The organism is Fibrobacter sp. (assembly GCF_017551775.1).
Classification (GTDB): Bacteria; Fibrobacterota; Fibrobacteria; order Fibrobacterales; family Fibrobacteraceae; genus Fibrobacter.
In genome coordinates this window covers 1-57,671 of record NZ_JAFZKX010000043.1, presented here as the reverse complement: position 1 = coordinate 57,671, position 57,671 = coordinate 1, and the positions used below count along the sequence as shown (strand labels likewise).

Genomic DNA, 57,671 nt, shown 5'->3' with positions numbered 1-57,671 from the left:
CCTTCACCGTATCGATGGAGCTGGCGAAGAAGTTGTCGAAGCCGACAACGATGTTGTCGTCCTTCAGCAGCTGGCGTGAAAGTTCACTGCCGGTCATGCCGGTAGCACCACTTATGACATACAGATTTTTCTTCATGATAAGCCTCTGTTTAAATTCCTAAAGTCAGACGATCCTTGTAGAAGACATCTACCTCGTCCGTATAAAGTTTCTGTTCCGCCTCGATGTCGTACGGAACGCAAATATGCTCGTATTCCGTCGTCTCGGTATCGAGAATCCCGAACTGGGCGCAGGGATTGATATTCCGCGGCTGCCCTACGGAGCCGGGATTGATAAACACGGTCTTCTTCTTGTTCCTCGTGCTCGGGGAATCCGCCTTGAAAAGCACCTCGAAGTAATGGCATACATGGGAATGAGCCGTCAGTACGAAATCGTACGGGGCGTATTCTTCGCGCATGAGTTCCGCCGGCGTAAACTTGCCCCAGTACGGGTCGCCCAGGATTCCGTGCACCAGCAGGAATTTTTTGCCGTCGATTTCCAGGGTGCAGGTGCCGTCGCGGTTCATCTTGTTATTGATGAAGTCGATGGATTCCTGCGACAGGCGCTTCTGCGTGTAATGGAGAATGGCGCGCCCGCGGTCCGTCGCGAAACGGGTCGTATCGTTGTCCATGACGGCCTTCTCGTGATTGCCCCAGATTTTCGCGACAAACTTGTCGTCCATGTCGCGAACCATGTCCACAATCTCGTTCGGGCGCATGCCGTAATTCACCAGGTCGCCCAGCAACACGAACTTGTCGACATGGCGGCGGGCGATTTCTTCGAGAACGGCCTTCAATGCCGTCACGTTCGCATGGATGTCCGACATCAGGGCGAGACGCATCTTATTTCCTCAGGAACTCCATCAAGGCGTTCTTGTTCTCGATTGGCGTCGTGGTCGGGCGTCCCAAATCCTTGCGGTTGCCCTTCTTCACCTTGACTTCCAAAAGCACCGGGCCCTGCATGCCCTTCACTTTTTCGAGGGCGGCGGCAAGGGACTCCTTGCTGTCGGCGGAGAGCGCGTCGCGGTAACCCACGGCCTTCGCAACAGCGGGCAAGTCAATCTTCAGGCCCACCGTAGGCTGGCCGCCCACGGAGTCGTGCGCACCGTTGTTGAACACCACGTGCACGTAATTTGCAGGGGACTTGCTTGCGACAATCGCCATGGAACCCATGTGCATGATAGTCGCACCGTCGCCGTCGAAACACCAGACCTTGCGATTGTCCTTTTCCATCGCGATGCCGAGCGCGATCTGCGAGGCGTGTCCCATGGAACCCACCGTGAGGAAGTCGCGTTCGTGGCCTTCACCCTTCTGGGCGCGGTATTCAAAAAGTTCGCGGCTGATCATGCCCGTAGTAGAGACGATGACATCCTTTTCGCCAAGCGCGGCGGCAACTGTCTGGATGGCCTCTTCACGGCTCATCGTCAAATCGTTCTTTTCGACGCTCTGGAGCTTGTAATCTTCGAAGGTGTCCTTCTCGATGACGAGCGCATAGACTTCGCCCGTTTCCTTCATCGTATTTACGGCCTTCGCAATCTGCTTTGCAGCCTTGTCCTCTTCCTTGCAGAGCACGTCAAAGTTCACGCCCATCGTGTTGAGGATGCCGGTAGTCACCTTGCCCTGCTTCACATGTTGCGGTTCGTCATGAACGCCCGGGCGTCCGCGCCAGCCAATGAGGAGCAACACCGGAATGTTGTAGACTTCCTTGTCCGTAAGCGAAGCGAGCGGGTTGATGATGTTGCCTTCGCCGGAATTCTGCATGTAGACAACGCCAATCTTTCCGGTAGCGAGGTGATAACCCGCGGCAAGACCCACGGCGGCACCTTCGTTCGCGGCAATCACGTTATGCTTCGCATCCTTGTTGTCGGCGATGTAGGCACAGATGTTCTTGAGCAAAGAATCGGGAACCCCGGCAAAGAAATCAATGCCGTAGGAGCCGAGCGTATCGATAAAAAACTTCGGGCTGATCATGACTATTTCTTCATCGTTCCGGGAATGAGGTTCAGAATCTGCTTGATAGGCATGCAGTAGTCGTTGGAGGCTTCCAGGCTACGGCTATGCGTAAGGATGGACTCCGCGCACTTCACCATGGCCGGATAGGCAGACCGCAGCATGTGGTTCGCATAGATGACGATATTGATGCCCCAGGTCGCCAGTTCTTCTTCGGTGAACTGGTTGTAAGTCGTAGGCACGGCCACGATCGGCGTGTGCGCATCCTTCTCGCGGAAGCGCCTGCAGAATTCCTTGATGTCCTCACCGCTCTTGTCCTTGGAATGGATCATGATGCCGTCGGTACCGGCAGCCACATAGGCGTGGCAGCGTTCCAGGGCGTCGTCCACGGACTTGCCCGCAATCAGGGATTCGCAACGGGAAATCACCATGAAGTCATTCGTAATCTGCGCATCCTTGCCCGCGCGGATCTTGGTGCAGAAGCCTTCGATGGTGTCCTGCGTCTGGATGGCATCCGTCCCGAACAGGGAGTTCTGCTTGAGGCCCACCTTGTCTTCGATGATGACCGCCGAAATGCCGAGGCGTTCCAGAGTGCGGACCGTGAAACCGAAATGTTCCACCTTTCCACCGGTGTCGCCGTCGAAGATGACCGGCTTGGTCGTCACTTCAAGAGTATCGTTCAGGTCGTGCAGGCGGGTCGTGAGGTCCACCGCCTCGATATCCGGCTTGCCCTTGCTGGTAGAATCGGTAAGGGACGAAGACCACATGCCGTCGAACTCGCGGACGCAGCCGTCAATTTCTACGCTGGTGTGTTCGGCGATAAGGCCCGTAAGGCCGTTGTGCGATTCCAGGATGCGGACAATCGGCTTCGCCGCAATCAGGCGACGCAGCGAAGAAAGTCTCGCCTGCGGGGTCGTGCCCAGAGACTCCATTTCCTTCTTGAGTCCGGTCGAGGTGATGCCCTGCGTGTAAGGAATTTCAATCACCTTGCCGCCCAGGGATTCCATGACCTTGAAAACTTCGTCACGGATATACTTGTCCGGGCCGTAAAGCCAGTCATCGCCGTGGATGATATAATCCGGCTTGTACTTCTTCAGGTTTTCGACATAGCTCCATTCATCTTGCGGAACGACCTTCGACACACCCTTGATATTCTCGATGACATTCTTGCGCTGTTCGTAATTCAGATACGGGAGGCGCTTATGCGTCGCAATCGCCTTGTCCGTAAAAAGGCCAATCATCACGTCACCGTACTTGGCGCCCTCATTAATGATATTGATGAGACCGGGGTGCATAATATCCCCAATCATTCCTAAATAGACAGTCTTTGCCATGCTTCACCTTTCTTGAAACAATCTACAGAATCAATTTAGAAAATAAAAGTTCTAAACATCTCCGCCAACAGGCGAAAAGTTGACCATTTGCACTCATATAGATATATTTGTCAGCATATGCAATTACGTACCCAAGAAGAAATCACGGCGAAATGGCCTGAGAATGCCGAGCCGATTGTCTGCGTCCGTTGTATCACTTTCAAGCAAGAAAAATTCATTGCGAAATGCCTCGAAGGATTCCTCATCCAAGAAACGGATTTCCCCTTCGAAGTCATGATTCACGAAGACGCGAGCCCGGACAGGACCGCCGATATCATTCGCGAGTACGAAGCGAAATACCCCAGGATTTTGAAGCCCCTTTACGAGACTGAAAACCAGTGGAAAAAGCAGGACGGGACATTCACGCGAATCGTCACGGGAATGCTCAAGCGGAAATACGTCGCCATGTGCGAAGGGGACGACTACTGGACTGACCCGCACAAGTTGCAGCGTCAAATCGACTTCCTGGAAAGCCACCCCGACTATTCCATGATTTTCCATGGCGCCACGGTCGTCGACGCCGACGGGAACCCGTCCCCGGATGACCCATACGCACCGCTCGAAGACCGCGACTACACCGCATCCGAACTTTACGAGAACTGGGTCGTTCCGACCGCGTCGATGATCTACAGGCGCGAAGTTCTCGACTACAAAATCAAGAATCCGGACAACATCCTGAATGGCGACATCTTCCTGGTCGAAAAATGCGCGCATTCCGGCAAGGTCCGTTGCATCAACAAGAAGATGTCCGCCTACCGAAAGCACGCCGGCGGAGTCACGTGGGACGAAAAGCTCAAGATAAAGAGGGCCCTCGCGCTGCCCAACCACATCCGTGAACTGAAGGTGAATTTCACCGACATCAACCGCAAGCGCATCAACAGCGATTTGTGCAGGAGCCTCATTCACGTCGCCCATATCGAAGGGAAGCGCAAGCATTTGCGCGACCTGATTGAAGCATTCTTCCTTTCTCCTTCGACCTTCATAAAGGCGCTCCGGAAAAAGAAAATCTTCTCGAAATAGCCATGGCGCAGGCGTCCCCGATGAAAAAGATTCTCCTGATTTCGAACCGCGTGATGCATTATCGCAGCCGCATTTACAACAAGTTCTTCGACATGTTCAAGGAACTCGGTTACGAATTCCATGTGGCGAGCAATGATTTCCAGAAGGTCGACTTCCCCATTCGCTACATACGGCACGACGCCCCCTTCAGCACCAAGAACTACACCAGGCTCATCAAAGAAATCAAGCCCGACGTGTGCCTGAACTTTTTGCACCTGAAGGACAAGCTCATCATTCCGCTCACGTTCTATTGCCGGTGGAAAAAGATTCCCATGATTTACTGGAATCACGGAATCAACATCAAGACGCCCGACGCGAAACTCAAGAATTCGATTTTCCATTTCATCCATACCATCAGCAGCGCAATTATCCTCTATTCGCCCGCGCAGCTGAAGTACTTGAGCAAGCGGAACCAGAAAAAGACCTTTATCGCGAAGAACACGCTCGACTTTTCCGATGTCGACAGGAAGGCGTTGCGTAGCCCCGAAGAAGTCAAGGCGGCTTACGGCATCAAGGAACAGCGCGTCGTCCTCTACATTTCGCGCATCCTCCCCTACAAGGGGCTCGATATTCTGCTGGAACAATTCAAGGACCGCCCCGAAATCGCGCTTGTCGTTGTCGGCGGCGGGATAAGCGAACAGCAGCTGGCCATAATCGATTCGAATCCACACTACTATTATCTCGGCGAAAAATACGGGAAGGAAGTCGATGAAATCTACCAGGTCGGCGACGTCTTCAGCACACCGGGCCACATCGGGCTCGCGCTGAACCAGGCCATGTTCTGGGGCATTCCCGTCGTAGTGCTGAACCGCATCCATGCTCCCGAAATCATCTACCTGAAGCAAGGCGAAAACGGGTTCATCGTCGATTCCGAAGCGGAACTCAAAACAAAGATTTGCGAGATTTGCGAAAACTGCGAACTGCACGACCGCCTATCCGCAGCGGCCCGCCACACCTACGAAACCGAAATGCAAATCGAAAACATGTTCCAGGGCTTTATCGACGCGATCCATTTTGTAGGCAAATAAAAGCAGGCCCAAAATGTTCATCCGACTGTTCCTTGTTCTGCTCCTGGCAACGCCCTGCTTCGCGCAGTTCCTCTGGAACGAATCGCACCTCCTGCAGGTCAAAGAATCCCTCAAGGCAAAAAACAGCCCTTATGCCGAAGCGTTTCGCGGGTTGGAAACCAAAGCGAAATCCTTGCTGCAAGAGAAAGACGTCTCCGTCATGGACAAGAAGCATGTGCCCGCAAGCGGGGACAGGCACGACTACGCAAGCCTTTCGCGATACTTCTGGCCGGATTCCAGCAAGCCCGACGGACTCCCCTACATTTCCCGCGACGGCGTGAGCAACCCTGAATTGAAGGAATACGACCGAGAAACCCTCGACAAGATGAGCCGCCGCGTACAGACGCTTTCACTCGCCTGGTTCCTGGGCGGCGATTCCGCTTTCGCCGAAGCCGCCCTGAAGCAGGTTCGCATCTGGTTCCTGGACTCCGCCACCAAAATGAACCCGAACATGAATTTCGCGCAGATGATTCCCGGGCGTAATTTCGGCAAGGGATATCCCTTCGGTGTTCTAGACGGTTACTCCTTCGTGCAGATGATGGACGCGCTCGCGCTTCTGGAATCGTATCCCGGTTTTTTGCCCGCAGAAAAAGCGACGCTCAAGAAATGGTTTGCCGAATACGTCCAGTGGCTTACCACCAGCGAGCAGGGAATCGAAGAAAGCAAGGCCGAGAACAACCACGGGACGACATATGATACGCAGTTGCTCGCCTACAGCCTTTACATAGGCGACCGAAAGACGGCACAGAACCTCATCGACCATTTCGCAAAACGGCACATCCTAAAGCAGGTCGAAAAAGACGGAAGTCAGCCCAAGGAACTCAAAAGGACACTCGCCTTCCATTATTCATGGTACAACCTTTCGCACATGCTGGACTTTTACACCATCGCGAAGAACAACGGGCTCGACACCCGCAAGGCGACAGAAATACAGGGACGCTCCTACTACAAGGCGCTCGATTTTCTCGCAAACTACATCGGCAAAGATGTCAGCAAGTGGCCCTACAAGCAGATTTCCGGATGGGAGCATGCGCAGCACGAACTAATCCGCGACCTGTACCGGACACACCTGCTGGATTCCAGCAAGGAAAATTACCGCAACATTTACCGCGAAAACAAGGCCAAGGCTGCCTACGACATGTTCAGACTGCTCTACGTCAGGGCAGAGGATTTATAGACTAGTCCTTTATGCAGCGGACAGCCAAAAATCCATTTTTGAAAGATGTCGTGGCACCAACTGTTTCAAAGTCATAAGCTTCCACCTTTACCTTCGGATCTCCACACGCAGGAGCCTTGCATATATTTGTGGTCCAAAACATCGCATAGCAAGACACAACATTTTTATTTCTATACCTATCGTAAATGCGACAACTCGTTGGCAGTCCATTGAAACCAAATCGATCTTTTCCACCCCATTCCACCGACTTCAACATAAAATTGTCATATTCCGGCCCTTCAGTATCATATCCCTCATACACAGAATTCGGATAGGTCATACCTTCCAATATTTCCCATTCTTCAAGGCTTGGAACATGCCAACCAGTCGGGCACACGCCCTGAACCGGAAATGTCGGCGAACAAACCACGCCATTACCACATCCTTTGCCATCGGTAGAATACAAACCTGCGCTGTCCATCATGGCGCTCCATAAATAATGTCGCCCGTACTTTTCGCAGTTTTCAAGAGAATCATGGTAACAAACACTGCTTGAATCTAGAGAATCCGTTTTCTGCAAATAACGGAACTTGAGGTTTTCCGCCATCCACCACTGCTCTCCAATTTTCACGGTCTTGTAGACTCGACCGTCACGTTCATCCGTCAAAGTCCCATACTCGCAATTGTCTTCTTTCGAATTCATCCTGCAACGTTTCGCCATATGAGTGCTCGTATCTGCGCAGGGAAGACTATTTAACCGCGACAAATCCGGTTCCTGAAGAGTCTCCGAAGAATCCTTAACGCAACGTACACTATTTAATTCCGAAGAGACTCCAACGGCGGCATGGCCATAAAAATGGTCTATTTTCAGAACTAATTGGCCATGCACATCCTCATCAGCTACAGGATCATAACCAACACCTTCACTTGAACTCCAGAATATGCTCATCAGTTCAGGATCTCCCACAGGATATTTTATTAGCGCAACCGCCGAAAAGCCGTAATCATCCGTATTCTTTCCACAAGTTTCACAATAAGATGGTTTATTCGAAGAAAGAACTCGACCTGCATTAGAACGAGCCCCTCCCACCATGTCAATCAAGGCGTCAAACTCCTTTTTTGAAGGCAAGTGCCATCCCCTAGGGCACGCTGTCAAGGCGTCTTTTATCCTGTACGATAGGCCACTCCTGATGTAGTAATCGTCATCACGACAATATCTAAAAGATGCTCCGTAATTCAGGTTTTCGGCCATCCACCACTGGCTACCGATTTTCACAGTCTTGTAGACCTGGCCATCGCGCTCATCCACCAAGGAGCCGTATTCACAGTTGTCCTCGGCATCCGTCTTGCAGGGCGGCACAACTTCTATCGGTTGCTCACTTGAGCTTTCTATTCCAGCGCTGCTCGAGGAACTTTCTATCTCCTGAGCAATTCCAGATTCATCCGCATATTCCAACACGCTATTGCTACAGGCGGCAACAAAGCATAATGCAAATAGCAAAGCGGTTATACGTGGCGCATTTTTCATAGAACCATCTCCTGCAAAAATTTCTCTATACAAGCATCAATCCTTTATGCAGCGAACCGAGAACGCATTATTCTTATCAAGATCTCCCAGTCCATAATCATCTTGCACAATGAGCGACCATACAAGTTCGAACCATTCAGTACTTCCGTCATCAGCATTGGTACTAGAGCTGCTTTCTACAGTAGAACTCCAGAACCCCGTCATATTAGCCCTATAAGCAGAAAAGTAACTGTCCCAGACCCCAGCAGGAAGAATTTCAAAGCCGAATCGGTCCTGCTCACTGTGCTGATGCCTCCATTCCGTAGAGTCTATCCATTCCACCGATCTCATCATAAAACCACCATAGTCATCTTCCGAAGAATACTCAGTCGGATAAACAGGTTTAGTCTTAACATTGAGGGTACGCCATTCTTCTTTGCTCGGAATATGCCAACCTTCAGGGCACACTCCCCGTACCGGATAAACTGGCGTGCAACCCGCATCCATTCCGCATCCCTTGCCGTTATCCGAAAACAACGCTGCACTGTCCATCGCTGCGCTCCACAAATACAACCGGCCATATTTTTCACAATATTCAAGGGAATCGTTGAAACAGAAACTACTGGAATCAAGAGTTCCGTCTTTGGGCGGATAACGGAAATTGAGGTTTTCAGCCATCCACCATTGTTCGCTTATTTTCACCGTCTTGTACACCTGCCCGTCACGTCCATCTGTCAAGGAGCCATATTCGCAAAGGTCCTCCTTTGAATTCTTGCAACGTGTGGCTATATCTTTTGATGTTTCGCTCGAAAGAACGGGTTGCCCGCTGGAACTCACTATTTTCGAACTACTTGAAGACCTAGATCCATTCGGATTCTCGGAATCATCCATAACACAACGAACAGAATAATCCATTACATCATATTCAAAATCGTTAATATGCGCTTTGGGGGAATACGTATAATGACTCATCAAGCAAAAAAAGAAATAATCCTCATCATAATAATTTGAATCAATAAGAGTATCTATATATGCTGTAGAAGTCCAGAAGCATTTTTTTTCATAAAGTTCATCTTCAAAAAAAGTCTTTACATTAAAAGCGGAAAAACCATATTCATCTGTTCCCGCAAACATGCCATTACGGGAAGAGTCCCGCGTGCTAAGTTTCTGCCCCGCTACAGAATCTCCACCCACCGAGGCAAACAGAATTTCGACTTCTTGTTTTGACGGCAAATGCCAACCTGCAGGGCAAGCATTTTGCGCACTCTTCCAATAATAAAGGGGACCCCTGTAATTTAAGTTTTCGGCCATCCACCACTGGTCACCGATTTTCACGGTCTTGTAGACCTGGCCATCGCGTTCATCCACCAAGGAGCCGTATTCGCAATTATCCTCGTTCTCCGTTTTACAGGGCGGCACAATTTCAACATGCTGCCCACTGGAGCTTTCCATTCCATCGCTACTCGATGAGCTTTCTATGTCCAGAGCATTTTTCCCGAATTCATCCGCATATTCGGACACGCTGTTGCTGCAGGCGGCAACAAGGCCAAGTGCCAAAAGCACCAAAAGTATCGCAAATACCTTTTTCTTTTCCATAGCATCGCCTCGACAACCACTGCCTATAATATATACAGAAATCCGTCAGGACCACTATTCACCAAAATCAATATTCAAGGTTTTGATGAGAGAATCGATGCGGGCGGTCAACACAGCCGCTCCTGAACGACTCAAATGGCTATAATCGTTAGCCAAGTTGTCGCCATAGTCATGATTTCCCATCTTGTTTTCATCCATCAGAATGAAATTCGGGTACGTCTCATGCAATTCAGCCAATTCCTGGATAAGGGCCGGGGCTTCGCTCCTCCTGAGTCCCGCATACCCGTATGCACCGGTTTCTGCATACCTCGGATTTGTCGGGAAAATCACCCCTATCACATAGATATTCCTCTTTTTGCAAGTCTTGAGCAATTCAACGAACAGGTCAAAATTCGAGCGGTAAATAGACTCCCTTTTATCCATCCAGCAGGAATCCCCCGTAATCACCGGATCGCCCCACCCGTGAGAAGCGGTACTGTGGAAGCCCTTCGCCGGTCTTAATTTTTTCGCCATCTCCTGCGAGCCCGGGGAATCATATGTCATCGAAGCCAATTTCGGCGGGAATGAATCTTTCCAGAAGTTATGATTCATGTCATACACATATCCCGGATAAGACTTGTAGGCCTCATGGAAAATATTGTTGCTGTTATCTCCGGTATTGGCGCCTCTATCCAAATCAATCGAAATGACGACGGCCTTCAGGTTCTTGCAATGGGGCAACACGTAATTATAGAACAAGAAACTGTGTGCATCGATAACCGTCGCGGCGATTGCCATGTTTACCGCAAAAACGGGTTTGCGAAATTCATTTGGATTCACGCCGCGCAATGCTCTCGACGAGCCCAGAACAGCCACATTAATAGAATCCCGATATTGCCACAGCAATTCCATCTTATAGCGGTAATAGATATCATTCGTGCTCGCACCCGAAGAATTGTAATAGATTTCCGCGCTATCGGGATCAAGGACAAATTCGGTGCTGCCCGTATCGACAGGAGCGGAGTTCGCCTTTTTCACCCAAAGACACGGATGCCAGAGTTCCGCGCCCGAAACCAGTTTCAAGACGCTGCTGTCGGAAGGGCTCACGAGCACGATTTTCGTATGCGCGCCGGCGCTGTTCGCAAGCGTCGCCACAATATTGGAGGTCTCGCCATCGCCCGCCCATTCGCTATGGTCAAACGTGTAGCCAGCGGGAGCCTTGAGCGTCTGCACCAGATTTCCGCTACTGTCGGCAACGAGGATGCGTTCATGTGTGGCGTAGCTTTCGCCAGCGAATTTACGGCCCAGTTTTCCACCGAAATCAAGGAACGCCGTACGTTTGGAACCATCCTGGGCAAGCGATGCATTGCAGGCCTGTGCACTGTCGTACCAGACAGCATCGCGGGCATCCTGCTCAAGCGTAGAACCAGAATTTGCAATGCGGGCGCGAAGCAGCCGCGCTCCCGTAACGGCGAGCGTATTGTCCTCGCTGATACCACCGTGGAAAGCACCGTCGAAGAGTTTTTTCGGCGCACCGAACTTGCCGCCAGCAAATTTCACCTGCCAGGTAGAAGTACTTTTGAACGCGGCATCATCCTTGTTGTTGCCCGCATCGGTCACGTAAACAATCACGGTATCGCCGTCCCCGAGCACGCGCCAGCGCGGGATGGCAGCGCTCTCGACATCGAGTTTCACAAGATTGGAGCCTTCCTTATTCAGGTTGCGCACGTAAAGCTCGGACTTGCCGGCAACACCTTCGGGCTTGGTGCAGAAGGCAACCCACATCCCGTCAGGAGAAACATCTGGGTGGAAGACCTCCATGTCGTCTTCAATTTCGGTTACGGACAAATTCACTTCGTTGTAGTCTATATAGGCGAGGTTCCCGCTGATATCGTTGCGGAAAACGAGAATCATTTTGAAAGACCCAGTAAGCGCCTTCAGCGACGCCGCGCTCGCAAGCGGCGTGACTATACTGCTCACCACTCTCCCGTCGGTACCAAGCCAAACCGGGTTCGGGATAAATCCGAAAGCAAGCCTGAATCCCAAGCGTTCAGCGCGGGTCGAAGCCACCACGGTGTATTCGTCCCCGCGGGCAACGACATTCATTTCGGAAGCCCTGTCGGAGAAATAGCCGCCCTTCAGCACGCGTTCCCCAAGGGCGCCCCCGTCAGGCGCTCCGACGTAGTTCGTGACTATCGTATCGCAAAAACCGCCGGCCCAGTCATTCACCCATTCCTTCACGTTACCCGCGAGGTCGCAGAATCCGAGGGAATCCGCACCCGCACTACAGACTGCATGCGCACGGTATTCCGAATTGTCCGCATTCCAGCTTCTGTTTTCAGGATCCCAACCTTGCGATGCCGCAAACACCCATTCCGCCTCCGTCGGCAGACGGTACGCAACAACCTCAGGATGAAACGAGAAACCTTCCAAATTCGTGCAGTGTCCTTCGGTGTCGTATACCGCATTGCTGTAAGTATAGGCCGTATCGCGTCTTTCGAACTTGCCCTTGGCATTCGCAAAAAGCACTGCATCATAGTAAGTAACATTGGAGAGCGGCAGGCTGTCGCTTTCGCACGTCCCGAAATCCTTAAGGCCAGTCTTCTTCGCTAGTTCGCGGTATTCCCCGCAGGTCACCTCATGTACATCGAGATTGAAATCGTAGTCCAAAACAACCTTCATGGCAGGACGTTCCGAAGGTCTGTACTTGTCGTCGTCAGTACCGAGCGTCACCGTTCCGCCATGAACAAGAATCATTCCCTCTATTTCGGGCAAGTTCTCAAAAGCGCTAAAACCAGACGACTCGCTTGATTCTGGCGACTCTTCATCATACGGAATCGGCGTCTCGCTGTTACTACAAGCGAAAAAAAGCACTGAAAACATTGACACCGCAAGCAAGAACCTCATTTAAGACTCCTTTTCATCCAAAAGTAATATATATTTATTACGTGAGCATATCCTGGTATATAAAAAGACTGCAAACATTCTCGGCGGGGGAAGTTTTCTACCGCATTCGTCAAAGGTTCCGTACGCATGTGCTGGACTGGATCAAGCTCGACGAGAGCGATTTCACGCATTCAAAGCCAGACTGCTCAATTGTCTCGGATTCTAACGCCCACAGTTTCTATCCGATTTTCGAATCCAGCGTGGATATATTCAAGGATATAGACTGGCATCTGGACGTATCGACGGGCAAGCATTTTCCCAAAACATTTTCGCACAAGATTGACATCCGCAGCGACAAATACGGAAGCGCGAAGCACGTGTGGGAAGTAAACCGCCAGCAGTTCTTATTGCATATCGCATGGCTGTACAAGACTACGGGCCAGCACAAGTATCTGGTACTTTACTGCCATCACCTCGGAATGTGGAGGGATGCAAACCCTTATCTGGTCGGAGTCAACTGGTACAGCAACATAGAAGTAAACCTGCGCCTGATAAACTGGTTCTTCGGATGGGAAGTCCTGGACATAGACAACCTCCGCAAGAAAGACCCGATTGTAGAAGAATTTATTGTCGAAATCTGGACGCCCCTTATTTGCGACCATGCGGATTTTTCGTATAACCATCCGTCTTTTTATTCTTCGGCGAACAACCACCTAGTCGCAGAATACGCCGGACTGTTTGTCGCGGCATGCAAGTGGCAAATTCCACACCAGAAGGCGCGACTGGATTATGCGCGCAAAGGGCTCGAACGCGAAATCCTCAAGCAGAATACGCCCGAGGGCGTGAACCGCGAAGAGGCCGCGGAATACATCCAGTTCATCGACGACTTCTTCTTGATTGCTGCGGTCGCAGGTCGCCGCTACGGAATTAAATTTTCCGACGCATACAATAAACGACTTCATGCCATGGCCGAATACATGAACGCCATGCTGGACATGAACTGCAATTACCCGATGTACGGTGACGGCGACGACGGGTTCGTGCTGCGTCCCGATGCGGGCGGGCATTTCAACAACTTCAAGTCGCTGCTCGTTTCTTTCGCGACATACTTCGGCGATTCCTCGTTCAAGCGCGCGGGCCTTGCCTGGGACGAAAAGAACGAAATCCTCTTCGGTAAGGAAGGCCGCAGACAATTCGAGGCTCTGCCCACTGCTCCCGCCGTTCGGGACAAGAACAAATTCTTCGCGGAAAGCGGACACTTTATTTTCCGGAAGGTGGAAACCATCACCACGACAGATGTCGGGGCAAACAACGGACGGGGTTCTACCGGCACCGCGGTTCACGAAACATACATGCATTTCGATGCCGCGCCGCTGGGCTACCTGAGCATCGCCGCGCACGGGCATGCCGACGCGCTCTCGTTCATACTGCATGTGGACGGAAATCCCGTAATCGTAGATCCGGGCACGTTCACCTACCACACCCACAGGGAACTCAGGAATTACTTTGTCAGCACCCTCGCGCACAATACGGTATGCGTAAACGGCAAGAACCAGGCCGAACAGGCGGGCCCGACGCTGTGGCTCAAGCACTACAAGGCGAAGGTCATCTCTTGCGACAAGGCGCAGGGCGTTGTCGAGGCGACCCATGACGGGTACGCTTCCGAAGGCGTTTCTCATACGCGCCGCGTAGAATTCAACCGCGATGCCGAAGAGTTCGTCATTACCGACACTCTGCGCTGCGACCGCAAATCATCCCTCGAGATTCCGTTCCATCTGCATCCGTCGGCGACAGTGACGTTGGACGGCGCGGCAGCGGAAATCTCCGTACCGGGAAGCCGCCGCGTGGCCATGGAATTCGACCAGAAGCTCGCTTACGAAATTCGGGAAAACGGCTGGTATTCGGAACACTTCGGCGAGAAGGTTCCGGCGAAATACCTTTACGCGAAAACAGACGGTGAAGGAACCGTCGAATTCGTGACCAAGATTAAGGTGCTGTAGGCTCCTCTTCTATTTGCTCCATTTCGGCATGCTCCAATTCCGGGTTGTCCTCGGATTTTTCAGAGTCGTCGCCTTCCCTGTAGAGCGCACCCAGGAGCAGCCCATCCAGCAAGAAGGCGAAAGCCGTATTGTTGCCGATATGCCCGGATAGCGTGAAGAAGAGCGTGCTTATGAAAACCATGTGATAGCCGACTGGGGCTGTCCAATAGGTTTTCCGGCGCCTAAAGAACAGCATGAACAGGCACAGGGCGTAAAAATAGTACGCGGCGAGCCCGATAAACCCGTAGTCAATGAGGGAACGGAACACGATGGATTCGAGCCCTCCGATAGAGGCGTCGTTTATGGGGCGCCCCTCGTCATCGTAGTCGAATACGTTTTTCGTGTACCCCGTCCCGTTTCCGACTATGGGACTTTGCTGTATCTGGAACAAGGTGAACAACATCTGCTGTTCGCGCAAAGACAAGGAACTGCCCTTGCTTTGCTGGGAAAACTCTTCGATAGCGGTATTTATGTACGCGACCGCGGCAAAAAAACATATCCCGGCGCAGGCGAATTTCAGGACGACGGACTTGTTCTGGAGGAAAATCAGGAGCAATCCGAGGCCCGCGCAAAGCATGCCCGTTCTTGAACCGCAAAGGAACAGGTTTATCGCGAGCAAGGCATAAAGGGCGAGAAGCTTGTTCTTTTCGATATAGCCGCGGTTCCAAATCGAGACGAAAAAGAGCGTCAGGCAACACAGCAGCGTACCGTATGCAGTCGGGTGCGCCGTAGTGACCATCGCCCTGATTCTGTATTCCTGGATACAGCTGATGATGCTGTCCAGCGAGTAGTACCCGCTATAGATGGGAAACGCGCGGCAGATGTAGGTATAAGGGTAGTTTCCCTGCAAGAGTATTTCGAGAATGCCCAGAACGCAGATGCCCGCCGTGAACAGGAACAGCCCTTTGGTGATAGAGGCGACGCTTATCCTTCTCGTGGTGATGAATGCGGCGAACAAATAACCGTACAGTTCGATAAATTCTCGCGTACAGGCATAAAACTGCTTGACCTTGAAGCCATCGTTGAAATATACAGACGCGAAATGGCACAAGAGAATCAAGAGCAGCGGGATTTTTAGCGGGAACGCCTTGAGGTCGTCCCAAAAATATTCGCGGTCCTTCATGAACGCAACCACGAGGAATCCGTAAAGGAACATATCCTGCGGCCTAAGCGTGGGGGACTTCAAAAAACTGATTCCGAGAGGGAAAACGACTATGCCGACAAATAATGCCAAAAAGCGAGCTTTCGACGACCCGATGACCATGATGGTCAAAAGTGAGAAAAGGATGACGTAGACGATCGCAGTTGACATACAGGCTGTTTTTTCTTTAAATATAGGAAGTTTTTGATGATGGACAGAAAGACAATAATTAAATTTTATATCAAAACCACGAATCCCTTATTTGGTATGGAAAAGAAGTACGATTTCTTGATTGTTGGCTCAGGCCTTTTCGGTGCGACATTCGCCTATCGGGCAAAGAAGGCGGGAAAATCGTGCCTGGTAATAGACAAGCGCGCCCACCTGGGCGGAAACGTCTATTGCGAAAATACGGAAGGGGTCAACGTCCACAAGTACGGCGCACATATTTTCCATACGTCCAACAAGGCGGTATGGGATTTCGTGAATTCGATTGTCGAATTCAACCGTTATACGAACAGCCCCGTGGCCAACTACAAGGGCAAACTTTACAACCTGCCTTTCAACATGAACACGTTCTACCAGATGTGGGGCGTGAAGACTCCGGAAGAGGCCCGCGCAAAAATCGAGGAGCAGAAGGCGGAAGCCGTCGCTTCGCTGAACGGTCGCGAACCCGCCAACCTGGAAGAGCAGGCGCTTACGCTCGTGGGCAAGGACATTTTCGAAAAACTTATCAAGGGCTATACCGAAAAGCAATGGGGACGCAAGTGCGAGGATTTGCCCGCCTTCATCATAAAGCGTCTCCCGGTGCGCCTGGCTTTCGACAACAACTATTTCAACGACAGCTATCAGGGCATCCCCATCGGCGGATACAACAAGCTGATAAACGGATTGCTGGACGGCATCGAGACCCGAGTGAACGTGGACTTCTTCGAAGACAGGGAACGCCTGGAATCCATCGCGGACAAGATTGTCTTTACGGGAAAGCTCGACGAATTTTACGGATACCGTTTCGGCAAACTGGAATACCGCACGGTCCGTTTCGAAACGGAAATCCTCGACATGCCGAACTACCAGGGCAACGCCGTGGTGAACTACACCGAGCGCGAAGTCCCCTACACCCGCATCATCGAGCACAAGCATTTCGAAATGTTCGGCCAGGCCGTCTATGACTGCCCCAAGACCGTCGTTTCCAAGGAGTTTTCTACGGAATGGACCGAGGGCATGGAACCCTACTATCCCGTGAACGATTCCCGCAACAACGAACTCGCCGAAAAATACAGGCAATTGGCCCGCGCCGAAAAGAACGTCATCTTTGGCGGGCGCCTGGCCGAGTACAAATATTACGACATGGCTCCGATTATCGAGCGTGTCCTCGAAATGAACATCTAGAATCCTGGAATTTGACCATGGAAAAATTGCTGACCCTCATCATACCCACGTACAACATGGAAAGGTACTTGAAAAAATGCCTGGATTCGCTTCTTGTCGCAAGGAATCTGGACAGCCTCGAAGTGCTGGTGGTAAATGACGGCAGCAAGGACGCGTCTTCGGCCATAGCGCACGAATACAGCGAAAAGTATCCGCAGTCCATCCGCGTTATCGACAAGGAAAACGGCAACTACGGCTCCTGTATCAACAGGGGTGTCGCCGAAGGCTGCGGAAAGTACGTGAAAATCCTGGATGCCGACGACCACTTCGATACGCAAGTCCTCGACGAAGTTCTGGAGCAAATGAAAACGGTCAATGCGGACCTGTTCCTGACCGATACCGTCCAGATTCACGAAGACGGCTCATTCGTCTTGAAGAACGACTTTTCCATCCCGCCGATGCAGGTGGTAAATTTTGCCGACCATTCCAAGGTCGACGAAATGCCCATGCACTGCATCGCGTACAAGCTGGAAAATGTCCGCAAACTGGGCTACAAGCAGACGGAAGGAATTTCGTACACGGATACGGAATGGGCGTTCTTCCCGATGGAATCGGTGACGACCTGCTTCTACTTCCCGAAGGTGCTATACCGCTACCTCATCGGACGCGCCGGCCAGACCATGGCTCCCGAGGTTTACAAGCGCGGTCGCAGCCAGGAACTGATTATCACCAAGCGCATGGTGGAATTCTGGGACGCCCACCAGAACCTCTCCGTCCAGGGATATTTCGACCAATACCTGCTGCACCGCCTTCGCCGCATCTACATGCAGAACCTAGTCCGGAACGAAGAAGGCGATAACGATTTCCTGATAGAGATGGACAAGTTCATCAAGGAACATTCCGGCAAGCTCTATGCGCTTCTGGACGGATGCCTCTATGGACGCCGCGAAAAGATTCCGTTCATTCGCGATTGGCGCAAGAAATACAAACCGACGCTGAAATTCCGCCTGTGCGTGAAACTGCACAAGATTATGGGCAACCAGAAGTAGAATATGAAGGTCGCATACATCAGTAACCTGCCTTTTGCGGATGCGGACTTTCCGCTCGTTCGCGAGATGCAGCGGCAGGGTATCGATGTTTACTTTTTCATTTACGTCTCGATTTACAGCCACCGCGCGACGCTCATAGACATTCCCGAAGTCTACAAGAAGCAGGGGATTTTCCCGGCGACGGTCTACGAGGAATTCAAGGCGTACGAAGGCTACATGGACATGTCCAAGGTCTTCGTGATCAATAGCCTGCACCAGTCCGATTTCCATCCGGCGAATATCCGCACCATGCTGTCGCTGGTACGCAAAATCAAGAAGCTGGGAGCCGATGTCGTGAACATCACCTGGCCCCCGCGCCGCAACAAGATGCTCCTGTACCTATTGCGGAAAAAGCTGGTGTTTACCCTGCACGACCCGTTCCCGCATTCCGCAAAGAACAATCGCGAATTCGAATTCTGCCGCAAACTGGCGTTCAAGTGGATTCCGAAAATCATCTTGCTGAACGACGCCCAAACGGAAAAATTCTGCGAGGTCTACAAGTTCCCGCGGAACAGGCTTTTCCATGCGCGGCTCGGGAAATACGACTGCATCAATTACCTTTCCGAACATCTTGGTTCCGCCGAAGAATTGCCAGAACAACTGCGCGGCCAGAAGTACATCCTGTTCTTCGGACTGATCGCCCCCTACAAGGGTGTCGAATACCTGTTGCAGGCCTTCAAAAAAATGCAACAGGATTATCCCGATGTAAAATTGCTAATCGCAGGCTCCGGCAAACTGTATTTCGACGAATCCCTGTACAAGGGGAATGCGAACGTAATCCTGATGAACCGCTATATTCCCCTGGCGCAACTGGCTGGCCTGTTGAAGAACGCCCTGTTCACGGTCTGCCCCTACAAGGACGCCACGCAGAGCGGCGTGGTGCAGACTGCATTTTCGATGGGCACCCCGATTGTCGCTTCGGATGTGGGAAACTTTGCCGTCGCGATCGAAGACGGGAAATCCGGCGTGATAGTCCCGCCCTGCGACGCCGACGCCTTGGCCCGCGCCATGGCCGAACTTGTCGGGCACCCAGAACGGCTGGAAATGTTCCGGAAGTATATCGCCGGCGAATGGCTCGAAAAGAACGGCTGGGAAGAAGTGGCGAAACAGTACCTGAACTGCTACGAGGCTAGAGTATAATGAAGTTCTCGTTTGTCATCTTGCATTACAACGCCCTGCCCGATACCATCGAATGCATCGATTCGATAAAAAAGTGCGTCGGGCCAGACTGCGGCATAGTGGTTGTCGACAACAAGTCCCCGAACGGGACCGGCGTAGAACTCGACGCGAAGTACCGCGACGACGCGCAAGTGACCGTCATCCTGAATCCCGAAAACGAAGGATTCGCCCGCGGGAACAATGTCGGATTCCGTTACGCGAAGGATCATCAAGACCCCGACTTTATCGTGATGCTCAACAACGACACCCTGATTTTGCAGGACGATTTTACTGCCCGCGTAGAAAAGGAATACGAACAAAGCCATTTCGCCGTCTTGGGGCCCATCATCAAGACGCCGCACAAGCCCTACAGTTCCAATCCGGGCCCTTCAAAACTGCCTTCGGAAAACTGGTACAAGAAATACGTGCGCAAGGTTTCGTTCAAACTGTTCCTGAACAGGATTTTCGGATTAGATGCCGCTTATGAATGGCTCCTGCGCAAGCTACTCGGGAAAAAGGACAAGAAGTTCGACGAATCCCTGCTGGAACGTCGCGCAGAAAACGTGCTTTTGCACGGGAGTTTCCTGATTTTCTCGCGAGACTACATTTCAAAATTTGACGGCTTAAACGACAGGACGTTCCTGTACCACGAAGAACGCCTGCTGTTCCTGCGCCTGCTGCAGAACGGCATGAAATCCGTCTTTACGCCGGATATCGAGATTTTCCACAAGGAAGATGCCGCGACGAAGACCGTTTCGACAAAAAGCCGCCTGAAGCGCCGTTTCCAATACAAACATTACATCAATTCGGCAAAAGTCATGCTGGATGTAATGCGGAATGGTGAAAAGTAGTCTATATAAAATTGAAATATTTCGAGGAGTAACGGCGGCAAAGACCGGATTACCGGAATACCGCCTCATATTTTGCGCCGCCCTTAGGCGACACCAGGCGGGGATTTTCCTTGCTCCCATCCGTCCATTCGACAAAGACGCTCCCTCCTTTAGGAGCTGCGGAAAGGAGCATGTCGTTCCCTTCGAAGAACCGGCCCGTATAAACCTTTTCCGGCAGTTTCATTCCATCCAAAAGGACGTCCCCGTTTCCCTGCGCGGCAATCGTCACTGAAATGTCCTTGCCCAATTTGAATTCCTCGCGATACTCCTCGCGAACTTTTTCGCTCCTACCCTGCGCAAAGGATTTCAGCGAAGCTCCCGTCTTGTCGAACTCATGTCCATTCCTGGGATATTTACGCATATCACGTTTTATTTCGGACTCCGGAATAGACGATACCATATCGTCCACAGCTTTCACCAGCCTGTCGTAAGTCAGGTAATAATCCAGCATAACGGAAGAATGGTTGATAAAAAGGCGTTTGAAATCGGGGTTCTTTACCAGTTTGTTGTAAATTTCGGCAAAACAGCGCTTTCCGTTGCAACGGGGTGCCCCACCACGTTTAATCCAACTAAACATATTGTGGTTATTCGCATCAAACCCCGAGGCAGGGCGGTCATAACCGAAGCCGTGGTCCAAATCAAAAAGGACGAACTTAAAAGGGTGATGCGGCGTCGCCCAGGCGCAAACATTGTTGTTGGGCCAATCACCATTATGGAAATAGATTTCTGCGGCCATGTAATCCGCATAATTTCCGACATCCATCATGGTCGAAACCTTCAAGTATGCGTCCTTTTTTGCAAAGTTGTTCTTATGGACGAAATCCAGCAGGTCCAAATAAGCATCCTTGGAGCCTCCGTTTGCCGTTACCGTTTCCCTCCATTGTTTCACCATGTCTACTATTTTGGAATCAATCTTGTAATTGGTTTCGACAAAGTGTTCGTTTAGGCGTTCCCGCAAATCATAGATTCCGAAATACTCCCCGTTAAAAAAGACAACCACCTGACGACTACGCTGGTAATCTACCCCGCTTCCTTCTAGAAGGCTCGAAAGTGCGGCATCTTCGATATAGTCGTAACCATAACGGTTCCCTCCGTTACGCAGGTTGAATCCCTTGAACTTGTTGTTTTCAGGCCTAGTCTTAAAAAGCGGATATTTCAGGCGGCCATCCTGATACCGTTCCTTCATTTTGATGGCCAGGGACCTTTTTTTATTGTTGCGGCTAGCATTGCCCATAATGGAAAGTCCCGCATCGATATGCCAGCTTGAGGTCTCCGACGAACTGCCGTTTTCAAAAAACTCCACATGTACCGGAAGTTCCCTGTCCTGCCAGAAATTAGCATTCTTGCACTGGTCCGTACAGGAATCTACACCCTTGCTATAATAACCTATTACGGAGTCAAACATGCTGACGGGATTGACACTTATGGCGACAACCGGCATGCGGACCGTTTCATGCATAAAGAACGTCCCTTCGGACTTGCACATGATTTCATCATCTACAAATTCAGCGCAACGTACAGCCGTATTCTTTTCGACAACATAAGGGAGAAGAAACCCCGGAGTTCTTGGCGTAGGTTCGGAACCGTCGAAAGTGCACCTGACCGTATCTCCGTATTGAGCGCTCGGCACAGGAATGGTCAATGCATTGTAAAAGCCCGAAGGCGGGAGCATTCCGGCGCATTCGGCGGACGTCTTTAGGCCCCAAACAGGAATACCTACGCTATCGGTAGAATAAGCAGGGTTAAAGGAACCCCAAAAATAATTTTCCGCGGAGACAAGAGACTCTCCCTCCACCGGAACAAGTTCACTATTGGAACACGCAACAGCAAAGAACGAAGCGAAAACAAAAACAGAAAAGAAAAATAATTTTTTCTTTTTTGTCTTCATAAACATTTTCGCTTACAGCTTCAACAATTTCTTGTACGCACCAATCAGTTTGGGCTTTTCAAAATCCCAGCAAAGTTCATTCACCACACGTTCGCGGCCGAAACGTCCCATTTCCGTCGCCTTCTCCGGATTTTCAATCAACCAGAGGATCTTTTCGGCAAAGTCATCCGTGTCGGTATTCTTCGCATAAAGCGAAGATTCCTGCGCAGAGAACTGTCCTTCCTTGAGCGTAAACTGCACAATCGGCTTCCCGAACGCCATGTATTCCATGATCTTGTTCATGGTAGACTTGTCGTTCATCTCGGAAGGCAAATCCGGATTCACGCACACGTCCGCGGTATTGAGCACATCGGCCAAGTATTCGTCCGAGACGCGGCCCGGGAATTCCACATAGTCCGTAAGGCCCATCTTTTCGTTCATCTGGCGCAATTCATCGAGAGCGGGGCCACCGCCCATAATGCAGAAACGGATATCGGTACGGTTCTTTTTGTGAACAAGGTAATCCACCGATTGCAACAGGAGGTCGATGCCTTCCTGCTTGCCCATCACGCCGATGTAACCGACAAGATGCTTGGCGCCCTTCTTGACTTCGGGCTTCGCGGGGCCCACCTTGAGCTTCGAGATATTCGGGCCGCTGCGCACGATGGTCACGTCTTCTTCGCACTTCCGCCCGCGACGCATGGCGATTTCCTTGTACGACTCGTTCGTCACAATCGCATGCTTCGCGAAATGGTACGTGAGGCGTTCCACCAGAAGCATCGCACGGTAGCCGAGTCCCTTCTTGCCGAATTTCGCAATCCAGAGTTCGGGATTGATATCGTGGTGGTCGAACAGGAACTTACAGCGGGTAAAGAAGTAGAACGGCGCAGCCGCAATGAAAATCAAGTCAGGCGGATTGCAGGCATGGATTACATCCTGTACGCCCTGCTTGCGGAACACCTTGAGCAAAAGCCGCGTCTCGTGATAGAGCGCGCCGAGGTATTCCTTGATGTACTCGATAGAACGGTTCGCCTCGGGAAGCGGATGGCGGTAAATCTTGATGCCGTCCAGTTCCTCGTATTCCAGCGGATAGTTATTTGTTTTCGGACAAATGACTGTAACTTCGGCTCCCGCTTCCTTCAAGGCAAGCGATTCCTGCCACACACGGCGGTCAAAAGGTACAGGAAGATTCTCAACTACAATGCAGACTTTTTTACCAGCGAGTTCCATAACGTTATTACCAGCAGAATCCTTCATAGTTCGGCAGAGTTTCCACAGTGGGATCCTTCAGGCGCACAAGGTCCAGGAAGTGGATTTCCGGATACTTGCGAATCAGGTCGGGTATTTCAGGATTCTTGACCGTCACAATGACAAGCGAAGTCTTGCTCACGACGCTTTCCACATCCTTGTCCAACAGCGGGAGCAGGTGCGGAATGCGCTTGTTGAGTTCGTTCAAGTTCGTTTCCTTCTCGCGCGCGATATTCAGGTAGCGGTCGTAAATGCGCAGCGTGCAGCCCTTGCCGAGTACCGCTTCCGCAAGGCGGATGGCCGCGGAGTTGCGGAGGTCATCCGTACCCGCCTTGAAGGTCAGGCCGACAATGCCCACGGAACGCACGCCAATCTGCTGCACGCGTTCGAGCACGCGATGAATGTGAAGGTTGTTACTGTTCTCGATGGAGCCGAGAATCGGAGTTTCCACCTGGTTCGATTCGGCGAGGAAGTTGAGCCCGCGCAAATCCTTCGGGAGGCACGAACCGCCATAGGCGAACCCGGGCTTGAAGTAATACGGGGAAATGTTCAACTGCGTATCCCTGCAGAACAGGTCCATCACCTGGTGGCTGTCGATATCGAGCTTCTTGCAGATGGCACCGATTTCGTTACCGAAGGCGACCTTGAGCGCATGGTAGGAGTTGTTGACAAACTTGATGATTTCGGCGACCTTCGGGTCGACTTCCACGACATCGCTCCCGAGTCCCAAATACATTTCCTTGAGCTTGTTGAGAGCCCTGCGGTTCCTGCTTCCGATAACCGTAATCGGCGGGTTCAAGAAGTCGGAGACCGCCATGCCTTCGCGCAAGAATTCCGGGTTCGAGACCACCGTGAAGTTGATGCCTTCGCGCTTGCCGGAAACCTTCTCAATCAGTTCGCTCACCGCGGCATTCGTTCCGGGAGGAACCGTACTGCGGATAACCACGATGTGGAACGTGGACTTCGAGCGGATAGCGCCGGCAATGGACTTCACCGCCGACATGAGGAACGAGGTATCCAGGCGTCCATCCGGAGCATTCGGCGTGCCGACGCACAGGAACGAAATTTCAGACTTGAGCACGGCCTCTTCGGCAGAAGACGTCGCCGAAATCAAGCCGGCCTTGAAACCTTCCTGCATGACTTCGTCGATATCGCGTTCGACTATAGTAGGAAGTCCCATGGCAACACGGGAAACCTTGTTAAAATCCACATCGCAGCCAATAACCCGATGACCGAGCTTTGCGAGACACGCGATGCCTACACATCCCACATAACCTAAACCGAACACGCTGATAGAAGCCATAATAAGAACCTATTCCGTAATTACTCTGCCTTACCCTTACCTATGGACGAGACCTCGAAGCCGATCTTGCGGAGAGCGTCGGCATCCAGGATATTGCGTCCATCAAATACGAAGGCCGGCTTGGCCATGCCCTTGTAAATGCGGTTCCAGTCGAGTTCAGCAAAACATTTCCATTCAGTGCAGACGACCACGGCGTGTGCGCCTTCGGCGGCCTTGTACGGGTCTTCTTCGAACTGCACCTGGTCGATAACATCTTTCAAGTCGCGCTTCGCATCGGGGATGGCCTTCGGGTCGGTCACGACCGGCTGCGCATGTTCAGCGAGCAAGTCACGGACCACGAGGTTCGCGGGGCTTTCGCGGGTATCGCCGGTGTTCGCCTTGAAGGCGAAACCGAACACGGCAATCTTCTTGCCGGCAATGGTATTGAACATCGTTTCGAGCATGCGGTCCACCACGCGGTGGGTCTGCCACTCGTTGATCTTCACGACGCTTTCCCAGTAGGCGGCGACTTCGGGCAGTCCATAGTAGCCGCACAGGTACACGAGGTTCAAAATGTCTTTCTTGAAGCAGGAACCACCGAAACCGATGGATGCCTTGAGGAACTTCGGGCCGATGCGGCGGTCCTTGCCCATCACGTAGGCGACTTCGTCCACGTCGGCGCCGGTCTTTTCGCAGAGGGCGCTGATGGAGTTGATGGAGCTGATGCGCTGTGCGAGGAAGGCATTCGCGGTGAGCTTCGTGAGCTCGGAACTCCAGAGGTTCGTCGTGAGGATGCGGTCACGCGGCACCCAGTGGGCATAGACGTCGACCAGCTTCTGGCAGGCGGCGAGGCCCGATTCCGTCTGGTGGGATCCGATGAGCACGCGGTCCGGTTCGAACAAATCGTTGATGGCGGTACCTTCGGCGAGGAACTCCGGGTTCGAAAGCACTTCGAAGTGCAGGCCCTTGTCATTGGAATTCAGGATGCGTTCCATCGCGGCGGCGGTACGCACAGGGAGCGTCGACTTTTCGACGATAATCTTGCCTTCGTCCGCAATTTCCAAAATGTTGCGAGCCGTCTTTTCCCAGTACTGCAAGTCGGAAGCCTTGCCGGCACCGTGGCCGAACGTCTTGGTCGGGGTATTCACCGAAACGAAGATGATATCGGCTTCCTTGATAGCGGCGGGGATATCCGTGCTAAAAAACAGATTACGACCACGGGCACGCTTCACCACGTCGTCGAGGCCAGGTTCAAAAATCGGAAGGTTGTCGCTGTTCCAGGCATCGATACGGGCCTGGTTAATATCGACTACGGTCACTTTCACATCGGGACACTTGTCGGCAATAACAGTCATAGTGGGGCCACCGACGTAGCCCGCGCCAATACAAAGAATCTTGGTATTGAAGTTCATAATGTGTAAAAAATAGCAATAAATCCCCTCGCAGGCACACCCTTAACGGAAAGGTCGTTGTAAAAAAGAAAACGGCCTTTTTTCGCCCGTTTTTGGCATTTTTGGGCACATTTTAGCCATTCCGAACTCCCCCAGAAAATGTGAGCAAGGTTACTTAAAAATTGCAGTAAGCGAAGCGACCGATTCGGGGTCGATTGTCCGAGAAATATCCTTGGAACCATCGCTCCAGCTGTCGAACACACCGCCCGCAGTCGGTTCCGCAGAAACCGTCACGGCATGCCCCTTAAAGAAAGGCACCTTCAAGGTCGGCACATCCAGCTTTAACCCGTGAACGGCAACCGTTCCCGGCCCAGTCGCAGAAAGCGTCACTTCCGCAATCTCGCCGAGTTCGAAATACTCCATCAGTTCCGCCAGCACAACACCCGGGCGTTCCTTCGCGAAGTCCTTGATCATTTCCAGTTGTTCCGCCATGCGGGTCTTGCTCTGGCCCCAGCGCTTCTGGTCCTGCGGGACTTCCGATTCGATTTCGGACATCATCTTCTCGATACGGTTCAAGACCCGTGAACTCGAGAAGTTCATCTGCAGCAACACCGCCATGCGGTTCACGAATGCCGCCCTGAAGCCCTCATTTTCAAGCATGCGACGCAACAACAGCGTGTGTTCTGGGCCATTCGGCCAACCTTCCCCATCCTCGGCGGTGGCAAATTCGAATATGTTGTTCGTATATTCGCTGTAATCGTTCCCCATGCCAAAATCCAGGTCGTACAGGAACCACTTCCACTTCGTCTTCGGATTCGTCCCGCGCCACTTTTTCATGTTGTTCGCAGGCCAATCGCGGTTGTTCGCATATATTTCGGTATGCATGTAGTTCATGTAGTTGTCTACGTCTATTTGCGATGCCATGTAGGCGTAGTTATCCTCGTCATCGAGGTGGTGCGTTTCGAGCCAGTCCATGAGCGCCACGTAATCAACCGCAGAGCCCGCCGAAACGGCATTGTCCGCCTTGATCAAGTCGACCGCATTGGGGTCTATCCCGTAATGCGTTTCGAAATAGTATTCGGTCGAACGTTCACGAATGCTATGGATACCGAAATACTCACCGTTGTAGTACACGACGGCAAATCGCCCGCGCTGGTAATCGACTCCGAGCCCTTCGCTCACAGAACTCGCCAGCCGGTCACGGATGTAATCGTTGGGGAAGTTGCTCCCGTTGTTGCGCAACAGGAACACCTTGAACTTGTTGAGTTCTGGGAACTCGGGGAACAGCTGGTATTTCAAGCGGCTGTCGCCGTACTTCTCGCGGAAGGTAATCGCCACAGACTTTTTATTGTTCTGGCGGCTGTAATTGCCGAATATCTTGAGTCCGGCTCGTTTTGCAAAGGCGGGTTCATTCGTACCCGGCTCAAGGAGTTCTACGGCAACGGGGATTTCCTTGTCCAGCCAGTAATTTGCACCATAATGCGGTTCCTTTTCCTGTGCAAAATTGCCCTCCATATAGATGCCCGTATCAGGGTCAAAGAGCGAATTCGGGTCGGCAGTCACGAAAACAACCGGCACCGCACGGGAATCGTCCAAAACATAGGTGCGGAAAACCTCATCGCCAGGGAGCGCTCCAGGCGTAAAAGCAGCACAACGTAGGGTCGTCGTCGAGTCTATAGACAACGTTGTCACTACAGGGCTATCGGCTATCGGAGCAAGGCCTCCCTTTCCACAATGCACATCGCCATTATCGGGGAAATGGATTTCAAAAGGCTCCTTGAAGAATCCAGAAGGCGGCAAATCCGCCAGAGTGTCCAGGGCGGGAGAGCGATTCTCGTTCACGTCGGCAAACGGCAATCCATATGGAGACGGTTCCGCATAGCCAAAACCCAATCCCCCGTTCAAGCCGCCCATGCTCCATGTCATGCCCACAGGTACATGCGGGTAGGCGATGGAATCCACAATCACGTGCTCGGCATTCATCAGGTAAAGCGAGCCGCCTGATTTGTTCAGCTTAAAGTTCGCATGCGGTTCATGTCCACTGTTACGCGCGATATAGCTAAAAACTTTTACCGTAACTTCCTGTGTCTCGTTCGCCTCCGGACTCATACGGGTACCGTAAATGTTCGCAAGATCGGGGAACGTCGACCCCGTCGGGACTGCCGTGCGGTAGACTGTCGAAGAATCCCCCGTTCCCGTCAATATGATTTCGTACCCTTTCCAGTCATCCACATCCGGCTGCGTCAACCGGAAAGAAACCTTCCTATCCTGCGTGATGTAGGCCTGAATCAAAATCTCGTTCGTCTTCGAAATATCGAGAACGTCTTCCGGATTGGAACTTCCCGTACCCACGAACACCGCGATGGACGACCACCCCAGTTCCTCGTTATCACCCAGCTTCATGACCGCCCCAAATCGGGTCTTGCCACCTTCTCCAAAACAATTTTTTCTCTGGCCTTCCAGCGGGTCCGCGTAGCTATAACCCGGCGGGTCGCTCTGCGCATCGGTCCAAGTCCAGCATCCATGACCAATCATATCCACTGAATCGTGCGGCATCACGTAATCGGGATAGTTCTTTCCCGACATGAAAATCACCAGGAACGAGTAAGGCGGAACAACCACGTTCCCGAGTTTCCATTTTTCCGGATTCTCTTTCGAATCCGTCAAGAACATTCCGGACAAGTCGACCGTATCAGCAGAATTGTTGGCCAGTTCCACCCAGCCGTCATCATCGCCTTCATGGTCCTTATACGATATATTGACAGGATCGACCTCGGTAAACTTCACAGAAATGCCGACATCGGGAAGTAAATCCGCCGCACCCACAGAAGAACTGCTTTCCGATAGCTCCACATCCGACGAATTTGAGGTATCACCGGAACACCCCGACAATGACATCGTCGGAATAAAAAAGAATAGAGCCCCATACAAGCCCTTCCTCAAAACGGCCTTAATCATCCGTTTTTAATATATATAAAAAAGGCCGGAGCGGAATTTTACGACACACCGCCCCTAATCCAAGTTGTTCTACTTCTTGCGTCTGGGCCTGCGGACCACAAAAAGGGCCGCCCCCATCAAAACCAAGAGCACCGAAATAATCTTTCCTATCGGGAAGGCTTCGGAAAAAACGACCGCACCGGCAAGAATGGGCACCGCGGCACCGACCGCGGCACTGAACGGCACGATGAAAAGGGCGCGGCCACGCGAGAAGGAAATCTGCGAATAGAGGAAGGCTATACCGTAGGTGAACACGTAGCCCCACACGCGCGGGTCAAGCAGCAGCCCCAAAATAGAGGACATGTCCACGTTATCGAGGTCAAAGTCCATCGTCACGCTCTTGTAGAACGCGGCAGAAAGCCCGAACCCAATCCCCATAATGAGCGAGTCCGTCATTTCGCGGTTCTTGCACAGGAACTGGGCAAGGAGCGCCACAAAGGAAAGGGCGCCCGCGAAAGACCACAGGAGGGCTACATTCTGCATCCCGGTAGATTCACCCAGGTTCTCAACGGAATACAGGAGACCCGCCACCACGAAGCAGATGGCCACCACGATGCGCTTCGTCAGCGCCTCCTTCAAAATGCAGAACCCCATCAGGGCGGTGAGCACCGGGTTCAAGACCATCATGGGCTGCACCTGCGAAAGGTCGTATCGCGCCATCGCGATGTAGTAGCCGACCGTAGCAAGGACGGAGCAGCCGATTCCCAGCCACCAGAACTTATTCGATATGACACCCTTGAAAAATTCCCAGGGCCTGGACGTGCCGCCGGTAAGCTTGCCGACAGTGGAAACCCCCGACTTCTCAAGGATGTTTCCGCATGCAAAAAGGAACGCAGGGCCGATTGTTAGAAGAAGGAAAAGCATTACCTAAATCCCGTCATAAATTTCTTGATAAATCCAGTAGTTCCCCATGACGCGCTTCACGTAGTCGCGGGTTTCCCAGTAGCTGATTTCCTCGGCGCGGATATCCCAGGGCTTGCCTTCGCCCGCGGCCTGCCAGCGCTTGGTGGGTTTCGGGCCCGCGTTGTAGTTCCCGAGCACATACATGTAATCGTCACTGTATTGCGCCTTCAGGTCCACGAGGTAGCGGATGCCGAGCCTGATATTCATGTACGGGTTATACAGTTGCGAAGGGTCGAAGGTTTCCAGGCTTTCCTGCTTCGCGAGCATCTTGCCGGTCGCAGGCATAATCTGCAACAGCCCGCACGCGCCCGCAGGCGATGTAATCTGGTAATCGAATATGGATTCCTGACGCATCACGCTGTACACGAAGAACGGGTCGATGCGCGATCCGGAATGGAACTTCACCTGGTCCGTGTACGGCACCGGGAACAGATAATGCAGCACGTCGATGGGAGGCGCCATCAATTTGCGGCGGTCTATCTGGGCCTGGAACTGGCGTGCGAGCCTGTAACCCGCGGCAATCTCGCCCATGTCGTAGAACAGCTTGCCGTATTCGTACAAGAAATCCAGCCGCTTCGCATTCTTCTTGCGCGCCTCGTCGTACAGGGCGAAAGCCTCGTCGCTGAACCCGTACTGGAAAAGCGTCTTGATGCGGTTGTAACGCTCCGGCGTATACGTCGGGTCGGCCTTCTCGTTCTTCTGGAGGTTGCGCACCCAGGCGAGCGCCTCTTCGGGCGACATCGCAATCCCGCGGGCATACGGCACCTCGGAAGCTTCCATGAGTTTGTATTCCACCAGCTTCATGCGGCTCTTGTGCGCATAGTAGGCCAGCGGGAAATCGCGGATGCAGTCGAGGTAGGCCTCGCGAGCGAGCGAATCCTTCCCCAGCTTCATGTAGGTATCGCCCAGGAACATGCGGGCGCCGCTGCCGCTCCACAGGAAGGGTTCCTTGGTCGCTTCGATAAACGCCTGCTCGGCCTCGGCCCATTTTTCCTGCTTGAAGTAGATGAAGCCAATGCGGAACTTCGCCCACTGGCGCTTTACGTTGTTCTTGAAACGCGGATTGGCCAACTTCTTGAAGCACACCACCGCGCTGTCGTAATTTTCCTTCTGCTCGTATTCGAAGCCCTTCACCCACAGGTTGTTCGCGTTTTCCTTGCTGAACTGGCTCGCATCCTGCAGCATCGCGTCGAGCCGGCGGATTTCCTTCGTGTTCTTCTTGGTAGCGCTACGGAGCAGGCGGAGTGCCGCCTGGATCCACACGGGGCGCGCCTCCACGGAATCCACGAGGAACTTGAACTGGTTCGCCGCCTCGTCGGTGCGGTTCAGGGCCTTCAAGGCATTGCCGCGTTTTTCCCACAAGACGATTCGCGTATTCATATCGAGCGTACTTGCCGGCAACAGCGCCTGCAGGGAATCCGTCGAAGGCGCCACCGCGGTTTCCGGCTGCGACTGCACCATATCGCGGTCCATAATCGCGATGGAATCCAAAAGGCCCATGCAGTTCGACGCCTCGTCCTTCGCGCAGGCCATCTTGGCGTATGCGACCTTCTCGGCAAGCGATTCCGGGGCCGCCTGCACCGAGCGGAGCCTGCGGACTGCGATAAAGGCAGAATCGCGGTACGGCGTCGATGTCGCAAGCAACTGCATGTAAAGACGCTTCGCCTGCTTCTGTTGCTTATTTTGTTCTAAATACATCGCATAGCGGTACTTGAGCACCGCGGCATCGTCGCCCTTGGGGTACTTGTCCAAGAAAGCCTTCAGGGAGTCGGCGCGCGATGATTCCTTCAGCGACGAATCCGCAAGGGCGGCTTCCACGCGGAGCCGAGCCGCAGTTTTCGCAAACACGGCGTTCTTCTCGAACTTCTTGCCCAACGCAAGCGCCGAACGCATTCCGGAGAAATCTTCCTGGTTGAACCTGGACCTCGCCATGCGGAGCACGACTTCGGATTCCAGCTTCGGGTCGCGGGCGCGCAGGCCGTCGTAGGCCGCATAGGCGCTGTCCCAATTTTCGGTATAGTAGAAGTAAGCTGCCTTCGCGTAATCGCGCACGTTCGTCGCAAGGGTCGTATCTTCCATGCTCTTCTTCGCGCGGTCCGCACGCACGACGCGGTTATGGAAATCGGCAGACGCAATCTGTTCCAGCCCAGCATACGGGTTCTCGGGAACCGCCAGCGCGCTTCCGTCGGTCGAAGCGTTCCCGCCAAGCGTTCCGTCCGCGGGCTTGTCGCCATTCTCGCCAGAGGCATGGCATGCGACAATCAATCCCAAAACAGGAACAAAACGGCGGAAAAGCACCGATTTAAAAAACGACATTCACACCTCCAAGAATCAGGACTTCGCCGATTCGTTCGCGACCTGGCCGATAAAGCTCGAAATGCCGAGGTCGGTAATTGTCTGTGCGTACTTCCTGTACATGTATCCGTTCACGCTGTTGGCGTCGTCCATCTGCAATACGGCGAGAGCGCTCTCGCGCACTTCCTCGAAGTTGATGGAACGGATAATTTTCTTCGTCGCCATAACGCTCCAGGGCGTCATGGAAAGTTCATCGACACCGAGCCCCACAAGCAGAAGAACGCTGATAGGGTCGGAACCCATTTCGCCGCAGACCGCCACCGGGATGCCTTCCCTGTGGGCCGCATTCACCGTCTGGTAAATCATCTTCAATATCGCGGGATGGTGCGGCTGGAACATGTCCGAAATGAGTTCGTTCGTACGGTCGACCGCGAGCGTGAACTGGATAAGGTCGTTCGTACCGATGCTGAAGAAGTCAGCCTCCTTCGCGAGCATGTCCACGAGCACGACCGCGGCAGGCACTTCGATCATCACGCCCACCTTCACCGGAGCGCATTCGAAGCCTTCCGCCTTCAGTTCCTCGGAGCAGCGCTTTATGTAGGACTTCGCCTTGCGGAGTTCGTCGAGACCCGAAATCATCGGCAGCAAGATACGCAAGTTTCCCTTGACGTTCGCCTTGAGAAGCGCCTTCAGCTGCGTGCAGAAAATATCCACTCGGTCGAGGCACACGCGGATGGACCGCCATCCCATGAACGGGTTCGCCTCGCTCGTCGCCGTAATGCCGGACACGAGCTTGTCGCCGCCCGCATCGAGCGTCCTTATCGTCACCGGGCACGGAGAGAGCGCGTCGAGAAGTTGCGTGTAGGCTTCCGTCTGTTCTTCTTCCGTCGGGGCTGCATACTGCAAGAACAGGAATTCCGAACGGTACAGGCCCACGCCCGTCGCCCCGTAGTCCATCACCTTGGCGGCCTCGTTCGGGAGTTCGACGTTCGCGTGCAGCGTGATGTACTTGCCGTCGCGGGTCATCGGTTCGAGCCGGCGCATGGTGAACAGTTCACGGCGCTGGCGTTCGAATACTTCCTGGCGCTCGTGGAACTTGCGGATGTCGTCCTCATTCGGATTCACGATGACAAGGCCACCCGAGCCGTCCACGATAAGGGTATCGTTGGTCTTCACGACCGCGGCCACGTTCCTCAGGCCGGAGACGACCGGAATCTGGAGGGAGCGGGCAAGAATCGCCACGTGGCTCGTACGTCCGCCGGTATCCATCAGGAGAGCACGCGCCTGTCCGGGCTTGAGCGCCATCAAGAAGCTCGGCAAAACCTCGTGCGCCACGATCACGGCGCCGTCTTCGGTGGAGACTTCCTCCAAGGCAGGTTCGGTGTCTTCCATCGCCGCCATGAGGCGGTTGTGCAGGTCGCGCAGGTCCGCCGCCTTGTCGCGCATCGCGGGCGAATCAATCTTTTCAAAATTATCGATGTAACCGCCCAGAATCACATGCAACGCCCAACGGGCGCTCTTGCGTTCCTTGCGGATCAAGTTCAGGGTCCCGTTCACCAGTCCCGGATCCTGCAGGATCATCAGGTGCGTCGCAAAGATCAAGCTGTCGTGCACGCCGGTGCGGGTTTCGGAGATTTCCTTGATTTGCGAAATCTCCTTGGAGGTGCGGGTTATCGCCTTGCGGAACTTTTCCTCTTCCGCGGCAACCCTAGATTTGGGAATGGATTCTTCAACAACCGTTATCTCGCGGCTTGCCACCTGGAACGCGCGCCCCATGACATAGCCGGGCGACGCAGGGATACCTACCAGGACCCGCCTTTCGGACTTCTTGCCGGAAGGCGCGGCGGTTCCCCCATTATCAGCAGGGTTCTTCGTTGAAGTTGTCATGGAAGAGCGTTTCCAGTTTCTGTACCACTTCCTGTTCGTCTTCGCCGTCCACTTCGAACAGGACATCGGACCCGACCGGAATAGCGAGCATCATGACGTTCAGGATGCTCTTGGCATTCGCCCTGGAGCCGTCGAACTCGATGGTGACGTCGCTTTTCGCAGGGCCCGTGATATCGACAATCATCCCGGCGGGCCTTGCATGAATTCCAAGCTTATTCGTGACTTTGAGAACCTTCTCTATCATCGTTTCCTCAGAAGAAATCCACATTGACATCAAGCCCGTCGTGCAGAATCACGCGGAACAGGCTATCCGCCGAATGAACCGTCTTGACCAGGTCGTCGTGCAGCTTCCTGTCGGACAAAAGTATACCGACCGTATTGTCACGGGATTGCACCTTGGCAATCAGTTCATCCAGGTGCTTGGTAACACCCTCAAGTTCGTTCATCAGGCCGTCGGCATTCCCGATGACCTTGTCGGCATTGGCAAACAGGCCGTCTATAGGCGGCTTGACTCCATCCACGAGCGCATCCACCTTGCCCATCACCTCGTTCAAGTTGTTCAGGCTCTTCTTGAGCTGCGGATCGGTCGTGTTGACCATGACCATCAGGCGGTCTTCCAAAGATTCCGCCTTGGTAAGGATGGTGCGGAAACGCTCCTGGAAATCCGGACTCGCGATAGTGCCGTTCAAGGCCGCCTTCACGGATTCAAGCAGAACCTTCGTGCTATCGCAAACTTCGCCGGCAAGCCCGAGCGCTTCGGCAATACCCGAATCAAACTGACCGTTGATGGTATCGCCCGGTGCCCAGTAGCTTTGGGCATCACCTAAAATCATGCCAATCTGGCGTTCACCCATGATACCGATGTTCTGGACGCGAATTTCGGAATCCTTCGGGATCTTCACGTCGGTACGCAGGCGGATACGCACCACCACGCGGTGACCGGCCAGGCTGATGTCCTCTACCTTACCCATCTTGACGCCATTGACCTTCACGGGGTCGTCGAGCACCAGGGTACTCACCTGGGTAAAGCGCAGATAGAAAATATTGAAGGTTTCGCGCGGGTCCTTCTCGTTCAGGAAGAACATACCGAACACGAGTATCACGACAGCCAAGAGAACGACCAGGCCGACAGAGAAGTATAGGACAGAATTCTTTTTCATTCTAGGTTCAAATTAGTTTTTTCCCCGCGACACACGGGCGAGGGACGACACGAAAAGGGGATTTTTGGCCCATGTTCGCCATTTTTCGGGTCCTTAGGCCTCCACGCGCACTATCGGGCTGTTGTTCTCGATGCCGTTCACGTGGCGGTCGAGCCAGTCGCGCAGCAGGGCATCCCTTTCTGCCGGGGGCAACAGGAACTTTTCGCGGCCTTCCTTCTGCATATAAACGTCGAGGTAGGTCATGAGCACGCCGCCCGCGACCGAAACGTTCATCGATTCGGTGATGCCGTACTGCGGCAGCTTGAATTCGTAGTCGGCATGGGCGAGCGTATCCGGATGGTTCCCGTGGAATTCGCTACCGAGGTAGAAGGCGGTGGGCTGGCTCAGGTCGAGGTCCAGCACGGAATTCGTGGTGTTCGTGCTCGCAACCGCAATCTTGTAGCCCTTCGCGCGGAGCTTTTCCATGCAGAGCATGCGCTTCTTGTACAAGTACAGGCTCATCCACTTGTAGCTGCCCTTCAAGATGGACTTGTTCACGCTGTAGGCGTTATCCTCTTCGATGATGTGCACGTCCTGCAGGCCGAACACTTCGGCGGTACGGATGACGGCCGAAATATTGTGCGGGTCGAAAAGGTCTTCGAGCACCATGCAAAAGTGCCTCGTGCGGCGGTTCACCACGCCGGTCAAAAGTTCACGGCGCCGTTCGGTGACACGGGCCAGGAGGGATTCGAGATCTTCTTTCACGTTTTCGCTCATTTTGTCTGGATCCTTGTATCGTCAACTTTTATGGGAACGCTTTCGAGCCTCTGCTTCTCGCGTTCCTTCTTCAACTTTTCGAAATCACCCAATCTCCACGGGGCTCCGTTCACCACGTTTTCGAAATCGATTACGTACTGCACGTTGTCAAAAGACTTCAATTTCGCGTTATTGAGCATCGGTTCCTTGTCGCCGCCAAAATAGCGGCCCGATGACTTCTTGATGTCACTCACGATGTGGTCGATCTTGTCGTTCACCACGTTCTTGAAAACCTGCATCTGCATGATGGAATTCAGCACGGTATTGCCGGGAAACACGATTGCCGTTAATTTGTAATTAATGTGCTTGTCCGAAGTTTCGTCCATGTCCAGGAATGCGATGGCGGTTCCATGCAACGACCACTTGAGGACCTTCGCATGTCCGTACCCGAAGAACATGTAGCGCATGCCGAGCTTTTGTCCCGCACTGTCCTGCAGCGCCCAGTAGAACTCGCCCGAAAGGCTCCTGCCGTTGCTCCCCCGGAAATACCGGCGGTTCTTGCTCGTGTATTCGAGTTCGTAGTTCGTCCCGAGATACGCATTGATGAGGTCGGCCGTGAAGGGCATGTTGTCAAACAGGTAGTTGATGACGTTCTCGCCCAGCATGAGCGTTCCCTTGTTCTCGTAAACGGCCCTGTACCTGCGGCCGAGCCTCGCAAAGACTTCTTCGGCCATCGGTACACCCGGCTTGGGTTCGAACCCGCGCTTCACCACCTCGCGGAACACACCGCAGTATTCGTTGTCGTACTTGAGGTGCGGCCAGGGATGCTTATCGCCCGCGGAACACCCGCGGAAATCCACGTCAAGGCACTTCTTGAGGCCAGAGCAGAGCGCGCGCACGTCGTCTTCGTTGCCAAGCTTTTTCACCAGCTGGTTGCGCACCACCGAATCGGCACCGAGCATGTTCTCGGATTCGCCCGCAAAAGAACTTACGCACGAAAACATCACGAAGAGAATCGCGACGATAAACTGCGGTGCATATGTCCAGGCTTTTCTCTGCATACCTATCCTGCGCCTACCTGAAATCAAGGCTGTCAAGCGGAATCACGGTAAAGGGCTTGAGGCTTTCGAGCTTGGATACCGGACCCACGACCGAAATCGTCATCTTGTCCTTCGCGTAATACTTCGCGATCATCGCCTTCACCTGTTCCGCGGTAACGGCGTTGATTTCCTTCACGTAGTCGAGGTAATGGTCGAACGTCTTCCCGATCATCTCGTTCTTCGCGAAGATGGTGGCGGTCGAAGCCGGAGAATCGAATTCGCCCGGGAGGCTCTCGACAAGCGTCTTCTTCGCCATCGAAAGTTCTTCTTCGCTCGGGCCTTCCTTCGCGAGTTTCTCGATTTCGCCGTAAATGAGTTCCAGCGCACGGGCCGCGGATTCCACCTTCGTCTGCAGGCCGATGGTGATCATCGCGGTATCGCGGTAGTCGTTGCCGGCGCGGCTGCTGATATGGTAAGCAAGACCCTCATCGCTACGCACGCGCGTCATGAGGCGCGAAGAGAACGAGCCGCCGCCCAGAATGAAGTTCGCGACCGCCGTCGGGTAATAATCCGGATGCGGACGCTTCACGAAGGGCTGGTTCAGCGAGATGTTCGCCTGCGTAATGTCCTTGTCCACCACATAGATTCCCGGCTTGTTCAGGAAGGCAATCGGTGTCGGGGCATCGAACAGCGGCTTGCCCTTGACAGGCTTCGCCGGTTCCGCATTCCAGCGGTCAAAGAAATCCTTCAGCACCACGATGGCGCTATCGCGGTCGATATCGCCCGAAAGAGCGAAAACGACGCGCCCTTTCGCGAAGGCACCCTGCGACAAGCGCTTAAGGTCGGCAACGGCGACCTTCTTGTACTCGTCGGCATTCGCTTCCCACAGGCGCGGGCAAGGCACGTAGTTCACCTTGTTCCGGAGCGAAGAAAGCACCTTCGCCGGAGTGTCGAAACGCTGCTCGTAGGCGGTAACGAAATTCGTCTTCACGATTTCGAGCTGTTCCTTGTCGAACGCGGGCTTCAAAACCACCTTCTGCGCAAGGTCGAGCATCGTCGGGAAATCCTTGGTAAGGCTGTTCACGCTAAAGCTCGAGACCCAGGTCCCGACCGACGTCGAAAGGCCCGCACTTATAAATTCAAGAGTATCATCCAGCGCATGCGCAGAAATTTCCGCACCGCCTCCACGACGGAACATCGAGCCCACGATTTCGTTCGCGGCCTCGTCCTTGATATCGGTCGGCACGCGCGGATTCTCGAAATACGCGGTGAAGTTCACCAGCGGGAGGCTGCGATCCACGACGATGTAGCCCGCGATGCCCGGGGCAAGTTCCACACGGAAATCCTTCGGGTACGGAGCCACGTACTTGTAGTCGGGATATTGGATGTCCTTGTACGAGGCAGGGAGCGCGTTTGCCGAAGCAGGCGCCGCTTGCGCAGGTTCAGAAGCTGTTTGCGCCGGGGCGGGTTCTGCAGCAACGGGAGCAGACTGCGCCGGAGTCTCGGTCTCGGGAGCGGGCCCGGAAGAGCATGCCACCATGCCGGCCAGCCCGAACCCCATACAGGCAATAATAAATTCAACTTTTTGCATCGTCTTATAATATAGATTTTTCATCAACGCGCGATGGTACCGCCCGGATGCCTATTTTTCTCAAAAACGTGTTCTTCCAAGTTGGAATAACAATTTTTCGGTACAGGTATCCTGTGCGGGAAAAAATCCTTATATTAGTCAAAGAGCCCTTCCGGTGGATTATTACTCGGTGTCGCCTCGGCGAGCCGCCCGTCTCCAAGAGAGACACACCCACCTGAAGGGCTCTTCTCTATCCTCCTAAAAAACTAAAAGGTTCTGTGCGTCCGCACAGAACCTTTTAGTTTTTTAGTTTATAAAAGACCGCTCGCGCTACATTCATGCGGGCCATACCCGCAACAAACATCCTGCCGCCAGAAAATCCAGCAACTAGCGACCAGCGACCAGTAACCAGACCGTAGACCCTTAGCTGAATCTGCCGGCGAGTTGCTTGCGGCGGCGGCCGCGTTCCGACACGACTGCCTCTATGAGGAACAGGAGGGCGGCAAGCCCGAGGAAAATCTGGTAGCGGTCCTGGTAATTTTCCATGCGGTCGCTAGCCTGTTCCTTCTTCTCGAGACTCGCAATTTCGTTCAGCACCTTCTGCAGCTGGAACTCGCCCGGAGACGCGTAGAAATACAGCGCGCCGGTCACGCTCGCGATTTCTTGCAGCGTGCCTTCTTCGAGACGCGTCGTCACGATATTGCCCTGCATATCCTTCTTGTAGGCGACCTCGCCGTTCTTCGTCTTCACCGGGATAGGCACGCCCTCGCGGCTACCGATACCGATGGTATAAATCTTGATGCCCATTTCGGCCGCTTCCTTCGCGGCGTTCACGGCGGCGGCCTCAAGTTCCTCGCCGTCGCTCATGAGGATCATCACCGAATACTTGCCGGCGCCTCCGGAATTCTTGAACAGGCTCATTCCCTTGCGGATGGCGTTCTCGAGGTTCGTACCCGGCATGAGCCAGCCCGGATTCAGTTCGCGCAACATCATCTGGACGGTACCGTAGTCAAGCGTAAGCGGGACCATCACTTGAGCTTCACCGCTGAAGGCGACAAGGCCCACGCGGTCGCCCGAAAGGCTCTCCAGGAACGAGGAAATCTCATGACGGCTGCGCACGAGGCGGTTGGGTTTCACGTCTTCGGCAAGCATCGAAAGGGAAATATCCTGCAACAGCACAAGGTCAAGTCCACGACGCTCGATATGTTCCATCTTGCGGCCCCACTGCGGGCGCGCAAGCGCTACGAACAGGAAGGCGATAGCCAACAGCAATATGAGGACCTTCGCGAGCCTGCGCCAAGGAGAGACGCTCGTGGAGAGTTTGGAAAGCATCGGGAGAGACACAAACCGCGCAGCCAACTTTTTACGGCGGCGGTAAGCATAGTAGAAAAGAAGCGCGAAAAGCGGCAGTGTAAACAGGCACCACAAAAAATTCGGCTCGGCAAAACGCATCGCATCCTCCAAAGGGGCAAAACAACGGGACTCAAACCCGCGCCCCCCTGAATATACAAAAAACAGGCTATTTCGCCCCAATTTTTGCGTTAATTTGCCAAAAAATCACAAAAATTAAGTTTTTTTATCATTAAATGACATTGTTGTTAAAGAAAAGTTATATTTTGCTTATTGGGGGTATGTGTATGGATTTCACATCTCTTATAATCGAAATAGACATCATTAGTGTCATCGTACTAACAATGATATGGTACGGCAACGCTGAGCGTGCCATTCTGGACAAGGCGGCCCACGGTTTCCAACTGTTGGTCGATTTTTCCATTGCCTTCTGCGTCCTCAACTCGCTCGGTCTCTTCATCCCCTCGACAAACGTCCCCTTCATCAGGATTGTCAACAGCATCAAGGTAATCACCTGTATTTGTATGGGCTGCAGCTGGTTCCTGTCCGTATTCTATACGACATCCGCAAACCCCTACATGTTGCGGAAATGGCTAATCCCCATCATTTTCCCGAGCATCATCTTCAGCGGCATCACCATAGTCGAAACATTCATGCACCTGAATGTCACGCCCATCATCCTGCATCCGGTCATATGGGGCCTCCTGAACATCCTTTCCGTCGTGTACATCGTCTCGGCATCCGCCCTGTGCCTCACCCAGGCCAAAAAATGCACCAACAGGTTCCGCAGGCGTGAACTTTATGTGCTCTCGTTCGCCATGATACTTCCCCTGTTCTCCCTAATTTTGCAGGCGAAGTTCTACTACATCCCCATCACGTCCCCGGCATTCGTCGTCATCACCCTGTTCCTCTACCTGTTCAAGACCAACCAGAACATCACCATCGACATAACGACCGGGCTCAACAACACGAACAAATTCTCGTCTTACCTGGAGACAATAACGCAGAGTCAGAACCCCGCCAAGAGGCTCTTCCTTATCAAAATCGAGATAGACAACTTCAAGACGATGCAGAAGCTCCACGGCAAGGTCACGGGCGTCATCGCGCTCAAGAAAATGGCGGACTTCTTGCGCCGGCAGTGCTCCGGACGCGGTCTTTTCATCGCATACTACGAAAAGGCGACATTCGCCATCGTCGCCGAATGCTCCGATTTCTCCGAAATAGAGAATTTCACGAACAAGGCTATCGCGGCAAGCGCCGAGAACCAGGACTTTACGGACGGTCCGTGGCCAATCACTTTCAGCATTCATTGGGCCGAATACGGCACTTCCGAGACGCGCACCATCGATGCGCTCCTGAACAAGGTCGACAAGAACTGCATCAAGCCCGCTACGAAACTGTAGCACGGGCTTTCCGTATACAACGAATCTAGATTACCGCCACTGACCGGCGGGCGTTACGGGATGCGCACGAAGCGCGTATTCGCAAGCAGCAATTCCAAAAGCACGAGAATCGCACCCGCGAGGAGCCACGGGTAGAACTTTTCCGCATACCGGGCGTAAGCGACCGTCTCAATCTCGGTCTTTTCGAGCTGATCAATCTCGGAATAGATTTCCTCGAGCTGTTCCTTGTTCTCGGCGCGGTAGAACTTGCCGCCCGTCTTCGCGGCGACCGACTTGAGGGTCGTCTCGTCGATACCTTCCTCGGGCGTGATGTCGCGCTCGCCCCACGAGATTTCACCCGTCCACGGGTTCTGCTGGAAGGCGAGAATCTTACCCTTCTTCTTGCCCACGCCTACGGTATAGACCTTCACGCCCAGCGACTGAGCGACTTCCGCCGCACGCACGGGCGAAATCACGCTGGCATTGTCGCGTCCGTCGGTCAAGAGCACCACGACCTTCGATTTAGCCTCGGACTTCTGCAGGCGGGCGAGCGCATTCATGAGGCCATCGCCGATGGCGGTACGGCCCGCAATCACGGAATCCTTCGCCAGTTCGTCAGTCGCCTTCAAGATTTCGAGCAGGCTGCCGTAATCGAGCGTAAGCGGGCACTGCGTCACCGCGCGGCTACCGAAGGCCGAAAGACCGATGCGGTCGCTGTGGCGCTTCTGGATGAAGTCGGCAATCACCACCTGGGCATAGCCCATACGGCTGTATTTCCAGTAGTCGCCCGACTTGAGGATGCGTTCGGCGTTCATCACCCCGAGTTTCGCCTGCTCGGTACGAGTAAGCATGTCGAGCGTTCCCATGGAGCCTGAGACGTCGAGCGCGAGCATGATGTCGACACCATCGGTATTCGTGTATTCCACTTCCATCGCGTTCTGCGGGCGCGCAAGCGCCACCACGAAGCAGCAGAGGGCGGCCAGGCGCAAGGCAGGCACAATGTGGCGCAGGCGCACGCGGCGGCTGGGCACGGCCTTCTTCGCAATGGAAAGCGCAGGGAACTTGATGGTACTCTTGCGGCGCTGCTGGCGGTAGACATACAAAGCTATCAAGACGGGAACAAGAACAAACAGCCAGAAGGCTTCGGGATTCTGAAAATGAAGTGCGCCAATATCCATATTAAGCTCCAAAAATTCCTAGGGGTCTTTCCCCGCCAAGAATATACAAAAGCCGAGAGTCGTAGGCAAGTACACTTGCGTATGACCGAGGCGCCCAGTATGGCTCTGCATGCTAAGTATGGCTCTGCTTTTATGCTGCAGAGCCATATACAAAAGCCGAGAGTCGTAGGCAAGTTTCGTGCGGCATAAGCGAAGCCCCAGATATCAATCTGGAGCTGAGCATGCCGGCGAGGGGGCGCTGACTTACGCTAATGCAATCTCCTTTTTCGCCCCCGAGCTTTCTTTACAGCGTATGACCGAGGCGCCCAGTATGGCTCTGCTTGTCCAACATGGCTCTGCTTTTATGCTGCAGAGCCATATACAAAAAACCGCGACCCGAGGGCCGCGGCTTTTTCAAATTCGAACCAGTCGATTACTTGACGGCAATCGTGTGGACCTTGCCACCGACACGCACCAGGTACGTTCCCTTGTTCGGGACCGTGATGCCCTGAGAAGCGCACTGGACCTTGCCAGAGGCGACAACCCTGCCCTGCAGGCTGAACACGGCGTAGTCGGAACCGACCTGAGCGCCGAGCACATGGACCTGGTTACCGGAAGCGATAACCTTCACGCCCGAAACGAACGAACGCTGCACGAAGGATTCCGGGCCCGGACCCGTACCACACTGAGGATCCGGAACCTTGATACCGGTAATCTTCTCGGGGTCGATAACGTTGCCGCTATCGTCGATGAATTCAACAGCCTTGATGGAGAGGGAACCAATGCCACCTGCGGCATCCTTGACTTCCCACTTGAGGCCCTTGAAGGTCTTCAAGATATCCTCACCCATCGGAGCGTCGTTTTGGTTCACCCAATCGAGGAGACCTCCCTCGTACTTAGCATTCGGGTCATCGAAGCCCTTAAACCCGCAACTTAGCGGGGTCAAGTCGTATGTCGTAGTCTTGTAATCATCAGAATTAGGCACAAAGGTACCCGGTTCGGCACCGGCCTCGGCAGTCATTTCGCTAAGGGTCGCCATGCGGATGGGGCCGGAGGCCTTCATGGTCACGCGCACTGCCTTGACATTGAACTTCGTAAGGTCGACACCCTTCTTGTCGTCAGAGAGGAAGGACATCGCGATACCGGCGGACGGGTACTTGAGGGTACCGGCAGCAGCGGCTTCGGCAGTCCATTCCGGTTCCGGACCGATTTCCATGGAAGCGTCGGCAGTAATTTCACAATTCCTCTTGTAAAGCGGAGAGGAGCCCGAATCCGGAGACATCTTCGTACCGATACCGAGCTTGTCGTGGTATGCACCCCAGTTCCAGAAGCCGGAAACACCGACCGTGGAATCACCGGAAGCCATCTGTTCGCCTTCGGCATCCGAAATGCTCGTGGCGAGGCTCGGGTCCGGTGTGAACTTGGTAAAGCCACTCATATCGTAGAGATTGGGCATGTTACCCGTCATGAGGAGCAGGTAGAGGAGATTAAGAGTCGAGGGGTAGTACTTCTCGCCCGGGTTCGAACCTTCGCCACAGCCGTTAGCCTTCTCGCAGCTCGTCTTCTTGGCGAGGAAGTTATAGACGGTCTCCATATAAGCCTTGGCTTCGGAGCTTTCGACAGAAGAAGTCGCAAGACCGAGACCACCGGTGAACGTAGAAGAAGCAAACCTGCGCTTCTCAGAAAGTTCGGGTTCGCCATCGATATAATAACCGGAGTTCACGCCACTGCCCGTGTGGGTAGTCGGGATGAGCCAGTTGGAAATCTTTTCGTTGAACTTCCTGGCTTCGGAGTCGCCGAACCAATAGTAGGCCCAGGCCATGCGCCACGGAGTACGGGCGGCATCGTCAAAGAAGCCGGCCGCTTCGGCCTGCTGCACAGAGGCACTCGTCTTGGTCGGCTTGTGGCTGTTCCAGTCACACCAGTCCGGAACAAGGCCCGTAGAAGAATTGCGGCAAGCAGTCAAATCAGAGTAAGCCGTCGAGGCGATGCTGGAGGACCAGCTGCTATTTACCTTTTCGAACACCTTGAAGTTTGCCGTCGTCGCGTAGCTCGGGTTGAACGCATCGTTCCACTGGTTACCCGGCTTGATGTGATTGCTACTGATGTCATTCGTGGCCATCCAGCCAATAAGCGTCTTGGCATCGTTCAGGTAGGATCCGCCCCACTGCTTGGAAGCCATCACAAGAGCGAGGGCTGCATCGAAGTCAGCGTCGGAGGCAGAACCCGAGCCGCCATTACAACCGACACGCCAGTTCATACCGGCGCCATTACCGCCATTGGACTTCCATGTGCCATAGAGTTTGTCAAATATTTGCTGGTCATCCATGTACACGGTAATCAACATACCGTAGGCAATGGCTTCGGAAACCGTCGAGCAAGTTCCTTCAGGAGCGAGAATCCAACCCTGGCTTGCATCGTACCAGGCTTTTTTCCACTTACTATAGTGGTCCTTGATCATGTCCGTATTTGCAAACGGAATCGTATAGCCGTTGGGGCTCTTCATGTTCTGCGGGAACGGGAACGAGCCCGCCATCGCCGTCGTCGCAGCCAGAGCGGCCACGCACATTGTTGCTTTAATGAAGTTTTTCATCTACATCCTCATTTTTTGGTTTTCCCACCCGAATTTAAATATAATTGAACTCGAGGAGTATTGCACCCCGTAAAGATGTAATAATTCCGTTGCATACGGCCAAAAAGCCCACTTCGTAAACAAAAAGTTTCAAAGCGGGTTGCCGTTCCGTGCGATGAATCACACTTTATTCTTATTGCGCTTGCGGCGCCAAGTCTTGAATTCCATATAAAGCGTGCTCACCGTGTAGACGAACAGCATGAACAAAATCGTATTCTTCGGGGAATTCAAGTTGCAGATACCCCACGCAATCGTGATGAGCGGAAGGTGTATGAGGTACGGATAAAAACTCGCGCGGCCCACCCTGCGGACGATGCCTATGCAGAAGAAGCGCGCCATGAAGCCCTTTCCCGAAAGGAGCGACAGCACGAACAGCCCGTAGATGAACACGGCGACGCTATGGTGGATAAAGTAATTCACGCCCGGGTTGTAGGCCGGCGACATGAGGAACAGGCTCCCGTAAAGGGCCGCAAGCAGAAGCGCCTGCATTATCCCGCTCACGTAGTCCTTCTTGAGGAACTCGAAGCAGCCTTCGGCATACAGGCGGAAGATGACCATGCCGAAAATGTACTCGAACACGCGTACCGGCGCGAACATGTGGAAGAACCTGTATTTTTCGCCATAGCCGGCGAACCACAGGTCGCCCGTGAGCCCAAAAGTCGCCGCCCAGAGTATCCCCGGGACGAACACGGCGCCGAACAGAATCCAGAGGGTGCGGCGGCTGCGCTTGAACAGCCAGCGGCTGAACCAAGGCGTGATGGCATAGCACAAAAAGAAACTCGTCAGCGACCAGCTGGGTTCGTTCAGCTTCATGCCCAAATCGGGCACGATGGACCACGTAAGCGAGAGGTGCAGAAGCAGGCTCCGCCAGGGGTGCGTCATCGCGGCAAGGCCCTTCGAGGCGCAGTCCCCGATTTCGCCGAAAGAAGGCAGGTGCGTATAGCCGCTGAACTTGAATACGAGCACCACGAACATCAAGAGCGTCATGAAGAAGTGAAGCCTGTAGAGTTTCGCAATGCGGGCGAACATGAACGGGATTACCGGAATGCGGCGGTCCGGATCGCTGAACTTGCTTGCAAAAAGGAAGCCCGCGAAAACGTAGAATATGCCCGCGGCAAACGCAGGCGCGCTCACGATAGGCATGAGCCACTTGTAGTCCGCCATGTAGGCGAGCGCATTCGAACTGCCCAAGTGGAGCATCACGATGTTTATGCTCGCAAGAAGCCGAAGCCCGTCGATCGCGGGGAAGTACGCGGTCTTCTTCGGGGCGGTTGTCAATGTGGTGTCTGCCATCGTAGGGCCAAATCTAGAAAAAAAGCCCCCGAAGCAAAACCTCGGGGGACTTTAGGTGTATGGATAACAGTTCTTGTTAGCGGGTCACGCGGACGCTCTGCATTTCGCCGGTGCGGCGGTTACGCAGGTAGTAGACACCGGCGGACTTGACCATGCTGGAGCTCTGGAGGATTTCTCCGGCAGCCGCAAAGCCATAGGCGCTCATCACACCCATCTGGACACCCATCGGGTCGATGACATAGTAGTCCTGAAGCTGGTTCACATCCAGATGCTGGCCGACAGCGATTGCATGCGGAGGATCGTCACCGCCAATCGGTTCGGGATCGGTCGCGTTAGCGCCCTTCACGAAGGTGAAGTAGTCGACGTCGAACCATGCGCCGGTCACGTCCATACGGAGGATATGCTTACCGGCCGTGAGGGTCACGTTAGCGGAAACCTTGTTGTAGTCTTCGTAGTTGTCTTCGCCAGAAGATGCAGCCGGCACGGAGATCTTATCGGTGATTTCCTTGCCATCGATAGACATCTGGAAACTGGAGGTAGAACCAGCGGCAGCCACGGCTGCGAAGAAGGTGTATTCACCGGCTTCCTTCACGTCAACAGTGTATTCGAGCCAGTCACCTTCGCTGTTGTAGCCCACGACGATGCCAGTCGCCTTTTCGTACAGGTCAACGCCGGTATCCTTACGGTAATTGGAGGTGCCATGGTTTTCGGAATCTGCATCGTAGTAAGACTGGTTAGAAGTTCCGTCTTCGTTCTTGCCCTTGCCCGGGATGTCGAAATCTTCAGCTTCGATTTTGCCCGGGATAGCGAAGGCTTCGCCCTTGAACGGGAGCTGCGGTTCAGGATCGACCTGAGTCAGTTCGCCCGTCGGAAGGCCAGTCGTGTTGACGCCCTTGTTCTTGGAGAGGTAATCCTTGAGCCATGTCATGGCCGGACGGTCCTTGCCATCCTTGATGATACCGGAGTTACCGTTGGTCACCCAGGTCGCACCGTAGATGTAGCCCCAAAGAGTGATACCGGCAACGTGTTCATTTTCCATGAACAGGGAAATCTGTTCCTGATAGCATTGCTTTTGGGTATTGTCATTTTCGGTGCCGATGTCGTATTCAGAAATGAACATCGGGGTCTGGGTCTTCTGCCAGATTTCATCAAGAACGCTTTTCAGCGTGTTGATGTTCAAGCATCCGCCGCCACCACCGGTACCGCCCTGACCACCGCCCTGGGTCATCATGTCATGGGCCTGCAAGCCGTAGGCGTCCACCGGAGCACCAGCTTTCTTGATTTTCTGGATGAGGTCAATACCTTCGTTCTTCTGCCACTGGACAGTATTGTAGTCGTTGTAAATCAGGATTGCATCCGGCCAACGTTCACGGGCCATCTTGAAGGCCGTGGTCACGAATTCGTAGTTGCCGTTGTCGCCACCGAGAGCCGGAATGATGTTGTTGTTCTGGCCATACGGAGAGTGATAGCCGCCACCACTCTTAATAGCTTCGTTCACCACGTCGATCATTTCGAGATCGGGGTAGTGTTCCTTGACGGCGTCCATCCAGGCCGTAATGGCAGCCTTGGTATCAGCCGTGCTAAGGCCGTTCAGCCAGTTCGGGTACTGGGAGCCCCACACGAGAGCGTGGAACTTGAAGTGGCCACCGTTCTGCTTCGCCCAGTTGTAGGCGGCATCGCAACCGCTCCAGTTGTAGCGGCCGCGGGTACCTTCAATGGAAGCCCACTTACATTCGTTTTCGGCAGTAATCTGGTTCCACAACTCCGTAAAGTCGCTACGGACCTGACCGCGGGTCGTAATGTTGCCGACGAACTTGGCAGCACCGTCAGCCAGACCAGGACCGGCAAAAGAGAAGCTCGACGCGGCAAGAGCAACCGCCATCGTCTTGGTCAATGTAGAGATAATCTGTTTCATATCCACATCCTTTTTTATGATTGTGGCCGGCACATCCCATGCAGGCACATTATAAAACTACCTCCCCCAACAGGACATTTTCCTTACGCCCGAAATTATTCCATTGACAGTTTGTCCATAAGCAAAAGTTTACATAGCCGGAAAAAGCCATTGTGCAAAACGCCCTTAAAAAGGCAATTTCGTAAGAAAAATGGAACTTTTCGTCTCGCAAAGGAAAGCCAAAGGCTCTAGTCTGTAAAAAGTGCCTTTTTTTGGCTAAATTTGCCATTTACAAAATGTAAACGAATAAAAATTTACATTTGAGGGCTCATTATAAATGGTAAATTTGGTGATGTATGGTTACGTGTTTGGCAAAAAAAGGAGCAAGAAAAATGACGTTTTCTAAAATCATGGGCATCGCTAGCGCAATAGCGATGTCGAGCAGCCTGGCTTTCGCCTGGAGCATTTCCGGTGTCGTCACCACGCAGCAGGGCCAACCCCTGGGTGGAGTCGCCATCAATTCGTTCAACTTTGCGGGCGTTTCCGCCTCTACCGCCGACGACGGTAAGTTCACCATCAGTGACGATAATTCCTCACTCTTCGGCACGAAGACTGCCAGCATGTCGATCCACATGGATGGCAACATGCTTACCATTTATAACGTGGACGCAAGAGACCTCAAGGTGTCCATAATCAATGCGCTTGGCAAGGTCCTCAAGGAACGCAATCTCGAGAATATCCAGGGAATCGTTTCTCTCAACATGGGCGATCTCGCCAAGGGAGCGAAGTTCATCCACATTAACAGCGACCGCAGCAACAGCACCTTTATGGTGACCGACAAGGGCGTCAAGTCCCTCAAGAAAGAAGGCGACCCGCTGCCGTTCTTGCAGTTCTCCAAGGAAGGCTACAAGAACGCCACCTACCAGGCAAAGGCCGAAGTCGAAACCGGCGTGCACATCGTTATGGAACCCGGTTCCAATCCGCCGGCCAGTTCCAGCTCGGTCCAGCCGCCCCAGAGTTCTTCTGTCACACCTCCGCCTCCCTCTTCGAGCAGCGTAGAGGCACCCGTTATCGACTGCTCCGGCAAGACCGCAATAGGCGGCAAAGACGAGACGGTAAGTTTGACCGTCCAAGGCAGTTCGGGCAAGCGCACATTCATCATGCATGTGCCGAGTACCTACAAGGGCGACCAGGCCGTACCGCTGCTCATTGACTATCACCCAATTGGTGGCAGCAGCGATGGTCAGATGAGAGACACGAAGTACAAAGCACTCACCGACAAGGAAGGCGTCATCTCGCTCTACCCGCAAGGCACCACCAAAACGATGGGCCCGGGTTGGAACGTCGGCCCGTGCTGCTCCAACGACGATGACCTTGAGTTCACTCGCGAAATGATCAAGTATGTCAGAGAAAAAGCCTGCATCGACCCGCAGCGCATCTACGCAGCAGGCTTCTCCATGGGTGGCGGCATGAGTAACCACGTGGCCTGCATGATGCCCGATGTCTTCGCCGCAGTTGCTCCGGCAGCTATGGACCTGAACAGAACCAACAGCGCCCAGTGCAAGAAGACACGTCCAATTGCTGTCATCAACTTCCGCGGCACGTCAGACCCGGTCTGCAAATACCAGGGTGGAGATAGCGGCTACAACGATGGTTTGAACTTCCTCGGCGCAGAAGGCACCTTCAAGTACTGGGCAGAAGCAGACGGCTGCACCGGCTCTCCGTCCAAGAACAAAGATGGTTGCGACGAATACTCCAACTGCATGGACGGCGTGAAGGTCGTGCTCTGCACCAAGCAGGGCGGTGGCCACGAACAGGGCGATGGCAACATCGGCTGGCCGTTCCTGAAGCAGTTCACGCTGCCCGCCAGCTTCGTGAAGTAATTATTAGCAGTACCTCCTCGTTTGTTCTGCTCCGCACGCAAGTGCGGGGCATTTTTTTTGCGACTTTCGGGCGGGTCCCTTGCCAGGACAGACCGGTGTTCCTATATTTTGGGCATGATGATGAATACAGCAATCCGTTTCAACCGTTGGTGGTGGGGCTCTAGAACATAGAGTCCGGTTTTGCCGATTTCATCAAAACGTTTGTAAAAGGCTTTCGGACTCACCGGAAGCCTTAATTTTTTACCCTTTAATCCTAACCCAGAGCGCGAATATGAGCACAACATCAAACAACGGTTTCTTCGACAAGTTCGGCGGCAAGTACGTTGCCGAAATCATCCGTCGCCCGCTCGACGACCTCGAGGCAGCCTTCAACAAGTACATCCACGATCCGGAATTCCTCGAGGAGCTCCGTATTATCCAGCGCGATTACATCGGGCGCGAGACCCCGCTGTACTTCGCCCCGACGGCTACCGAACTCTTGGGTGGCGCGCAGATTTACATCAAGCTCGAAGGCCTCGCCAACACGGGCGCCCACAAGATCAACAACGCCATTGGCCAGTGCCTCTTGGCCAAGAAGATGGGCAAGACCCGCATCATCGCGGAGACGGGTGCCGGCCAGCACGGGCTCGCCACCGCCGCCGCCTGCGCCAAGCTCGGGCTTGAATGCGTGGTGTACATGGGCGAAGTCGACGTTCGGCGCCAGCAGCCGAACGTGGCGACCATGGAAATGTACGGTGCGAAGGTCGTCCCGGTCACTAGCGGCAGCCGCACCCTGAAGGACGCCGTGAACGAGGCCATGCGCGACTGGGCCACCAACTTCAAGAACACCCACTACGTGCTCGGTTCCGCTCTCGGCCCGGCCCCGTTCCCGGATATCGTGCGTACGTTCCAGTCGGTCATCGGCGAAGAAGTCAAGCGCCAGGCTGCCGAGCGCAATATCGACATCGCGGCCGTGGTCGCCTGCGTCGGTGGCGGAAGCAACTCCATCGGCGTGTTCACCCCGTTCATCGAAGACAAGAACGTGCGTCTCATCGGCGCTGAAGCCGGTGGTATCGGCCCGAACGTCGGCGAGAACGCCGCCCGCATGACGGGCAACGCGAGCCGCGAAGGAATCGTGCAGGGTTACAAGAGCCGCTTCCTCATCGACGAAGACGGACAGTCCATGCCGACGCGCTCCATTTCTGCCGGCCTCGACTACATGGGCATCGGTCCGCAACTCGCCGCCCTCGGGGAATCTGGCCGCGTGGAATTCACCGCCATCCTCGACAAGGAAGCCCTCGAGGCCGTGAAGTTCTTCGCCCGTAACGAAGGCATCCTCTTCGCTCTCGAAAGCGCCCACGCCGGTGCCGCCGCCATGAAAATCGCGAAGGAACTGCCGAAGGACAAGGCGCTCGTCATCAACATGAGCGGCCGCGGCGACAAGGACATCTTCATCACGAGTCCGGTGTTCCGCCCCGAAAAATGGAAGGAATTCCTGAAGGCCGAACTCAAGCGCCTCGAGAACAACGAAGACATTCACGACGCAGAAATTATGAATAAGTAAGGGTTTAAAATGATCAACCTCATGTCACATCTTATCGCGGGTTTCCCTGATGCGGAAACGTCCGTCGCCATCGCAGACGCCCTCGTGAAGGGCGGTGCCTCCATCCTCGAAATCCAGCTCGCGTTCAGCGACCCGAGCGCCGACGGTCCTGCCATCCAGACGGCATCTACCGTCGCCCTCGAGAAGGGTTACTCCACCAAGCAGGGGCTCGAAGTCGTGAAGAAGATTCACGAACGCCACCCCGAAACGCCCATCTACATCATGACCTACGGCTCGCTCGCCTTCACTCCGGGCGTCGAGAACTTCGTCAAGATGTGCAAGGACGCGGGCGTGTCCGCCTGCATCATTCCCGACCTTCCGTTCGACTGCGACGAAGGCCTCACCGAAGCCTGCAAAAAGCATGGCCTCGAGAACATTCCCGTGGCGGCCCCGTCCATGACGAAGGAACGCCTCGAGACGATGGCGTCCAAGGGCTTCAAGTACATCTACGCGGCTCTCCGCGCGGGTACTACCGGAAGCGAAACCGTCATCGACCAGGCCACCCTCGACTTCATTGATACCGTCGCCAAGGGCGGCGCGAAGGTGCTCGGCGGCTTCGGCATCCGTAACGGTGAACAGTCCAAGGTGCTGTGCAAGCACGTGTACGCCGTGGTGGCGGGATCTGTATTCGTAAACATCGTGCTCGCGAACGAGAATTCTGCCGAAGGTAGAAAAAAAGCCATTGCCGAAATCGAGGCGAAGGCCAAGGAACTCACGGGCGCATAATAACAAAGTTCAAGTGCCATTTTCAAAGAGATGCAAACACCCTTAACGTTTGCATCTCTTTTTTCATAAATAACTTGAACTTAATTTCCTTTTATTTTTCTAACCAAGCGCAATCCTTGAAAAACAAGTCCACCTCTAGTTTTTCCCGTGTCACAATGAGAACCTAAATTTAATGACGCCAATGAATCTGATAAAAAGCCTCCCTTACAGGAAAATACTTCATCTCCGAAAATACTTTTTCCAGGAAGCATTACATTCTCACAAACAAGACCGGCCATATCAAAAAGTCCGTAAGGATTTGCCTGCAACATTCCTACAGGGCGTGATTTCTGCAACCATTTTCCACATGAATACTTCAGCCAAAATTTATCATCAGACGTTTTACTCGCTTCCATTTTTACATATTTATCGTCTATATCTCTAACACCAAACCAAGCATGTCGCGAAGCCTGAACAGAATCTTTCTCATCGCCCCAAACAAACCTATAATTTGATTGCCCACCACGAGCTAACGCCATCCATTCATTATAATAAGGCAGACGATACCCATCAGCTGAGTTGTTAACAGAAACTAATATATAGCGACGATTTTCCGCCATGCAAGATGTGCAGAAGCCCTCCTTTAGCATTCCGAAACGTCTTTTGCCACTAAATCCCACAACATCATCATTGCTTGATTCATTAGAAAAAGAATATACAGGTTTCAATCCGTCACGGACACTTCGAAGATTCGCATAAACAAGCGCCAGATAGGGAGGAATTCTAATAGCCGCAGAATCATGGGCATCACACAAGGCCCCTTTTATCGAAGCCCTTTTTTTCTGCATCCAATACTTTTGGAATTCAGGCAACCCCTCCATTTGAGCGGTCGGAATAGAATCCCACAAAGTCTGTATAAATTCGCATTCCGTGACCATATATTTATCTACGGCCAAAGTTTCATCTATTTTTTCGTATCTAATCGAATCCGGATAAATACGATTATTCAATTCTGATTCGGCATCTAGATAGACGACTGGCTTTTTTATTTCATATTCTGGGCCACGAAAACCAAGCAACTGTTTTTTCTTTCCAAGGTCAATATACTTCATGCCTATTAAGAGATTATAGGTATATTTAATTCCTTTTTTTATCGAATAATTAATCGTCGCTGTTTTAACATAATTGCCCGAATACAATTGAATACAATTATCATTCTGCTTGCGATAATTAAAACCAACAACAGTCCACACTCCACCATAACTATTTTCAGCACAAACAGAATATACCGTATTTTTTTCCATTTCAAGCCAAAGAACAGAATCCGTCAAGGAAACAAAAACAGTATCCTGGCTAATTACTGATGAATCTAAATCAACATAGTTCCTTTGCTGATGTGAAACAACCACAACAGCCTTAGGCCCCCGTACTTTGTTATAGGGATTGACTTTATGTCCATCCATTTCATAAATAGAATTTTTCCCTGCAAAAGCAAAAACAGTACATAAAAAAACTAGAAACAGCAATTTGATGCCAACACGATAACACATACAACGCCTCCTACTGTTTATAACATTTCTCAACCGAGCGAATACATTCCCATTGATTTTCCGTCGCATATTTTCCACTCTTCAACTTGAATCTGTCATTCGTTGATGTAGCAACAACCTCCAATGGTCGATATCGAATTCTCGTACCAATAGGGGTTGAGTTATTCATCAAATTTGTCTCATTTGATCCAATTCCATTAAGCATAGTCGGATCATCTTCATTTACATACAAATCCGTCAATCCAAAAGCGTGTCCTATTTCATGACATAAAACATAAAATGAATTTTTTCCAGCAACATGTGATCCCCAAACAAAGCCTCCAATAGCAGTATGATTTTGTTCACTTTTCAGCATTTGTAACGTATATTGAACAGCCTGATGCAAGCTTGGAACGTAAGGATACACATCAGCAAAAATACTATAATCACATCGACTATCAAGATTACCAGCATTGTGCAATTTCAAACTAAACGTATTTTTTTCCTCATTATATTCGTACATCTCCACATCTATTTCCTTAGTAGCCCCCCCACAGGAACTAGACAAATACATTGGGAAACGTAAATTTAAGCAACCATCTTCAAACTCTTTCTCATGATACATCGTACAAACCTGATTAAAATCTTCATAGTTATTAATATTTTTCGCTGAATTATTCAATAGATTCCATTTAATTCTCATTTCATTTATCCCAAACACAACATGATGGTTTTGCGTATTTTCGCTCACAAATAAATCGTTAAATTTACTTTGTGCGCTGTTATAAGCTACTGTCACTTTGTCTAATTTTTCTTCAGCCTCCCGCTTAGCTTTTCGTTCTTGCTGACACTGCTCCGTACTATTTGATTGCTTTGTACACGCAGTCAAGGCTGAAACTTTTTCATCATAATCCAATTGAGCAACATCATGTTCATCCTTTTTATTCAAATACTCTTCAAAACTTTTTGCATATTCAGGATACAATGCCATTCTAATTATTTCGTTATAAGTCGCCATTCGATGCCTAACAGCATCTTTTTCCGTAAAATCCACAACCAGAACGTCATCAAAACCTATTTCTTGGGGTTCTTTCTCATCAAATTTTCCAACAACAACAGCCTGTTTATAAATTTCATTAAAATAATCTTCTACAAGTTTTTTGGTATAGCATCCATTTTTTTCACTATTTAAGCAAGTCGCTCCATTTTCAGAACCAAATTGCACAAAGATTACATCCTTGGGGCATGGTTCATATTCTATAATATGTAAATAGCGTTTCATATCCACATCATCATAATATACGGCATAATCACCCGGCGAGAATTCGACCTCTTTTATACAATCTTTTTCTTTACAAACATCTGTTCCCGTCAAAATAGATTCAATCGGTTCATTATTTTCGTCTACTTTATACAAAGTATATTTCTTTTTAGAGTTAGGATCAACCCGAACTCTCACTTTTGCTAATTTGTTTGTTTCTACGGAAGCAAAAACATCTTTTCCATTTTCTATATAATTCGGTAAAAGCGAAAGGGGATCAAGATCAAATCCATAAGCATGTTGTTGGGAAGGCAAAAACCAGGGGATTGTTTCATTCCAATTAAATTCAGCGATCTCTCCATCACCATAAAATAAACTACTCTCATAATTATTAGTCACAGGATTTATATATGGATTTTTTTCAATGCATTCAAGTTTATTTCCCTCCATGTGACATTCCATAGTATTCGCACCAGCATAAGTTTCTCCTTTTGCGACCTCTTCTTCACAAGCAATCTGAATTCCAGCGATTATGAATATTGCAAGCATCTTTACAATTTTTATTTTCATTTTTCACTCGGCCTCATAATAGAAATAATCCGTAACAGATTTCATACAAATAACAATTCCCTCATCAAAATTTCCCGCATCTTGAGGTCGCTTCGAGAAAAAAATTGGTTTTCCCGCATTGGCCGTCATCGTCTGGAAAACATAGCGCCCATTTTCTTCACCATTACGAAATACATCAAATTCAACAGGAGGGATATCAGTATATACTTCTCCTTCAAAATTTTTCACCCACAATTTAACGCGTGCCTTTTCCTTTCGTGTTTTTTCATGTTTTCTTACAGACGCTTTTAATACTCTTGCGTACTGAGAATTCGCCAAAAATTCCCTATAATAGCCTCCAGAAACAGCGTTTATCAAAGGAATCGCCGGCTTAGCAGAAACCACGTTCCCATCCGAATCCAATAATCCTATAAAAACATCATCACTCGGCATCGCATACGCATAAGCGCCAAGCGCAACATGCTCTGATTCTCGAAGTTCTCCCAGCAAATCATTTTTCGGCATATAATCACTCTTTTCACCATAATTCAACAAAGGTGAATTTAAAGATAAATTAAGCCCAGCATCATAGTCCATATACATACTTTCTCCTTCAGGTTTCTCCTCATCAGCAAATTTCGGATCCCCAACATGTATGTTTTTTCCAACATAATCCTGAGAAAAAGAAGAGTTTACTGCCAAATACCCAAAGGGGATTTCCGAAGAACAATTTTCCGTATTGCAATCCGATACAATATTCTTCCAAAAAATACTATTTCCAATCATTCCATTCGCATCACCTCCTAAAGCCCCATTTGCGACTGTTGCAGAATTAGAAAAGAAAGTCGCATTCCACATACTAAGAGAAGAATTTTCATTGTACATAGCCCCACCAACAAGACCCGCATGATTATCATAGAAAATGGCATTTCCTACATACATCTCGGCATTACGCATTTCAACAGCACCGCCATTTTTCAAAGAGATATTATTTAAAAAAAGAACGTTGAGCATATTTATATTTCCACTAATTGCAATTGCTCCTCCATTTCCATTAGCCAAATTATTGGAGAAACGCACATATTCAGCATTCAATGTATCTATAACATATAGCCCACCACCATCACCCTCCGACTTAGAAGACGATATAAGTACATTTTTTAAGTAAATCTTTTGACTTAGCACCTTAACTGCGCCGCCATTGTCAACATTATACCCATTCATAATGTTAAGACCGACAAAACGGCGTGGAGACCGTCCTTCAACTTCAATATGTTCAACATTTTCTAGATTAATAGAAGGAAGGTCATTTTCAGATTTCAAATCCCATATATTGCCAACATACCCCACTAGTTCAAAACCGACCTTCCAAGGAACAACACCTTCAGTAAAATTGTCGGTTACGTTCCAAACCCCTCCAACCATATTGATTTCGCGTCCCGTAGCCTTGGCTATTTCGAGAACCGTCGCAAAGTCTCCAAAGGCTGTTGCCGGTTCAGATCCATCGCAACCTTGCTTGCATTGGCTCTGTGGGTTCCAATAGACGCGATAATTGGCATTCTTGATAAAGTTGAACGCATAGGTGCTACTGAACGCTTCGGTTGGGAATCCTGAAATCAAATTTCTGGTAAGCGTTATATTGACATTAGTATTTGAAGACGGAAGTTCTACCTTTGTCGAAGTACCGCCATTCACCTTGACTTGGGCGTTGTCTGCATAGACGAACATCTCGAGAGCTGACGTGGAAGGAGGCAACTGCGAAATGTAGCGGAAAATCCCCGGTTTG

Annotated in this window: 41 protein-coding genes (1 of these 41 running past the window's edge); 12 read left to right on the top strand and 29 right to left on the bottom strand. The window is 52.3% G+C overall.

All coding sequences use genetic code 11. The features are described 5' to 3' along the window. The 4 genes in view from IK012_RS05485 to aepX are tightly spaced (at most 13 nt apart) and all read right to left on the bottom strand, a layout consistent with a single transcriptional unit that may run on beyond the window. Positions 1 to 136, bottom strand: the start of a protein-coding gene (locus IK012_RS05485; RefSeq protein WP_173343259.1) for an NAD(P)-dependent oxidoreductase. 863 nt of this gene lie to the left of the window's left edge; the window shows 136 of its 999 coding nt (coding positions 1-136); the start codon lies at positions 134 to 136; its stop codon lies beyond the left edge, outside the window. 13 nt (positions 137 to 149) lie between these two features. Next, positions 150 to 878 carry a metallophosphoesterase family protein gene (locus IK012_RS05480; RefSeq protein ID WP_290951624.1) on the bottom strand — a complete coding sequence of 243 codons (729 nt, stop codon included), beginning with the start codon at positions 876 to 878 and terminating at the stop codon, positions 150 to 152. Between the two features lies 1 nt (position 879). Then, a complete protein-coding gene (aepY, locus tag IK012_RS05475; RefSeq protein ID WP_290951622.1) occupies positions 880 to 2,007 on the bottom strand; it encodes a phosphonopyruvate decarboxylase in 1,128 nt (375 codons plus the stop codon). Between the two features lie 2 nt (positions 2,008 to 2,009). Continuing rightward, positions 2,010 to 3,320 carry a phosphoenolpyruvate mutase gene (aepX, locus tag IK012_RS05470; RefSeq protein WP_290951619.1) on the bottom strand — a complete coding sequence of 437 codons (1,311 nt, stop codon included), beginning with the start codon at positions 3,318 to 3,320 and terminating at the stop codon, positions 2,010 to 2,012. A 117-nt stretch (positions 3,321 to 3,437) separates the two neighbouring features. Here aepX and IK012_RS05465 point away from each other — a divergent pair, with 117 nt between their 5' ends. From IK012_RS05465 to IK012_RS05455, 3 genes are read left to right on the top strand one after another with little or no spacing between them, the layout of a single operon-like run. Then, entirely contained in the window at positions 3,438 to 4,379 is a 942-nt protein-coding gene (locus tag IK012_RS05465; RefSeq protein ID WP_290951617.1) for a glycosyltransferase, read from the top strand. 20 nt (positions 4,380 to 4,399) lie between these two features. Further along, the gene (locus tag IK012_RS05460; protein WP_290951614.1) at positions 4,400 to 5,446 is read left to right on the top strand and encodes a glycosyltransferase family 4 protein; all 1,047 of its coding nucleotides are present in this window, start codon (positions 4,400 to 4,402) and stop codon (positions 5,444 to 5,446) included. Positions 5,447 to 5,459: 13 nt separating this feature from the next. Beyond that, on the top strand, positions 5,460 to 6,662 hold the full coding sequence (locus tag IK012_RS05455) for an alginate lyase family protein (RefSeq protein WP_290951612.1): 1,203 nt from the start codon (positions 5,460 to 5,462) through the stop codon (positions 6,660 to 6,662). A 1-nt stretch (position 6,663) separates the two neighbouring features. Here IK012_RS05455 and IK012_RS05450 read toward each other — a convergent pair whose 3' ends face one another. Genes IK012_RS05450 through IK012_RS05440 form a run of 3 tightly spaced genes read right to left on the bottom strand, consistent with a single transcriptional unit; the run spans position 6,664 to position 12,630 of the window. After that, positions 6,664 to 8,169 carry an FISUMP domain-containing protein gene (locus IK012_RS05450; RefSeq protein ID WP_290951609.1) on the bottom strand — a complete coding sequence of 502 codons (1,506 nt, stop codon included), beginning with the start codon at positions 8,167 to 8,169 and terminating at the stop codon, positions 6,664 to 6,666. A gap of 36 nt (positions 8,170 to 8,205) precedes the next feature. Beyond that, the gene (locus tag IK012_RS05445) at positions 8,206 to 9,744 is read right to left on the bottom strand and encodes an FISUMP domain-containing protein (RefSeq protein WP_290951607.1); all 1,539 of its coding nucleotides are present in this window, start codon (positions 9,742 to 9,744) and stop codon (positions 8,206 to 8,208) included. A gap of 54 nt (positions 9,745 to 9,798) precedes the next feature. Then, entirely contained in the window at positions 9,799 to 12,630 is a 2,832-nt protein-coding gene (locus tag IK012_RS05440; protein ID WP_290951605.1) for a TIGR02171 family protein, read from the bottom strand. Between the two features lie 41 nt (positions 12,631 to 12,671). On the opposite strand from IK012_RS05440, the gene IK012_RS05435 reads away from it, so the two are divergent. Further along, positions 12,672 to 14,609: an alginate lyase family protein gene (locus tag IK012_RS05435; protein ID WP_290951603.1), complete on the top strand. Its 1,938-nt coding sequence runs from the start codon at positions 12,672 to 12,674 to the stop codon at positions 14,607 to 14,609. Here IK012_RS05435 and IK012_RS05430 read toward each other — a convergent pair. Beyond that, positions 14,596 to 15,960, bottom strand: a complete 1,365-nt coding sequence (locus tag IK012_RS05430; protein ID WP_290951601.1) for an O-antigen ligase — start codon at positions 15,958 to 15,960, stop codon at positions 14,596 to 14,598. The genes IK012_RS05435 and IK012_RS05430 overlap by 14 nt on opposite strands. Positions 15,961 to 16,056: 96 nt before the next feature. On the opposite strand from IK012_RS05430, the gene glf reads away from it, so the two are divergent. The 4 genes from glf to IK012_RS05410 are packed head-to-tail and all read left to right on the top strand — an operon-like array spanning position 16,057 to position 20,254. Then, a complete protein-coding gene (gene glf / locus IK012_RS05425; protein ID WP_290951598.1) occupies positions 16,057 to 17,178 on the top strand; it encodes a UDP-galactopyranose mutase in 1,122 nt (373 codons plus the stop codon). Between the two features lie 17 nt (positions 17,179 to 17,195). Beyond that, the gene (locus tag IK012_RS05420; RefSeq protein WP_290951595.1) at positions 17,196 to 18,206 is read left to right on the top strand and encodes a glycosyltransferase; all 1,011 of its coding nucleotides are present in this window, start codon (positions 17,196 to 17,198) and stop codon (positions 18,204 to 18,206) included. Between the two features lie 3 nt (positions 18,207 to 18,209). Then, a complete protein-coding gene (locus tag IK012_RS05415; protein ID WP_290951592.1) occupies positions 18,210 to 19,385 on the top strand; it encodes a glycosyltransferase family 4 protein in 1,176 nt (391 codons plus the stop codon). After that, positions 19,385 to 20,254 (top strand): glycosyltransferase family 2 protein, encoded by an 870-nt coding sequence (locus IK012_RS05410; RefSeq protein ID WP_290951589.1) that lies wholly within the window; start codon positions 19,385 to 19,387, stop codon positions 20,252 to 20,254. Before IK012_RS05415 ends, IK012_RS05410 begins: the two co-directional genes overlap by 1 nt. 49 nt (positions 20,255 to 20,303) lie before the next feature. On the opposite strand, the gene IK012_RS05405 is transcribed toward IK012_RS05410, so the two are convergent. The 14 genes from IK012_RS05405 to IK012_RS05340 all read right to left on the bottom strand — a co-directional run bounded on the left by IK012_RS05405 (position 20,304) and on the right by IK012_RS05340 (position 40,120). After that, positions 20,304 to 21,965, bottom strand: a complete 1,662-nt coding sequence (locus IK012_RS05405; protein ID WP_290951586.1) for a CotH kinase family protein — start codon at positions 21,963 to 21,965, stop codon at positions 20,304 to 20,306. A 228-nt stretch (positions 21,966 to 22,193) separates the two neighbouring features. Continuing rightward, the gene (locus IK012_RS05400; RefSeq protein WP_290951583.1) at positions 22,194 to 23,417 is read right to left on the bottom strand and encodes a glycosyltransferase family 4 protein; all 1,224 of its coding nucleotides are present in this window, start codon (positions 23,415 to 23,417) and stop codon (positions 22,194 to 22,196) included. Then, a complete protein-coding gene (locus IK012_RS05395; protein WP_290951580.1) occupies positions 23,398 to 24,711 on the bottom strand; it encodes a nucleotide sugar dehydrogenase in 1,314 nt (437 codons plus the stop codon). Before IK012_RS05395 ends, IK012_RS05400 begins: the two co-directional genes overlap by 20 nt. Positions 24,712 to 24,731: 20 nt before the next feature. Continuing rightward, positions 24,732 to 26,102, bottom strand: coding sequence for a nucleotide sugar dehydrogenase (locus tag IK012_RS05390; protein WP_290951577.1), 1,371 nt, complete (start codon positions 26,100 to 26,102; stop codon positions 24,732 to 24,734). A 150-nt stretch (positions 26,103 to 26,252) separates the two neighbouring features. Continuing rightward, positions 26,253 to 28,934: a CotH kinase family protein gene (locus IK012_RS05385; protein WP_290951573.1), complete on the bottom strand. Its 2,682-nt coding sequence runs from the start codon at positions 28,932 to 28,934 to the stop codon at positions 26,253 to 26,255. Between the two features lie 174 nt (positions 28,935 to 29,108). Further along, positions 29,109 to 29,942, bottom strand: coding sequence for an EamA family transporter (locus IK012_RS05380; protein WP_290951571.1), 834 nt, complete (start codon positions 29,940 to 29,942; stop codon positions 29,109 to 29,111). 3 nt (positions 29,943 to 29,945) lie between these two features. Beyond that, positions 29,946 to 32,297, bottom strand: a complete 2,352-nt coding sequence (locus IK012_RS05375; protein WP_290951569.1) for a lytic transglycosylase domain-containing protein — start codon at positions 32,295 to 32,297, stop codon at positions 29,946 to 29,948. A gap of 15 nt (positions 32,298 to 32,312) precedes the next feature. Next, positions 32,313 to 34,163, bottom strand: coding sequence for a phosphoenolpyruvate--protein phosphotransferase (gene ptsP / locus IK012_RS05370; RefSeq protein WP_290951567.1), 1,851 nt, complete (start codon positions 34,161 to 34,163; stop codon positions 32,313 to 32,315). After that, positions 34,135 to 34,407 (bottom strand): HPr family phosphocarrier protein, encoded by a 273-nt coding sequence (locus tag IK012_RS05365; protein ID WP_290951564.1) that lies wholly within the window; start codon positions 34,405 to 34,407, stop codon positions 34,135 to 34,137. The genes ptsP and IK012_RS05365 overlap by 29 nt, the downstream gene beginning before the upstream one ends. 7 nt (positions 34,408 to 34,414) lie before the next feature. After that, positions 34,415 to 35,323, bottom strand: a complete 909-nt coding sequence (locus IK012_RS05360; RefSeq protein ID WP_173378995.1) for an MlaD family protein — start codon at positions 35,321 to 35,323, stop codon at positions 34,415 to 34,417. 93 nt (positions 35,324 to 35,416) lie between these two features. Next, complete coding sequence (locus IK012_RS05355) at positions 35,417 to 36,067, bottom strand: RNA methyltransferase (protein ID WP_290951559.1); 651 nt, start codon at positions 36,065 to 36,067, stop codon at positions 35,417 to 35,419. 8 nt (positions 36,068 to 36,075) lie between these two features. Then, positions 36,076 to 37,119: a hypothetical protein gene (locus tag IK012_RS05350; RefSeq protein WP_290951556.1), complete on the bottom strand. Its 1,044-nt coding sequence runs from the start codon at positions 37,117 to 37,119 to the stop codon at positions 36,076 to 36,078. Positions 37,120 to 37,132: 13 nt separating this feature from the next. Next, the gene (locus IK012_RS05345) at positions 37,133 to 38,689 is read right to left on the bottom strand and encodes a pitrilysin family protein (protein ID WP_290951554.1); all 1,557 of its coding nucleotides are present in this window, start codon (positions 38,687 to 38,689) and stop codon (positions 37,133 to 37,135) included. Between the two features lie 402 nt (positions 38,690 to 39,091). Beyond that, positions 39,092 to 40,120 (bottom strand): VWA domain-containing protein, encoded by a 1,029-nt coding sequence (locus IK012_RS05340; RefSeq protein ID WP_290951552.1) that lies wholly within the window; start codon positions 40,118 to 40,120, stop codon positions 39,092 to 39,094. A gap of 185 nt (positions 40,121 to 40,305) precedes the next feature. Between IK012_RS05340 and IK012_RS05335 the strand changes: the two genes are divergently transcribed. Beyond that, positions 40,306 to 41,421, top strand: a complete 1,116-nt coding sequence (locus tag IK012_RS05335; protein WP_290951550.1) for a diguanylate cyclase — start codon at positions 40,306 to 40,308, stop codon at positions 41,419 to 41,421. A gap of 53 nt (positions 41,422 to 41,474) precedes the next feature. On the opposite strand, the gene IK012_RS05330 is transcribed toward IK012_RS05335, so the two are convergent. The 4 genes from IK012_RS05330 to IK012_RS05315 form a co-directional block, all read right to left on the bottom strand. Then, complete coding sequence (locus tag IK012_RS05330; RefSeq protein WP_290951547.1) at positions 41,475 to 42,578, bottom strand: VWA domain-containing protein; 1,104 nt, start codon at positions 42,576 to 42,578, stop codon at positions 41,475 to 41,477. Between the two features lie 412 nt (positions 42,579 to 42,990). After that, the gene (locus IK012_RS05325) at positions 42,991 to 45,150 is read right to left on the bottom strand and encodes a glycosyl hydrolase family 8 (RefSeq protein ID WP_290951545.1); all 2,160 of its coding nucleotides are present in this window, start codon (positions 45,148 to 45,150) and stop codon (positions 42,991 to 42,993) included. A 159-nt stretch (positions 45,151 to 45,309) separates the two neighbouring features. Beyond that, positions 45,310 to 46,482 (bottom strand): acyltransferase, encoded by a 1,173-nt coding sequence (locus IK012_RS05320; RefSeq protein ID WP_290951542.1) that lies wholly within the window; start codon positions 46,480 to 46,482, stop codon positions 45,310 to 45,312. A gap of 76 nt (positions 46,483 to 46,558) precedes the next feature. Continuing rightward, complete coding sequence (locus IK012_RS05315; RefSeq protein ID WP_290951540.1) at positions 46,559 to 48,397, bottom strand: endo-1,4-beta-xylanase; 1,839 nt, start codon at positions 48,395 to 48,397, stop codon at positions 46,559 to 46,561. A 371-nt stretch (positions 48,398 to 48,768) separates the two neighbouring features. Here IK012_RS05315 and IK012_RS05310 point away from each other — a divergent pair, with 371 nt between their 5' ends. The 3 genes from IK012_RS05310 to trpA all read left to right on the top strand — a co-directional run bounded on the left by IK012_RS05310 (position 48,769) and on the right by trpA (position 52,567). Then, on the top strand, positions 48,769 to 50,259 hold the full coding sequence (locus IK012_RS05310; RefSeq protein WP_290951538.1) for a PHB depolymerase family esterase: 1,491 nt from the start codon (positions 48,769 to 48,771) through the stop codon (positions 50,257 to 50,259). 271 nt (positions 50,260 to 50,530) lie between these two features. Beyond that, positions 50,531 to 51,802, top strand: a complete 1,272-nt coding sequence (gene trpB, locus IK012_RS05305) for a tryptophan synthase subunit beta (protein WP_290951535.1) — start codon at positions 50,531 to 50,533, stop codon at positions 51,800 to 51,802. A gap of 9 nt (positions 51,803 to 51,811) precedes the next feature. Continuing rightward, positions 51,812 to 52,567 carry a tryptophan synthase subunit alpha gene (trpA, locus tag IK012_RS05300; RefSeq protein WP_290951532.1) on the top strand — a complete coding sequence of 252 codons (756 nt, stop codon included), beginning with the start codon at positions 51,812 to 51,814 and terminating at the stop codon, positions 52,565 to 52,567. Between the two features lie 80 nt (positions 52,568 to 52,647). Here the strand turns inward: trpA and IK012_RS05295 are convergent, their stop codons facing one another. The 3 genes from IK012_RS05295 to IK012_RS05285 form a co-directional block, all read right to left on the bottom strand. Then, positions 52,648 to 54,096 (bottom strand): SUMF1/EgtB/PvdO family nonheme iron enzyme, encoded by a 1,449-nt coding sequence (locus tag IK012_RS05295; protein WP_290951529.1) that lies wholly within the window; start codon positions 54,094 to 54,096, stop codon positions 52,648 to 52,650. Positions 54,097 to 54,106: 10 nt separating this feature from the next. Then, a complete protein-coding gene (locus IK012_RS05290; RefSeq protein ID WP_290951526.1) occupies positions 54,107 to 55,906 on the bottom strand; it encodes a hypothetical protein in 1,800 nt (599 codons plus the stop codon). Positions 55,907 to 55,909: 3 nt separating this feature from the next. Further along, on the bottom strand, positions 55,910 to 57,671 hold a 1,762-nt coding region (locus IK012_RS05285), incomplete at its 5' end, for a hypothetical protein (protein ID WP_290951523.1).

Excerpts from the sequence above, each read along its gene's own strand:
- IK012_RS05480 (WP_290951624.1), bottom strand. The coding sequence starts at position 878 with ATGCGTCTCGCCCTGATGTCGGACATCCATGCGAACGTGACGGCATTG.
- aepY (WP_290951622.1), bottom strand. The coding sequence starts at position 2,007 with ATGATCAGCCCGAAGTTTTTTATCGATACGCTCGGCTCCTACGGCATT.
- aepX (WP_290951619.1), bottom strand. The coding sequence starts at position 3,320 with ATGGCAAAGACTGTCTATTTAGGAATGATTGGGGATATTATGCACCCC.
- IK012_RS05465 (WP_290951617.1), top strand. The coding sequence starts at position 3,438 with ATGCAATTACGTACCCAAGAAGAAATCACGGCGAAATGGCCTGAGAAT.
- IK012_RS05460 (WP_290951614.1), top strand. The coding sequence starts at position 4,400 with ATGAAAAAGATTCTCCTGATTTCGAACCGCGTGATGCATTATCGCAGC.
- IK012_RS05455 (WP_290951612.1), top strand. The coding sequence starts at position 5,460 with ATGTTCATCCGACTGTTCCTTGTTCTGCTCCTGGCAACGCCCTGCTTC.
- IK012_RS05450 (WP_290951609.1), bottom strand. The coding sequence starts at position 8,169 with ATGAAAAATGCGCCACGTATAACCGCTTTGCTATTTGCATTATGCTTT.
- IK012_RS05445 (WP_290951607.1), bottom strand. The coding sequence starts at position 9,744 with ATGGAAAAGAAAAAGGTATTTGCGATACTTTTGGTGCTTTTGGCACTT.
- IK012_RS05440 (WP_290951605.1), bottom strand. The coding sequence starts at position 12,630 with ATGAGGTTCTTGCTTGCGGTGTCAATGTTTTCAGTGCTTTTTTTCGCT.
- IK012_RS05430 (WP_290951601.1), bottom strand. The coding sequence starts at position 15,960 with ATGTCAACTGCGATCGTCTACGTCATCCTTTTCTCACTTTTGACCATC.
- glf (WP_290951598.1), top strand. The coding sequence starts at position 16,057 with ATGGAAAAGAAGTACGATTTCTTGATTGTTGGCTCAGGCCTTTTCGGT.
- IK012_RS05420 (WP_290951595.1), top strand. The coding sequence starts at position 17,196 with ATGGAAAAATTGCTGACCCTCATCATACCCACGTACAACATGGAAAGG.
- IK012_RS05415 (WP_290951592.1), top strand. The coding sequence starts at position 18,210 with ATGAAGGTCGCATACATCAGTAACCTGCCTTTTGCGGATGCGGACTTT.
- IK012_RS05410 (WP_290951589.1), top strand. The coding sequence starts at position 19,385 with ATGAAGTTCTCGTTTGTCATCTTGCATTACAACGCCCTGCCCGATACC.
- IK012_RS05405 (WP_290951586.1), bottom strand. The coding sequence starts at position 21,965 with ATGCTCCCGCCTTCGGGCTTTTACAATGCATTGACCATTCCTGTGCCG.
- IK012_RS05400 (WP_290951583.1), bottom strand. The coding sequence starts at position 23,417 with ATGAAGGATTCTGCTGGTAATAACGTTATGGAACTCGCTGGTAAAAAA.
- IK012_RS05395 (WP_290951580.1), bottom strand. The coding sequence starts at position 24,711 with ATGGCTTCTATCAGCGTGTTCGGTTTAGGTTATGTGGGATGTGTAGGC.
- IK012_RS05390 (WP_290951577.1), bottom strand. The coding sequence starts at position 26,102 with ATGAACTTCAATACCAAGATTCTTTGTATTGGCGCGGGCTACGTCGGT.
- IK012_RS05380 (WP_290951571.1), bottom strand. The coding sequence starts at position 29,942 with ATGCTTTTCCTTCTTCTAACAATCGGCCCTGCGTTCCTTTTTGCATGC.
- IK012_RS05375 (WP_290951569.1), bottom strand. The coding sequence starts at position 32,297 with ATGTCGTTTTTTAAATCGGTGCTTTTCCGCCGTTTTGTTCCTGTTTTG.
- ptsP (WP_290951567.1), bottom strand. The coding sequence starts at position 34,163 with ATGACAACTTCAACGAAGAACCCTGCTGATAATGGGGGAACCGCCGCG.
- IK012_RS05365 (WP_290951564.1), bottom strand. The coding sequence starts at position 34,407 with ATGATAGAGAAGGTTCTCAAAGTCACGAATAAGCTTGGAATTCATGCA.
- IK012_RS05360 (WP_173378995.1), bottom strand. The coding sequence starts at position 35,323 with ATGAAAAAGAATTCTGTCCTATACTTCTCTGTCGGCCTGGTCGTTCTC.
- IK012_RS05350 (WP_290951556.1), bottom strand. The coding sequence starts at position 37,119 with ATGCAGAGAAAAGCCTGGACATATGCACCGCAGTTTATCGTCGCGATT.
- IK012_RS05345 (WP_290951554.1), bottom strand. The coding sequence starts at position 38,689 with ATGCAAAAAGTTGAATTTATTATTGCCTGTATGGGGTTCGGGCTGGCC.
- IK012_RS05340 (WP_290951552.1), bottom strand. The coding sequence starts at position 40,120 with ATGCGTTTTGCCGAGCCGAATTTTTTGTGGTGCCTGTTTACACTGCCG.
- IK012_RS05335 (WP_290951550.1), top strand. The coding sequence starts at position 40,306 with ATGGATTTCACATCTCTTATAATCGAAATAGACATCATTAGTGTCATC.
- IK012_RS05330 (WP_290951547.1), bottom strand. The coding sequence starts at position 42,578 with ATGGATATTGGCGCACTTCATTTTCAGAATCCCGAAGCCTTCTGGCTG.
- IK012_RS05325 (WP_290951545.1), bottom strand. The coding sequence starts at position 45,150 with ATGAAAAACTTCATTAAAGCAACAATGTGCGTGGCCGCTCTGGCTGCG.
- IK012_RS05320 (WP_290951542.1), bottom strand. The coding sequence starts at position 46,482 with ATGGCAGACACCACATTGACAACCGCCCCGAAGAAGACCGCGTACTTC.
- IK012_RS05315 (WP_290951540.1), bottom strand. The coding sequence starts at position 48,397 with ATGAAACAGATTATCTCTACATTGACCAAGACGATGGCGGTTGCTCTT.
- IK012_RS05310 (WP_290951538.1), top strand. The coding sequence starts at position 48,769 with ATGACGTTTTCTAAAATCATGGGCATCGCTAGCGCAATAGCGATGTCG.
- trpB (WP_290951535.1), top strand. The coding sequence starts at position 50,531 with ATGAGCACAACATCAAACAACGGTTTCTTCGACAAGTTCGGCGGCAAG.
- trpA (WP_290951532.1), top strand. The coding sequence starts at position 51,812 with ATGATCAACCTCATGTCACATCTTATCGCGGGTTTCCCTGATGCGGAA.
- IK012_RS05295 (WP_290951529.1), bottom strand. The coding sequence starts at position 54,096 with ATGTGTTATCGTGTTGGCATCAAATTGCTGTTTCTAGTTTTTTTATGT.
- IK012_RS05290 (WP_290951526.1), bottom strand. The coding sequence starts at position 55,906 with ATGAAAATAAAAATTGTAAAGATGCTTGCAATATTCATAATCGCTGGA.